Annotated in this window: 56 protein-coding genes and 1 tRNA gene (1 of these 57 running past the window's edge); 14 read left to right on the forward strand and 43 right to left on the reverse strand. The window is 31.2% G+C overall.

What is annotated here, in order from left to right; genetic code table 11:
• Positions 1 to 736 (forward strand): T9SS type A sorting domain-containing protein (locus FVF61_RS13130; protein WP_158635216.1); only part of this gene is annotated, 736 nt, incomplete at its 5' end.
• A gap of 72 nt (positions 737 to 808) precedes the next feature.
• Here FVF61_RS13130 and FVF61_RS13135 read toward each other — a convergent pair.
• The 12 genes from FVF61_RS13135 to hemA all read right to left on the reverse strand — a co-directional run bounded on the left by FVF61_RS13135 (position 809) and on the right by hemA (position 13,467).
• On the reverse strand, positions 809 to 1,522 hold the full coding sequence (locus FVF61_RS13135; RefSeq protein ID WP_148457154.1) for a 3'-5' exonuclease: 714 nt from the start codon (positions 1,520 to 1,522) through the stop codon (positions 809 to 811).
• A gap of 12 nt (positions 1,523 to 1,534) precedes the next feature.
• A complete protein-coding gene (locus FVF61_RS13140; RefSeq protein ID WP_148457156.1) occupies positions 1,535 to 1,891 on the reverse strand; it encodes a hypothetical protein in 357 nt (118 codons plus the stop codon).
• A 2-nt stretch (positions 1,892 to 1,893) separates the two neighbouring features.
• A complete protein-coding gene (locus FVF61_RS13145; RefSeq protein ID WP_148457158.1) occupies positions 1,894 to 4,305 on the reverse strand; it encodes a penicillin acylase family protein in 2,412 nt (803 codons plus the stop codon).
• 67 nt (positions 4,306 to 4,372) lie between these two features.
• The gene (locus FVF61_RS13150) at positions 4,373 to 4,846 is read right to left on the reverse strand and encodes a methylated-DNA--[protein]-cysteine S-methyltransferase (protein ID WP_148457160.1); all 474 of its coding nucleotides are present in this window, start codon (positions 4,844 to 4,846) and stop codon (positions 4,373 to 4,375) included.
• The gene (locus FVF61_RS13155) at positions 4,846 to 5,931 is read right to left on the reverse strand and encodes a CNNM domain-containing protein (protein ID WP_148457162.1); all 1,086 of its coding nucleotides are present in this window, start codon (positions 5,929 to 5,931) and stop codon (positions 4,846 to 4,848) included. Before FVF61_RS13155 ends, FVF61_RS13150 begins: the two co-directional genes overlap by 1 nt.
• Positions 5,932 to 6,043: 112 nt before the next feature.
• Positions 6,044 to 7,036: a porphobilinogen synthase gene (gene hemB / locus FVF61_RS13160; protein ID WP_148457164.1), complete on the reverse strand. Its 993-nt coding sequence runs from the start codon at positions 7,034 to 7,036 to the stop codon at positions 6,044 to 6,046.
• An 11-nt stretch (positions 7,037 to 7,047) separates the two neighbouring features.
• Positions 7,048 to 8,004 carry a DUF4421 family protein gene (locus FVF61_RS13165; RefSeq protein WP_158635217.1) on the reverse strand — a complete coding sequence of 319 codons (957 nt, stop codon included), beginning with the start codon at positions 8,002 to 8,004 and terminating at the stop codon, positions 7,048 to 7,050.
• Positions 7,995 to 8,897, reverse strand: coding sequence for an oxygen-dependent coproporphyrinogen oxidase (gene hemF / locus FVF61_RS13170; protein WP_148457168.1), 903 nt, complete (start codon positions 8,895 to 8,897; stop codon positions 7,995 to 7,997). Before hemF ends, FVF61_RS13165 begins: the two co-directional genes overlap by 10 nt.
• Positions 8,887 to 9,426: a GNAT family N-acetyltransferase gene (locus FVF61_RS13175; RefSeq protein ID WP_148457170.1), complete on the reverse strand. Its 540-nt coding sequence runs from the start codon at positions 9,424 to 9,426 to the stop codon at positions 8,887 to 8,889. Before FVF61_RS13175 ends, hemF begins: the two co-directional genes overlap by 11 nt.
• A 3-nt stretch (positions 9,427 to 9,429) precedes the next feature.
• Positions 9,430 to 10,458: a uroporphyrinogen decarboxylase gene (gene hemE, locus FVF61_RS13180; RefSeq protein ID WP_148457172.1), complete on the reverse strand. Its 1,029-nt coding sequence runs from the start codon at positions 10,456 to 10,458 to the stop codon at positions 9,430 to 9,432.
• An 89-nt stretch (positions 10,459 to 10,547) separates the two neighbouring features.
• On the reverse strand, positions 10,548 to 12,128 hold the full coding sequence (gene hemC / locus FVF61_RS13185) for a hydroxymethylbilane synthase (protein ID WP_148457174.1): 1,581 nt from the start codon (positions 12,126 to 12,128) through the stop codon (positions 10,548 to 10,550).
• 79 nt (positions 12,129 to 12,207) lie between these two features.
• Positions 12,208 to 13,467 carry a glutamyl-tRNA reductase gene (gene hemA, locus FVF61_RS13190; RefSeq protein WP_148457176.1) on the reverse strand — a complete coding sequence of 420 codons (1,260 nt, stop codon included), beginning with the start codon at positions 13,465 to 13,467 and terminating at the stop codon, positions 12,208 to 12,210.
• Positions 13,468 to 13,655: 188 nt separating this feature from the next.
• Between hemA and FVF61_RS13195 the strand changes: the two genes are divergently transcribed.
• From FVF61_RS13195 to FVF61_RS13220, 6 genes are all read left to right on the forward strand, one after another.
• Entirely contained in the window at positions 13,656 to 14,564 is a 909-nt protein-coding gene (locus FVF61_RS13195; protein WP_148457178.1) for a helix-turn-helix transcriptional regulator, read from the forward strand.
• A gap of 51 nt (positions 14,565 to 14,615) precedes the next feature.
• A complete protein-coding gene (gene hemH, locus FVF61_RS13200) occupies positions 14,616 to 15,647 on the forward strand; it encodes a ferrochelatase (RefSeq protein WP_148457537.1) in 1,032 nt (343 codons plus the stop codon).
• Positions 15,647 to 17,008, forward strand: coding sequence for an MATE family efflux transporter (locus tag FVF61_RS13205; RefSeq protein ID WP_148457180.1), 1,362 nt, complete (start codon positions 15,647 to 15,649; stop codon positions 17,006 to 17,008). Before hemH ends, FVF61_RS13205 begins: the two co-directional genes overlap by 1 nt.
• Before the next feature lie 13 nt (positions 17,009 to 17,021).
• A complete protein-coding gene (locus FVF61_RS13210; RefSeq protein ID WP_148457182.1) occupies positions 17,022 to 17,570 on the forward strand; it encodes a CopD family protein in 549 nt (182 codons plus the stop codon).
• Positions 17,571 to 17,617: 47 nt separating this feature from the next.
• Positions 17,618 to 19,072 (forward strand): sensor histidine kinase, encoded by a 1,455-nt coding sequence (locus FVF61_RS13215; RefSeq protein WP_148457184.1) that lies wholly within the window; start codon positions 17,618 to 17,620, stop codon positions 19,070 to 19,072.
• 64 nt (positions 19,073 to 19,136) lie between these two features.
• Complete coding sequence (locus FVF61_RS13220) at positions 19,137 to 19,919, forward strand: enoyl-CoA hydratase/isomerase family protein (RefSeq protein ID WP_148457186.1); 783 nt, start codon at positions 19,137 to 19,139, stop codon at positions 19,917 to 19,919.
• Between the two features lie 10 nt (positions 19,920 to 19,929).
• On the opposite strand, the gene FVF61_RS13225 is transcribed toward FVF61_RS13220, so the two are convergent.
• From FVF61_RS13225 to FVF61_RS13245, 5 genes are all read right to left on the reverse strand, one after another.
• Positions 19,930 to 20,586: an HD domain-containing protein gene (locus FVF61_RS13225; protein ID WP_148457187.1), complete on the reverse strand. Its 657-nt coding sequence runs from the start codon at positions 20,584 to 20,586 to the stop codon at positions 19,930 to 19,932.
• A gap of 7 nt (positions 20,587 to 20,593) precedes the next feature.
• Positions 20,594 to 21,577 carry an acyl-ACP desaturase gene (locus tag FVF61_RS13230; RefSeq protein ID WP_148457189.1) on the reverse strand — a complete coding sequence of 328 codons (984 nt, stop codon included), beginning with the start codon at positions 21,575 to 21,577 and terminating at the stop codon, positions 20,594 to 20,596.
• An 11-nt stretch (positions 21,578 to 21,588) separates the two neighbouring features.
• Positions 21,589 to 22,326: a lysophospholipid acyltransferase family protein gene (locus FVF61_RS13235; RefSeq protein WP_148457192.1), complete on the reverse strand. Its 738-nt coding sequence runs from the start codon at positions 22,324 to 22,326 to the stop codon at positions 21,589 to 21,591.
• A gap of 35 nt (positions 22,327 to 22,361) precedes the next feature.
• Positions 22,362 to 22,763, reverse strand: coding sequence for a hypothetical protein (locus FVF61_RS13240; protein ID WP_148457194.1), 402 nt, complete (start codon positions 22,761 to 22,763; stop codon positions 22,362 to 22,364).
• A gap of 100 nt (positions 22,764 to 22,863) precedes the next feature.
• Entirely contained in the window at positions 22,864 to 23,274 is a 411-nt protein-coding gene (locus tag FVF61_RS13245) for a BrxA/BrxB family bacilliredoxin (RefSeq protein ID WP_148457196.1), read from the reverse strand.
• Positions 23,275 to 23,391: 117 nt separating this feature from the next.
• On the opposite strand from FVF61_RS13245, the gene FVF61_RS13250 reads away from it, so the two are divergent.
• Both FVF61_RS13250 and FVF61_RS13255 read left to right on the forward strand, forming a co-directional pair.
• Positions 23,392 to 24,129, forward strand: coding sequence for a TerB family tellurite resistance protein (locus tag FVF61_RS13250; RefSeq protein ID WP_148457198.1), 738 nt, complete (start codon positions 23,392 to 23,394; stop codon positions 24,127 to 24,129).
• A gap of 65 nt (positions 24,130 to 24,194) precedes the next feature.
• A complete protein-coding gene (locus FVF61_RS13255; RefSeq protein WP_148457200.1) occupies positions 24,195 to 24,617 on the forward strand; it encodes a hypothetical protein in 423 nt (140 codons plus the stop codon).
• A gap of 6 nt (positions 24,618 to 24,623) precedes the next feature.
• Here FVF61_RS13255 and FVF61_RS13260 read toward each other — a convergent pair whose 3' ends face one another.
• Genes FVF61_RS13260 through FVF61_RS13285 form a run of 6 tightly spaced genes read right to left on the reverse strand, consistent with a single transcriptional unit; the run spans position 24,624 to position 30,005 of the window.
• The gene (locus FVF61_RS13260) at positions 24,624 to 25,784 is read right to left on the reverse strand and encodes a metal ABC transporter permease (protein ID WP_148457202.1); all 1,161 of its coding nucleotides are present in this window, start codon (positions 25,782 to 25,784) and stop codon (positions 24,624 to 24,626) included.
• Positions 25,777 to 26,904, reverse strand: coding sequence for a metal ABC transporter permease (locus tag FVF61_RS13265; protein ID WP_148457203.1), 1,128 nt, complete (start codon positions 26,902 to 26,904; stop codon positions 25,777 to 25,779). The genes FVF61_RS13260 and FVF61_RS13265 overlap by 8 nt, the downstream gene beginning before the upstream one ends.
• Positions 26,904 to 27,641: a metal ABC transporter ATP-binding protein gene (locus FVF61_RS13270; RefSeq protein WP_199757314.1), complete on the reverse strand. Its 738-nt coding sequence runs from the start codon at positions 27,639 to 27,641 to the stop codon at positions 26,904 to 26,906. The genes FVF61_RS13265 and FVF61_RS13270 overlap by 1 nt, the downstream gene beginning before the upstream one ends.
• A complete protein-coding gene (locus FVF61_RS13275; protein WP_148457207.1) occupies positions 27,641 to 28,552 on the reverse strand; it encodes a metal ABC transporter solute-binding protein, Zn/Mn family in 912 nt (303 codons plus the stop codon). The genes FVF61_RS13270 and FVF61_RS13275 overlap by 1 nt, the downstream gene beginning before the upstream one ends.
• Positions 28,553 to 29,359, reverse strand: a complete 807-nt coding sequence (locus FVF61_RS13280; protein ID WP_233586852.1) for a transporter — start codon at positions 29,357 to 29,359, stop codon at positions 28,553 to 28,555.
• Positions 29,343 to 30,005: a metal-dependent transcriptional regulator gene (locus FVF61_RS13285; RefSeq protein WP_148457211.1), complete on the reverse strand. Its 663-nt coding sequence runs from the start codon at positions 30,003 to 30,005 to the stop codon at positions 29,343 to 29,345. The genes FVF61_RS13280 and FVF61_RS13285 overlap by 17 nt, the downstream gene beginning before the upstream one ends.
• Positions 30,006 to 30,121: 116 nt before the next feature.
• On the opposite strand from FVF61_RS13285, the gene FVF61_RS13290 reads away from it, so the two are divergent.
• Positions 30,122 to 30,544 (forward strand): hypothetical protein, encoded by a 423-nt coding sequence (locus tag FVF61_RS13290; protein WP_148457213.1) that lies wholly within the window; start codon positions 30,122 to 30,124, stop codon positions 30,542 to 30,544.
• A gap of 164 nt (positions 30,545 to 30,708) precedes the next feature.
• Here FVF61_RS13290 and feoB read toward each other — a convergent pair whose 3' ends face one another.
• The 3 genes from feoB to FVF61_RS13310 all read right to left on the reverse strand — a co-directional run bounded on the left by feoB (position 30,709) and on the right by FVF61_RS13310 (position 33,779).
• Positions 30,709 to 32,808, reverse strand: coding sequence for a ferrous iron transport protein B (feoB, locus tag FVF61_RS13300; RefSeq protein WP_148457217.1), 2,100 nt, complete (start codon positions 32,806 to 32,808; stop codon positions 30,709 to 30,711).
• Complete coding sequence (locus tag FVF61_RS13305) at positions 32,801 to 33,034, reverse strand: FeoA family protein (protein WP_148457219.1); 234 nt, start codon at positions 33,032 to 33,034, stop codon at positions 32,801 to 32,803. Before FVF61_RS13305 ends, feoB begins: the two co-directional genes overlap by 8 nt.
• A 73-nt stretch (positions 33,035 to 33,107) precedes the next feature.
• The gene (locus FVF61_RS13310; protein ID WP_148457221.1) at positions 33,108 to 33,779 is read right to left on the reverse strand and encodes an SCO family protein; all 672 of its coding nucleotides are present in this window, start codon (positions 33,777 to 33,779) and stop codon (positions 33,108 to 33,110) included.
• A 95-nt stretch (positions 33,780 to 33,874) separates the two neighbouring features.
• Between FVF61_RS13310 and FVF61_RS13315 the strand changes: the two genes are divergently transcribed.
• The 4 genes from FVF61_RS13315 (at position 33,875) to FVF61_RS13330 (ending at position 38,822) form a co-directional block, all read left to right on the forward strand.
• Positions 33,875 to 35,812 (forward strand): M1 family aminopeptidase, encoded by a 1,938-nt coding sequence (locus FVF61_RS13315; protein ID WP_148457223.1) that lies wholly within the window; start codon positions 33,875 to 33,877, stop codon positions 35,810 to 35,812.
• 79 nt (positions 35,813 to 35,891) lie between these two features.
• Positions 35,892 to 37,238, forward strand: a complete 1,347-nt coding sequence (rseP, locus tag FVF61_RS13320; protein WP_148457225.1) for an RIP metalloprotease RseP — start codon at positions 35,892 to 35,894, stop codon at positions 37,236 to 37,238.
• Between the two features lie 73 nt (positions 37,239 to 37,311).
• Positions 37,312 to 37,385, forward strand: a tRNA-Asn gene (locus tag FVF61_RS13325).
• A 240-nt stretch (positions 37,386 to 37,625) separates the two neighbouring features.
• The gene (locus tag FVF61_RS13330) at positions 37,626 to 38,822 is read left to right on the forward strand and encodes a hypothetical protein (protein WP_148457227.1); all 1,197 of its coding nucleotides are present in this window, start codon (positions 37,626 to 37,628) and stop codon (positions 38,820 to 38,822) included.
• Positions 38,823 to 38,944: 122 nt separating this feature from the next.
• Here the strand turns inward: FVF61_RS13330 and FVF61_RS13335 are convergent, their stop codons facing one another.
• The 17 genes from FVF61_RS13335 to FVF61_RS13415 form a co-directional block, all read right to left on the reverse strand.
• Entirely contained in the window at positions 38,945 to 40,018 is a 1,074-nt protein-coding gene (locus tag FVF61_RS13335; RefSeq protein ID WP_148457229.1) for an NADH:flavin oxidoreductase, read from the reverse strand.
• 73 nt (positions 40,019 to 40,091) lie between these two features.
• Positions 40,092 to 41,549 carry a hypothetical protein gene (locus tag FVF61_RS13340; protein WP_148457231.1) on the reverse strand — a complete coding sequence of 486 codons (1,458 nt, stop codon included), beginning with the start codon at positions 41,547 to 41,549 and terminating at the stop codon, positions 40,092 to 40,094.
• Between the two features lie 94 nt (positions 41,550 to 41,643).
• Positions 41,644 to 42,942 (reverse strand): phenylacetate--CoA ligase family protein, encoded by a 1,299-nt coding sequence (locus tag FVF61_RS13345; protein ID WP_148457232.1) that lies wholly within the window; start codon positions 42,940 to 42,942, stop codon positions 41,644 to 41,646.
• Positions 42,939 to 44,609, reverse strand: a complete 1,671-nt coding sequence (locus FVF61_RS13350; protein ID WP_148457234.1) for a C45 family autoproteolytic acyltransferase/hydolase — start codon at positions 44,607 to 44,609, stop codon at positions 42,939 to 42,941. Before FVF61_RS13350 ends, FVF61_RS13345 begins: the two co-directional genes overlap by 4 nt.
• Positions 44,606 to 46,150 (reverse strand): phytoene desaturase family protein, encoded by a 1,545-nt coding sequence (locus FVF61_RS13355; RefSeq protein WP_148457236.1) that lies wholly within the window; start codon positions 46,148 to 46,150, stop codon positions 44,606 to 44,608. Before FVF61_RS13355 ends, FVF61_RS13350 begins: the two co-directional genes overlap by 4 nt.
• Complete coding sequence (locus tag FVF61_RS13360) at positions 46,147 to 49,839, reverse strand: MMPL family transporter (RefSeq protein WP_148457238.1); 3,693 nt, start codon at positions 49,837 to 49,839, stop codon at positions 46,147 to 46,149. The genes FVF61_RS13355 and FVF61_RS13360 overlap by 4 nt, the downstream gene beginning before the upstream one ends.
• Entirely contained in the window at positions 49,832 to 51,028 is a 1,197-nt protein-coding gene (locus FVF61_RS13365) for a DUF2062 domain-containing protein (protein ID WP_148457240.1), read from the reverse strand. Before FVF61_RS13365 ends, FVF61_RS13360 begins: the two co-directional genes overlap by 8 nt.
• A gap of 79 nt (positions 51,029 to 51,107) precedes the next feature.
• Complete coding sequence (locus tag FVF61_RS13370) at positions 51,108 to 51,764, reverse strand: hypothetical protein (RefSeq protein ID WP_148457242.1); 657 nt, start codon at positions 51,762 to 51,764, stop codon at positions 51,108 to 51,110.
• Positions 51,765 to 51,784: 20 nt separating this feature from the next.
• Positions 51,785 to 52,282, reverse strand: a complete 498-nt coding sequence (locus tag FVF61_RS13375; RefSeq protein WP_148457244.1) for a hypothetical protein — start codon at positions 52,280 to 52,282, stop codon at positions 51,785 to 51,787.
• Between the two features lie 8 nt (positions 52,283 to 52,290).
• Positions 52,291 to 52,656, reverse strand: coding sequence for a hotdog family protein (locus FVF61_RS13380; protein ID WP_148457245.1), 366 nt, complete (start codon positions 52,654 to 52,656; stop codon positions 52,291 to 52,293).
• Positions 52,657 to 52,663: 7 nt separating this feature from the next.
• Positions 52,664 to 53,287 carry a porin family protein gene (locus FVF61_RS13385; RefSeq protein ID WP_148457247.1) on the reverse strand — a complete coding sequence of 208 codons (624 nt, stop codon included), beginning with the start codon at positions 53,285 to 53,287 and terminating at the stop codon, positions 52,664 to 52,666.
• Positions 53,284 to 53,895, reverse strand: coding sequence for a hypothetical protein (locus tag FVF61_RS13390; RefSeq protein WP_148457249.1), 612 nt, complete (start codon positions 53,893 to 53,895; stop codon positions 53,284 to 53,286). Before FVF61_RS13390 ends, FVF61_RS13385 begins: the two co-directional genes overlap by 4 nt.
• Entirely contained in the window at positions 53,876 to 54,493 is a 618-nt protein-coding gene (locus tag FVF61_RS13395) for a LolA family protein (protein ID WP_148457251.1), read from the reverse strand. The genes FVF61_RS13390 and FVF61_RS13395 overlap by 20 nt, the downstream gene beginning before the upstream one ends.
• On the reverse strand, positions 54,486 to 55,262 hold the full coding sequence (locus FVF61_RS13400; RefSeq protein ID WP_148457253.1) for a polysaccharide deacetylase family protein: 777 nt from the start codon (positions 55,260 to 55,262) through the stop codon (positions 54,486 to 54,488). The genes FVF61_RS13395 and FVF61_RS13400 overlap by 8 nt, the downstream gene beginning before the upstream one ends.
• Complete coding sequence (locus FVF61_RS13405; protein WP_148457255.1) at positions 55,256 to 56,320, reverse strand: beta-ketoacyl synthase chain length factor; 1,065 nt, start codon at positions 56,318 to 56,320, stop codon at positions 55,256 to 55,258. The genes FVF61_RS13400 and FVF61_RS13405 overlap by 7 nt, the downstream gene beginning before the upstream one ends.
• A gap of 11 nt (positions 56,321 to 56,331) precedes the next feature.
• Positions 56,332 to 57,534 carry a beta-ketoacyl-[acyl-carrier-protein] synthase family protein gene (locus tag FVF61_RS13410; RefSeq protein WP_148457257.1) on the reverse strand — a complete coding sequence of 401 codons (1,203 nt, stop codon included), beginning with the start codon at positions 57,532 to 57,534 and terminating at the stop codon, positions 56,332 to 56,334.
• A gap of 106 nt (positions 57,535 to 57,640) precedes the next feature.
• Positions 57,641 to 57,671, reverse strand: partial view of a phosphopantetheine-binding protein gene (locus FVF61_RS13415; RefSeq protein ID WP_148457259.1) — the final stretch only. The gene runs 227 nt beyond the window's last position; only the last 31 of its 258 coding nucleotides appear in the window; its start codon lies beyond the right edge, outside the window; the stop codon is at positions 57,641 to 57,643.

The raw sequence follows: 57,671 nt of genomic DNA on the forward strand, positions 1-57,671 counted from the left end.
TCAAGGCTATTTTGAAACTGGATTAGACGGTTGGGTAGAAGGAGGAAACGACTGCACAAGAACTGCTTCTAGTTATTCTTATGAAGGTGGTTACTCAATAAGATTAAGAGATAATTCTGGAACGGCATCTACCATGTTTTTATCAGATATCAACATTGCTCCTTATTCACTAGTTGAGATTGATTTTTACTTTTATTTCAATGGTTTAAATAATGGCGAAAGACTATCTTTTGGATATTATAATGGAACATCTTGGAATACAATAGAAAGTTATGTAATTGGTTCAGGATTTAATAATAATACATTTTATAATGCTACAGTTGTCTTAACTTCTGCTCAATATAACTTTGTCTCTAATAGTGGATTTAGATTTCAATGTATTGCATCAAAAAAGAATGAACAGATTTATATTGATCAAGTTACTATTACTGGAAAAACAAATGCTGCTGCAAAAGCAAATAATGTAGTTGAATTATACTCATTAACTTCTGAAACAATTTCAAGTACTAAAGAAGAATTTGTATTATATCCTAATCCAGTTAAAGAAAATGCTATTACAGTTAATATTTTAGGACTAGAATTTTTTAGCTACCAAATATTAAATATTTCAGGGCAAAAATTATCTCATGGAACTACTGAAGGAAATATAGATGTGTCTAATTTAAATTCTGGAATATATTTTATTAAAATACATGACGGAAAAGAAATAAGAGTTAAGAAGTTTATTAAACAATAAGCTATAATTAATATATATGAAGAAGTCCAAAGTGAAAACTTTGGACTTTTTTATTAAACAACTAATTAAGTTTTAAATGTGAACAATCTCATTCTCATGAAGCAGTTCATCTCTACGAAGTCTTAAGAAAATTTGAGCCACAGCAATCGTATCTTTTTCACAGTAAGTAATTATTCTATCTATTTGGTTTTCTTCGTAATAAACTCGATAGACTTCACTGCCATCAATATCATCTTTTGGCGATGGAATACCCAAAATATTTGTGAGTAATTTTAATGAGGTATAATGTTTAAAATCGCCAAACTTCCAAAGTTCTAGTGTGTCAAGATGAGGTACTTCCCATGGTTTTTTGCCAAAAAGATTTAATTTGTATGGCAATTCTATGTTATGAATAATCATACGTCTAGCTATGTAAGGAAAATCGAATTCCTTGCCATTATGAGCACACAGAAGGTGTTTATTCTGACTAAAATGTGAAATCAATAGATTTTTAAAATCCTTTAAAAGTTTAATTTCTTCACCATAAAAAGAGGTAACCCTAAAGGTTCTTATATCTCCTTGGTATTTGATATACCCAACAGAAATACAGACTATTTTACCAAATTCAGCCCAAATTCCAGCTCGATCATAAAATTCTTCGGCAGTAAATTCGTCTTTTCTTTGATATTGAGTTTTATGCTCCCAAAGTGTTTGCATAGTTTCGTCTAAATCTGAAAAATGCCGTGTTTCTGGAACGGTTTCTATGTCCAGAAAGAGAATGTTTTCGAGATTTAATTTATCAATCATCTTGTTAATCTATTAACGTTCAGACAATAAAGTTACACATTGTTTTCCAAATATTCCAGAAATTCCTGCAGCAAGACCTCCAATAATTGCGGTTACTAAAATTAAAAGATAGGCATTTCCATTTAATGGTAATAAAACAGCAATTTTATTTGCAAGTATAAAATCGTTTGTATTACTTAACCAAAATGCATAAACCATCCAAAAAGACATGATGGCTAAAAATGGAACTACAAATACTGAAGCACCTTTTAAACTAAAAAATAAACCTGTTGCAAAAGCAGCCACCATAATAGACCACCAAGGCAAAAATTGAGAAAGAATAAGTGCAACTATAATTGTTGTTATAAAATTAATGATTTTTTTTGTCATGTTTACGGAGTTAAAGTTTGGGTTGAAATAATGCCTTCAGTACTTTTTTGGTCTTGAATAAATAGGGCTTCAAAATAGTCACCTACAGCCCAACGGTCTATAAAATTATCGTAATATTTACTTCCGGGATTTCCAGATTGTCCTCCAGGATAAATACCTAAAGCGGTTGGAGGAGAGGTCATTTCTACAATCATTCGCCAGGAAGGACCATGGTTTTCAGCAGCTGCATTAACCGTATTTCTGTCTCCTCCAATAGGTAAATTAAATCTTGAAAAAGCAGGTAAGCCTTGTAATAAATGCCCAACATAAGTGGCTTTGTAGGCTTGCCAATTATAATCTCCATGCTCTTCTTTCCATTCGGTAAGCTCTTTAGCTAATTCCTTAAAAGTGATTAAGAATAAATCCTTTGCCGTTTCCTTTTTAGGGGTTTCTAAAATATCCATAACCTCATGCTCTGGATAGTTTTTAAACATGAAAATGGTTTGATAGGTATAAGGATCTAACAAAGCTGTGTTTTCTATATCAAATTCATCCCAAGTTATAGGATATAGTTTTTTCCACCATAAATCCCAAATACTTGGTTCTATTTGGTCGATATCGCTATTAAAATCCCAAGCTTTAATAATATTTAATATATCCAATTCTACTTGAGTTAAACTAGAGGTGTCCATGTTTTCGAACATGGTTGGTAATAATTCTGAAGCCTTTAAATTGTAATTATTATTTTGAAGGTCTTTAAAATCTTGAATAGTGAATGTTTCTTTTGAATTAAAAAAATCGTTAATCACGCGATTTCTATAGGTTTCATAACCATCATTAAACACATAAAAGGGATAAGTTGCATCCACAGGATGTTGATTTGCCGAGCTAACAAACCCACGTTCTGGATTTTTAGAAAAGGCATTATTACTTTTCGGAATAAAGCTTTGCCAATCGTTTTCAGGATTGCTTCCATCCATTAAAAATTTCCCTTGCCCTTGCCATTTATTGGCAAACAACCCTTGAATCCAAAGGGCAATATCTCCATTTGTTGAGGCAAACACAAAGTTTTGTGCTGGAGCTACCCAATGTTGCAATGCTTTTAAATAATCGTCGTAATTATTAGAAGTATTTAAATCGATTAGAGTTCTTTGATTATTTCCACCAATGTGTCCAATCCATTTCATGGCATAACCTTCTTTTTGGCCATTGCCTTTAAAGGTATGATCGTAACTTACAGGTCCATGATGAGTATATATAACAGAATCTAGATAGGTTTCTTCTCCTTTTATTTTAATTTCTTCAATTCTAAGAGTTGTGTTTTTCCAAGCATTATCATATTTGTATTGTGTTCTGCTAGTATCTTTGAATTCAATTTTATACCAATCTTTAACATCTCTAGTGGCATTGGTTTCTCCCCAAGCTATGTCTGTATTAAAACCAGAAACTATACCTAAAGCTCCTGGAAGTGTTGCTCCATAAGCATTGTGTTCTGGTGTTGCTAATTGCATGACAAACCAGATAGATGGTAAGTTAAGACCTAAATGTGGATCGTTAGCAAGAATTGGGTTTCCAGAGTAAGATTTTTCACCTGAAACAGCCCAATTGTTACTGCCATTATCTGGATCTGGTTTTTCCATGGTTTCTACAATAGAATCAAGAGGTAAATCACTTAACGGAGTCTCGGTTATAAGAGTTTCTATATAACTCCAATCTGTTGCTTTTGGAATCACAGGATCGTTCACATCAAAAAAATCTGGATATAGTAAATTAAATCGTTCTTCTCCTAACAAACGTAAAGCATTGGTGTATTCTAAATCCGATTCTCGTCCACATAACATATCTGTCATGTACATCAATAAATACGCTGTTTTGTCTAAAGACCAAGGTTCAGGCTTGTACCCTAATAATTTGTATTCTACAGGATAATCTTTAGGTTTTAAAGATTGAATATAACTATTAACTCCTTCGCTATAAGCTTCAACAAAAGCAATGATTTCAGGATCTTCTTCTTCCATTTTTTTAATGGCATTTTCAGCACCAAAACCCATCCCTTTTCTACGTTGCATTCTGTCGTAATCAAGTGCTTTTTCTCCTATAATTTCTGATAAACGACCAGCTGCCGCATGTGTTTGAAACTCCATTTGCCAGAAACGATGTTTGGCTGTAATATAACCTTGCGCTTTGTATAAATCGGTATTGTTTTGAGCAAAAATGTGTGGCACTAAATTCTCGTCGTAATGAACTGTAACTTTATCTGAAAGTCCATTTATTTGAACATTTCCAGTTATAGATTCGGTGTTTTCATTTTGCCAAATCCCCTGAGCAGGGTTTAAAAATTCACCAATGGCAGGAATAGAACCAAAACGTGTATTTAAAGTATAAAATATGGCAATAAGTAGCGTAAGAGAAACTAGAAATTTGAGGTACTTCATACAATTAAATATTTTAAAGATTAAAGATATATTTTTTTGTTGAATTTGAAATTTTAAGAGGTATATTTTAAAACAAGGATTGTTGCTTATAAGGACTTTCGTGTTCCAGCAACCATTGTTTTCTGTATAATCCTCCAGCATAACCTGTTAAGCTTCCATCACTTCCAATAACACGATGACAAGGCACCGCAATCCATAATGGATTTTTACTATTGGCATTGGCTACTGCACGTATAGCTTTTACGTCTCCTAATTGTTTTGAAAGTTCTAAATAAGAAAGCGTTTTACCATATGGAATATTTATTAAGGCATTCCAAACATTCTTTTGGAAAGTGGTTCCTTCTGGGTTTAATTGTAGGTCGAAATGTGTTCTATTCCCTTTAAAATATTCGTTGAGCTGATAGGCACAATCTTGAAGACATTCAGGAATTATATCAGTAACTTTTTCTTCTGAATTTAGCACAGTAATAGAGGAAATACCATTGTCATCTCCAGTTATTTGAGTGAATCCTAAAGGCGAACTTATTATACAACTCTCCATTAGTCTTCAGCTTCTACATCATCAATTAAACCAAGTCTCTTGGCTCGAGCTTCCCAGCTTCTTCTTGCTAATAATTGTAAATCTGGAACATCGTCGCTTTCATCCATAATTTCCATTCCTAAAAGTGTTTCTATTACGTCTTCCATGGTAACCAAACCACTTACTGTACCGTATTCATCAACAACTAAAGCCATGTGGTTTTTACTTTCGACCAATTGTTCAAATAAGCGTGGAATAGGCATACTTCGATTGATGATGATGATGTTTCTTTTAATATCTGAAATTAATTTATTTCCATTACCAAAAGCCATTTCTTTAAACACTTCGTCTTTTAAAACCAATCCTGTAATATTATCTGAATTGTTAGTAAAAACAGGAATTCTAGAGAATTTAGTATTAGCGTTATTTTTAAAAAAAGCTTCAATAGTTTGATTTTCATCTTCAATACTCATAACTGTTCTTGGAGTCATGACATCTTTTGCTAACACTTCCTTAAAAGTAAGCATGTTTTTTATGACCTTAGACTCAGATTCATGAAAAACACCTTCTTCTTCGGCTAAATCTGTCATGGCATGAAAATCTTCACGACTTAAAACACTACCATGAGCACTACCTCCAATAAGTTTGGTTGTAAGTCTTAGTAGCCATAAAATACCAGTATATTTTAAAGGGAATATAAGAATATTTAAAGCAGTTGCTGTAAAACCAGCTAAAGATTTCCAATAGGAAGCACCAATGGTTTTTGGTATAATTTCGGAAACAATTAGGATTAATAAAGTCATAATAGCTGATATAATACCAACTGTATTTATTCCTAATAATTCTATTTTAAATGGCAGTTTTTCAGCTTCAATACCAACCATCATTGCACCTAAAGTATGTGCAATAGTATTAAGTGTAAGTATAGCAATTAAAGGCTGATCAACATCCTTTTTTAAATTTTCTAATAAAAAAGCATATTCTTTACCTTCTTGCTTTTTTATATTAATAAACGTTGGTGTAACACTTAGTAAAACAGCTTCTAGAATAGAGCATAAAAATGAAAAGAATATAGAAATAGTGGCCCAAAAAATGAGTGTACTCATTAGCGTGTTGTTTGTTTCTTGCTAATTTACGAAATGTATTTACAATCGGATAAACAAAAAGACATCAAATCTTGCAAAAGAATTAATGCCTTTTTGGTTTAATGTTTTTGTATTAAGAATTTAATAGTTTCACCACATCTTTAGCAAAATAACTCGCTATAATGTCTGCTCCAGCTCTCTTAATGGCAGTAATTTGTTCCATCATAACAGCATCGTGTTCTAACCAACCTTTTTCAGCAGCAGCTTTAAGCATGGCATATTCTCCAGAAACTTGATAAACTGCAACAGGCACATCGACTTCGTTTTTAATTTCTCTAACAATGTCTAAGTAACATAATCCTGGTTTTACCATAACAATATCTGCACCTTCATCAATATCCATTTCGGTTTCACGAATGGCTTCAAAACGATTGGCATAATCCATTTGATAGGTTTTTTTATCTTTTGGAATATTTTTTAAATCAACAGGAGCTGAATCTAAAGCATCACGAAAAGGGCCGTAAAATGCTGAAGCATATTTTGCTGAATAACTCATAATTCCTGTATCGAAATAACCTTCGTCTTCTAGAGCTTCACGAATAGTTAAAATACGACCATCCATCATATCACTAGGAGCAACAAAATTAGCACCAGCTTTGGCATGAGAAAGACTCATTTCGGCCAAAACATCGGCTGTTTCATCATTAAGGATTATTCCTTTTTCAATAATTCCATCATGTCCATAAATAGAATATGGATCCAGAGCAACATCTGTCATTACTAACATATCTGGACAAGCATTTTTTACCGTTTTAATGGCACGTTGCATAAGACCTTTGGGATTTAATGCTTCTTTTCCTGTATTGTCCTTGAGTTTATCAGATACTTTTACAAAAAGTAGAACCGATTTTAAACCTAGTTTCCATAGTTCTTTAACTTCTCTTTCAAGTAAGTCTAAACTGTAACGATAGTAATTTGGCATAGAAACAATTTCTTCTTTAACACCTTTTCCTTCAACCACAAAAAGTGGAACCAAAAAATCGTTTGGAGAGATTGTAGTTTCTCGAACTAAAGAGCGAATGGCTTCGTTGGTCCTTAAGCGTCTATTTCTTCTTATTGGATACATATATTGTTTAATTAAAGTCCGTATTTTTCATTAAAATTATCAGCAAAATTAATCCATTTCTTTGGAGCTTTAAAACGATATCCAATATAAAACTCTAGATAGGTTATCTCATCATCTTGTCTTGTAGTCTTATCAACATTGTGTTTTAATATGACAATATTTGAATTAATTCCTCCAAAAAAGGAATCTGAATTATAACTTATAACAGCTCTACCAGTAAATTCAAATAAAGCAGATGTTAAATTTTCGGAACCTAGATTATTACTATGATTAACACCAATACCTGCAGAGCCACCTAAAGAAAAAAGTATGTTTTTTGTTATTGCTAAATTATAATAATATGATGGTGCAATAGCAATATTAAAAGTATTTGCTTTTTCATTAATATTGTCTTCTTCTAACTTATATTTTGTGTAGTAATAATAAAGTCTAGGTATAAAACTTCCGGCACTTTTTATTTGCCATTCATTTTGAAATCCTATGGCTCTAAATGAGAAATTTTTATTGAAAATATAAGAAGTTGAGCCACCTACTTTTAGGGATTTAACTCCAGGTAATTCAACTTTATTACTTTCATCTTTAAAATAAAATCCTTTTTGATTGTAAAAATCTATGGTTTGCATCCATTGATTATAAAACATTCTAGAATTAAATGTAAATAATCTAGAATCTTTATTGTCTTTATTTTCAGAAAGAAAATTTGGTGAAAACCCATAATCAATTTCTATCGAACGAAATAAAATCGAAAAACCTAGATAATTTGTTTTATTAGGTTCTAATATATAATGGTCTCCACTTTCTTTATCATAAATATAAAAGCTATTAGATGTGTTTATTATAGAGGCTCTTGTAGAAATTTTATCTTGAAATGTTTTAATGTATGTACTTTTAATGATGCTATCGTTTTGCGAAAATGTTGAACAATAGAATGCGAAAAAAACGTAATATTTAAAAAAATTTAAACCCAAGATTTCGGATGTTTTAATACTTCAATTAGTTTTTCTTCTTCACTTCCCACAACAGGTTCATGATTATAAACCCATTGTACGTGTGGAGGTAAGCTCATAAGAATACTTTCAATTCTTCCGTTGGTTTTAAGTCCAAAAAGCGTTCCTTTATCATGAACTAAATTAAATTCTACATAACGTCCACGACGTATTTCTTGCCAGTTACGTTGTGCTTCAGTAAATGGTAAATCTTTTCTTTTTTCGACTATAGGAATATAGGCTTCCAGAAAACTGTTTCCAACATCGGCTATAAAGTTGTACCAGTTTTCCATTGACATTTCATCTGAAGTTTTGCAGTAATCGAAAAATAGTCCACCTATTCCACGACCCTCATTTCTATGTGCGTTGTAAAAATAGTCATCACATTTGGTTTTGTATTTTTTGTAGAAATCGGCATTATGTCGATCGCAAGCAGTTTTACAGGTTTGATGAAAATGTTTAGCATCTTCTTCAAATAAATAATATGGTGTTAAATCTTGACCACCACCAAACCAGCTTTCTGCTATATTTCCAGATTGATCATACATTTCAAAATAACGCCAATTAGCATGAACCGTTGGAACCATTGGATTTTTAGGATGAAGTACCAAACTTAAACCACAAGCAAAGAAATTAGCATCCTTAACACCAAAATGGTTACGAATGGTTTCTGGTAATTCGCCATGAACAGCAGAAATATTAACACCACCTTTTTCGAAAACGTTTCCGTTTTCAATAACCCGAGTTCTGCCTCCTCCACCTTCAGGACGCTTCCAAAGATCTTCTTGGAATTTAGCTTTACTATCAACTTCTTCAAGTTTAGAAGTTATAGTGTCTTGTAATTCTTGTATGTATTGGTAAAATTTATCTTTCATATTGAAGTTCGTAAAGCTCCATGTTTATCGCGTTTTTTCCAGTAGGAGTAAAGGCATTTTCAAGTGTTTTAGTCCATTGAAAACCACACCTTTTAGCCACATTAATACTGCTTAAATTTGTTTTATGGATAATGATTTGTAGACTTTGTAAGCCTAATTCTTCAAAAGCAAATTTGGTAGCAGCCTTTATACTTTGTGTTATCCAACCTTTTCCAGAAAACTTATTACCAATACAGTAAGCAAATTCACCTTGCTTACTCGTTTCATCAATATTTTTTAAAATGACTAAACCTGCCACTTTATTTGTATCCATATCTTTTAGAGCAAAAGTGAATTCTGATTGAGTTTGTATGGCTTTATTCTTCTTTAAAATGTATTCTTTAGAATCTGATTCCGACAGATTTTGTGCTAAAGTTTTAGGTAAATACTTCTGAAAGCTTTTTCCATTAGTTATCATTAAAGCATTTAAACTTGAAGCATCATCTTGTTTGAGCGCTTCAAGTTTAAATGTTTCAGTTGAAAAAGTCATTTTTTAAACTTTATATTCTTTTACAGCATCTATAAATGCTTTGGCGTTATCTAAAGGGATGTTTGGTAAAATACCGTGACCTAAATTTACGATATATTTATCTTTCCCAAAATCGTTAATCATTTGATGCACCATTTTTTTAATTTCTGAAGGAGGAGAAAATAATCTGGTAGGATCGAAATTTCCTTGTAACGTGATGTTTCCACCAGTTAAATAGCGTGCATTTTGAGCTGAACATGTCCAGTCTACTCCTAATGCCGAAGCTCCAGATTTAGCCATTTCGCCTAAAGCAAACCAACACCCTTTTCCAAAAGCAATTACTGGAGCATCGTCTTTTAGAGCATCGATAATTTGTTGGATATATTGCCAAGAAAATTCTTGATAATCTACAGGAGACAACATGCCTCCCCAAGAATCGAATACCTGAACAGCATTACAACCTGCTTTTACTTTTTCTTTTAAGTAAGCAATGGTAGTATCTGTAATTTTCTGAAGCAATTGGTGTGCAGCAATCGGATTTGTAAAACAAAACTCTTTGGCTTTATCGAAGTTTTTGCTGCCTTGACCTTGTACACAATAACATAAAATAGTCCAAGGAGAACCAGCAAAACCAATTAACGGAATCTCGTTATTTAGTTTTTCTTTTGTTGCTTTTATGGCTTGATACACATAATCTAATGCTATAGTTACATCTGGAACAATGACGTTATCCACATCTTTTTGAGAACGAATAGGGTTTGGCAAATAAGGTCCAAAATTTGGTTTCATTTGAACTTCAATATTCATAGCTTGAGGTATCACTAAAATGTCGCTAAACAAAATAGCTGCATCCATTCCGTATCTTCGGATGGGTTGTACTGTAATTTCACTAGCTAGTTCTGGTGTTTGACAACGTGTAAAGAAATCGTATTTAGCTTTGATTTCCATAAATTCTGGCAAGTAACGTCCTGCTTGACGCATCATCCAAACTGGTGGACGATCTACAGTTTCACCTTTTAATGCTCTTAAAAATAAATCGTTTTTAATACTCATATTATTCTGTCATTCCCACTAAGGTGGGAAACTTTTTAATTTAATTTCTTATAATTTGAAAGCTTCGACAAGCTCAGCATGACAATATTTTACATATAATGCTCGTTTACCAATTCAATAACACTTTCAACAGTTGGTATTTTCGCAACCCGAACATCTTTAAAATGCTTTTTAGCTTCTAATGCTGTCGATTCTCCAATACAAAAAGCAACACCATTTGCGTGGTTTTTCTTTATATAGCTTTGAACTGTTGAAGGACTGTAAAACATAACGCCTTCAATGTTTTTGTCTACTTCAATAGCATCGTATTTGGTTTGATAGGCTTCAATTTCGTTGACTTTTATGTTGTTTTCACCTAAAATAATAGGTAAATAATCTAGTCTTAAATCACTACAAAAATAAGTGACTTCAGTACCATCTATATATTCAACTAAATAGTTCGCTAAATCTTTAGCGTTGTTTTCTGAATGAGTAACTTTTCCAATACGTTTTTCAACCATACGCTTGGTCCTTCTACCAACACAATAAATGTTTTCGAATTTTAAATCTTCGGCTGGACAATTTGTTAAGATGGCTTCAACTGCATTTTTACTTGTAATAACAGCATTCTTAATTGGAGTCTTTAATGTAGCTAGAGGAATTCTATTCAAACTAATTTTAATAGCATCGTTGCTTTTAACTAAAAGACCTTCGTTAAATAAATGAATTTGTCCTTCGGTTAAAGATTTTGTTGAATAGATATTGGTTTTCTTACCTTGATTTTTTATACTATCCATCAAAGTTTTTCCGCCTCTTTCTATAATGTAATTAGAACAGAATTGAGCTATATTATGATGTACTCCAAGCTTTTCGGTTTTAGTTACTTCAATTTTTTTTGTACCATCAGGACTTAATAATATACCTTTAAAAACGACCTCTTCGTTTTTATTAATATAAGCTAAAGCTCCAATAGGAGCAGTACATCCGCCTTCTAATAAATTAAGAAATTTACGTTCAATAGTTGTGCAAATTTCGGTTTCTTCATGATTAATTTCAGTACAAATAGCTCTAACTTCTTTGTCTTCTTCTAAAGCAGTAATCATGATAGCTCCTTGGGCAGGAGCAGGAATCATCCAATCTAAATTGATAGCTTCTTCAGGTCTTATATCTAATCTGCCTAAACCAGCAGCAGCAAAAATAGCTCCATTCCAATCTTTATTTTCCTCTAGTTTTTGAAGCCTTAAATTTACATTTCCTCTTAAACCAACGATGGTATGAGTAGGATATCTGTTTAACCATTGTGCACGACGACGTAAACTTCCAGTTGCGATAATAGCATCTTTATGAGATAAAAACTCTTCGTTATTTTTAAAAACTAACGTGTCTTTAATATTTCCACGTTTTATTACTGCAGCTTGTACAATGCCTATTGGCAATACGGTTGGAACATCTTTTAAAGAATGTACAGCAATATCAATATCTCCATTAAGCATAGAAATATCAAGTGTTTTTGTAAAAGCACCAGTAATGCCTAATTCATGTAAGGGTTTGTCTAAAACTAAATCGCCAGTAGATTTAACTGGTACGAGTTCGGTTTTATGACCTAAACTTTCTAATTGCTGTTGTACTATTTTAGCTTGCCAAAGTGCTAATTGACTATCGCGAGTACCAATTCTAATTGTTTTAGACATGTTTTATGGTTTCACCTGAATGATGATTTTTTTAGATGACAAAGGTAACAACTTTTAAATATTCTTACTTCAATCATGTTTATATAGTTGTATTTGCATCTAATTGAAATACCTTTTTTATAAGTTCAAGGCTTTCATCTGTAGGAATAGCATCATCTTTTAAGTGATGTGCAAAATGATTTGTTATTTTTTGAATGATATTATTACTGATTAATTCTGCTTGTTCTTCATTAAAACCAGATAGTTTTTTACGTTGTGTATCTAATTCAGCAATCTTGAAATCGTTTAATTTTAATTTTAAAGCTTTGATAGTAGGAGCAAATTTTCTAGTTTCTAACCAAGCATTAAATTCAGCTTCAACTTCTTGAATAATCTGTTTTGCTAGAGGTATTTGCGCTTTGCGTTTTTCTAAAGTTTCGTCTGTAATTTGAGATAAATCGTCTAAATGAATCAAACTTACATTGCTTAATTCAGTCACGTTTACATTGACGTTTCTTGGAATTGATAAATCTAAAATTAACAATGGTTTTTTAGATTGAATTAATTGTTTATCAACCGTTGGATTTTGTGCTCCTGTGGCCACAATTAAAACATCTGATTGATTAATTTCTTCTTGTAAATTGGCATAATCTTTAACTAACAAATTAAATTTCCCAGCAACTTCTTCTGCCTTATTTTTAGTTCTATTAATTAAAGTAATATGTTTGTTTTTGGTGTGTTTTACAAGGTTTTCGCAAGTATTTCTGCCAATTTTACCAGTTCCAAAAAGCAAGATGTTTTTATCAGTTACATTCTCAATATTACTCATAATATATTGAACTGAAGCAAATGAAACCGAAGTGGCTCCAGAAGAAATGTTTGTTTCTGTTTTGATACGCTTACTAGCCTGAATAACAGCATTAATTAAGCGTTCTAAAAAAGCATTAAATAAATTCTCTTTTTTAGAATTTCTAGCACTAGTTTTTAACTGACTAATAATTTCGAAATCACCAAGAATCTGACTATCTAAACCAGATCCAACTCTAAACATATGCGAAACTGCTTCTTTTCCTTTATAGATATAAGCAACTTTTTGAAACTCTTCAACTGTTCCTTTGGTGTTTTCGCAAAGTAATTTGATAAGTTGATATGGATGTTCGGCAAAACCATAAATTTCGGTTCTGTTACAAGTAGAAGTTACAATTATACTTTCAATGCCAGCTTCTTTAGCTTGTAATAACAAGTTAGCCTTCGCATTCTCGTCTAAACTAAAATGACCTCTAATTTCGGCATCGGCTTTTTTATAGCTTAAACCAATAGCGTAGAAGTAAGTTGTTTTCGTTGTATTCATATATTCCATACCTGACTTGGGAATTCTGAAACAAATGTAAATTTATGTTTAGATAAAAAGTAACGCTCAAAGAACTTTAAGTATCGCTATTCGATTTTTAACTTTATTTTTTAATATAATATGATAAATGTCATATTTTTGCCCTCATATCAATGCTTTTAAACACATTTGTTTAGAATCAATCTAAATAAAACAATATGAATTCAAGTTTTAATATTGAAAAAAACATCGCTAAAGGGACTTTTGAAGAAATTGAAATTGACAAAGATTTTTTTGTTTTAACCTATCAAAATGAAAGTGGTGATTTTGAATCTCTTGAACGTGAGATAGATAGTAGTTTTATTCAATTTCATTATTGCTTGAAAGGATCCAGTAAATTTATTTTCAATGAAGGAAGGTATGCCTTAGATATTCAAGATGAAAATTCTCTTTTACTTTATAATCCTCAAAGAGATTTACCAATACATTTAAACGTAAATCCACATTCTTGGTTGGTATCCGTTTTAATTTCTATTAAAAAATTTCATAGCTTGTTTTCTCAAGAAGCAGATTATATCACTTTTTTAAGTGATGATAATAAGGATAAAAAGTATTATAAAGATGGAAAAATTTCGCCTTCAATGGCAATTGTTTTAAATCAGTTGCTAAATTATAACTTAAATTCTTCTATTAAGAACTTATATTTTAAAGGAAAAGCTTACGAATTATTGAGTTTGTATTTTAATAGAAGTGAAGATGCCAATATTGAACAATGTCCTTTTTTAGTAGATGAAACAAATGTTATTAAAATTAGAAAGGCTAAAGATATTATCATCTCTAGAATGGCAGAACCACCTACATTACAAGAACTAGCAGACGAAATTCAATTAAGTTTAAAAAAATTAAAAGAAGGTTTTAAAGAAATTTATGGCGATTCAGTTTTCAGTTTTTTATTTGAATACAAAATGGAATTTGCCAGAAAATTATTAGAATCAGGAAGTCATAATGTCAACGAAGTTGGATTAAAAGTTGGTTACAGTACGTCCAGTCATTTTATTTCGGCATTTAAAAAGAAATATGGAACCACTCCAAAAAAATATATAATGTCGGTATCTTCGCTGGCATAATTTTAATTAATTAAATTAAAAATGAGATTTCCACTTTTGTGGGAAATGCATATGAAAGGAATATTATTTGTAAATCTTGGTTCTCCCGATAGTCCGAATCCAAAAGATGTTAAAAAATATTTGGGAGAGTTTTTAATGGACGAACGTGTGATTGATGTCCCACTTTGGGCAAGAACACTTCTTGTAAAAGGTATTATTTTAAACACAAGACCTAAAGCTTCGGCTGCTGCTTACCAAAAAATATGGTGGGAAGAAGGTTCTCCATTAATTGTAATTTCTGAAAGACTTAAGAAAAAAGTTCAAAAAAGAATTATGTATCCTGTGGCTTTAGCCATGCGTTATGGAAGTATGACTATTAAAAAAGGATTACAAGAATTGGTAGATAAAGGTGTAGATGAAGTTTTACTTATTCCGTTGTATCCTCAGTTTGCTATGGCCACAACTGAAACTATCCTAGTTTTAACTGAAGAAATAAGAAAAGCCAACTTTCCTAATTTAACAATTACAGATCTACCAGCTTTTTATAATAATAAAGGATATATTGAAGTGCTTTCAGATAGTATTTCGAAGCATTTAGAAGGTAAAACTTACGACCATTTATTGTTCTCATATCATGGTGTTCCAGAACGACATATTTTTAAAAGCGATGTTACTAATTCTCATTGTAAAATTGATAAAAGTTGTTGTGCAAAACCCTCAAGTGCTCATGAGTTTTGTTACAGACATCAATGTTTTGAAGTGACCAGATTGGTAGCAAAAAAATTAGATTTAAAACCAAATACATTTTCAACTAGTTTTCAATCTCGATTAGGATTTGATCCATGGTTACAACCATATACAGATAGAACTATTGAGCGTTTAGGAAAGCAAGGCGTAAAAAATATGGCTATTGTAACTCCAGCTTTTGTAAGCGATTGCCTTGAAACTTTAGAAGAAATTGCCATGGAAGGTCAGGAAATATTCCATGAAATTGGAGGTGATAATTTCACAACTGTCCCATGTTTGAATGACGATGATGCTTGGGTAGATTTATTGACTGAATGGATCTTAAATTGGGCAGAACCTGAAAAACTTCCAGTTTAATGGCTAAAGTGTCTTCACAAGATTTAGGAACTCAACCAATTGGAAAGTTGCTTGTAAAACAAGCTGTTCCAGCTTCTATAGGTATTTTGGTGATGTCTTTAAATATTCTTGTAGACACTATTTTTGTTGGTAATTGGATTGGATCTACAGCAATAGCAGCAATTAATGTGGTACTTCCCGTTTCATTTTTTATTGCAGCTTTAGGAATGTCCATTGGTATTGGAGGTTCTTCTATAATCTCTAGAGCTTTGGGTGGATATAATACAGAAAAAGCCTTAAAAACTTTTGGGAATCAAATTACCTTAACTTTATTATTTACAGTTACTCTTGTTGTTTTTGGGGTATATTATGTCGACTCCATTATTCCAACATTTGGAGGAAAAGGTGCTATTTTCGAACCTGCAAAAATTTATTATACCATAGTCCTTTATGGAGTCCCATTTTTAGCCTTGTGTATGATGGGGAATACTGTTATTAGAGCAGAAGGCAAGCCTAAATTTGCCATGTATGCTATGATGATTCCATCAGTTGGCAACCTAATTCTTGACTATTTATTCATTAATGTTTTAGACTATGGCATGGAAGGTGCAGCTTGGGCTACGACAGCTTCCTATTTGTTGTGTTTTGGTTTTATATTTTGGTTTTTTGCCTCTAAAAATTCAGAATTAAAATTGAATTTTTCACATTTCGGACTTCAAAAATCTATTGTTTCAGAAATGGGATCTTTAGGCTTTGTAACTCTTGCAAGACAAGCTGTTGTAAGTGTTACCTATCTATTTATGAATAATATTCTCTACGATTTAGGTGGAGAATCGTCTGTAACTGCTTATGCCATTGTAGGAAGAATGCTCATGTTTGCACTATTTCCTGTGTTTGGAATTACTCAAGGATTTTTACCAATTGCTGGATTTAATTATGGAGCAGCTAAATATACAAGAGTAAGAGAATCTATAAACACAGCAATAAAATATGCTGTTTTTTTAGCAACGATTATTTTTATACTTCTAATGATTTTCCCCGAATCTATTACCAGACTTTTTACTAATGACGTTGAGGTTTTAAAAGAAACACCAAGTGCTATGAGATGGGTTTTTGCAGCCACACCAATTATTGCCATACAATTAATTGGAGCTGCATATTTTCAAGCAATAGGAAAAGCGATTCCAGCACTTTTATTAACATTAACCAGACAAGGTTTCTTTTTTATTCCTTTAATTTTAATATTACCTATGTTTTATGGCGAATTAGGAGTTTGGATGTCCTTTCCAATTTCAGATATTTTAGCAACTATTGTTACTGCCTATTTTTTAAATAAGGAAATAAAATCGACGCTAATAATTCAACCAGTTGAAAAAGAATAATTACATTTAAACAGTGGAATATTACAACTACATAAAATCACTTCATTTAATTTTTGTCATCACATGGTTCGCTGGTTTGTTTTACATACCTAGATTGTTTGTGTATCAAATTGAAGCATTTCATAAACCTTCACCAGAAAAAGAAATTCTCGGAAAGCAGCTAAAGCTTATGGCAAAAAGATTATGGATTATTATTACTTGGCCTTCAGCTATTTTAGCAACTATATTTGCAATCTGGCTTTTAATTTTACAACCAGAATGGTTAAAACAACCATGGATGCATGTTAAATTAGCTTTTGTTTTTCTTTTATTTATTTATCAATTTAAAACACAAGTTTACTACAAACAATTGCAAAAAGATGTGGTTAAAAAGTCGTCTAATTATATGAGGCTTTGGAATGAAGGAGCCACGTTTATTCTTTTTGCAGTTGTATTTTTAGTCATTTTAAAAAGTGCTATTAATTGGGTTTTTGGAGTTATTGGAATTTTTGTTTTGGGTATTTTACTCATGTTAGGATTCAAGATTTACAAAAACATACGTTCTAAAAATCCCAATGCATAACTTTTTGGAGCGATTATTGTTATATTTATCGAAGCACAAATATTAGTATGTACTTAGGAAAACTTTCTTTACGACTTCGCATATTTATAGCCATGATTCTTTTGGTTTTATTAGCATCTATACTAATTGCTGCAGTTACTATTTATCAATATAACGAAGAAGCTAGAGATTATCATAATGATAGATTAGAACGAAAAGAAGAAAACATCAAAGAGAGTATTAATTATGCCATAAAGGAAACAACCTATCCAGTTTCTACAGAAAACATTCCTTTAATTTTCAAAGATGAAATTTATGAAATTGCAGCTATTCACAAATTACAAATCAATCTTTATGATTTAGATGGAGGGCTTGTAAAATCTTCAAGAGCAACATTTGAAACAGATTCAATTACAAAATGTCTTAATGCCGAAGTTTTAAATTCTCTATCTAATACGTTAGAACATAGATATGTTAGTACGACTGAAGAAAATGGAGAGGTATATTTATCATCATATTCTTATATAACAGATCAAAAATTTAAACCTTTAGCCATATTAAATTTGCCCTATTTAGAAAACGACGATTTTTTAAATAAAGAGCTTAATGAGTTTCTGGAACGTTTAAGCTATGCTTACATTTTAATGCTAATTATTGCCATTGGATTAGCATATTTTCTGTCAAAATATATTACTAAATCACTTAAAACTATAAGTGATAAAATGAATGAAACCAGACTTGAAAAACACAATAAAAAAATTGATATAGAATCGACAAGTGATGAGATTGCAGCTCTAGTTACTTCCTATAATAGCATGATTGATGAGTTAGAAGAAAGTGCTGTAAAGTTAGCTACAAGTGAACGCGAACAAGCTTGGAGAGAAATGGCAAAACAAGTGGCGCATGAGATTAAAAATCCGTTAACACCTATGCGATTGAGTGTCCAGAGTTTTCAAAGGAAGTTTGACCCTACAGATGAAAACATTCACCAAAAAGTTGATGAATATTCTAAAACGCTTATTCAGCAAATAGATACTATGAGTTCGATAGCTTCAGCATTTTCAAATTTTGCGAAAATGCCAGCGCAACAAAACGAAACACTAAATGTTGTTGAAATTACACGATTGGCCTTAGATATTTTTAGCGAAGATTATATTGTATTTCAGTGTGAAGAAAATAAAATTATGGCTAAGTTCGATAGAACTCAACTTATTCGTGTGATTACTAATTTGGTAAAAAACGGCATTCAGGCTATTCCAGACGAACAGGAAGATAAAGACATAGTGGTTAAAGTATCAGAAGAAAACCAACATGTTGTTATAGAAATTTCAGATAATGGTATTGGTATTTCAGAAGAGAATATTTTAAAAGTTTTCGAGCCAAAATTCACCACAAAATCAAGTGGTATGGGACTTGGTTTAGCTATGGTAAAAAACATTGTGGAAACTTATAAAGGAAGTATTACCTTTACATCTCAAAAACATATTGGAACTACTTTTAAAGTGTCTTTTCCAAAAGAATAAAAAGTAAAATTATAAATTATTGTCACTCTGAGCTTGTCGAAGAGTCCTCATTAAAAATATTAAAATGACTTACGAAAATATCTTAACAAAGTTCCAAAACGGAATTACAACCATTACTATTAACAGACCAAGCAAATTGAACGCGTTAAACAAAGCAACTATTCAAGAATTGCATGATGCTTTCGATGCTGCAAATAAAGATGCTAATACCAAAGTAATTATTGTAACAGGCAGTGGCGAAAAAGCTTTTGTAGCAGGAGCAGATATAAGTGAGTTTGCTCATTTTGATGTTAAAAATGGAGGTAAGCTTGCAGCAAAAGGACAAGAATTATTATTCGATTTCGTTGAAAATTTATCTACTCCAGTTATTGCAGTAGTTAATGGTTTTGCTCTAGGAGGAGGATTGGAATTGGCTATGGCTTGTCATTTTAGAGTGGCTAGCGATAATGCTAAAATGGGACTTCCGGAAACGTCCCTTGGTGTTATTCCTGGTTATGGTGGCACACAACGTTTACCTCAATTAGTTGGTAAGGGTCGTGCTATGGAACTGGTTATGACAGCTGGTATGATAGACGCTAATCAAGCACTTGCTTATGGTTTAGTAAATCATGTAACAACACAAGAAGAATTATTACCATTAGCTGAAAAAATAGCTAGTAAAATTATGCGAAATTCTTCGGTTGCTATTAAAGGAGCTATTAAAGCTATAAATGCTAACTATAAAGATGGGCTTGATGGTTTTCAAGTAGAAATTGAAGAATTTGGAAACTGTTTTGCTACTGAAGATTTTACTGAAGGAACAACGGCATTTCTTGAAAAGCGTAAAGCTGAATTTTCTGGGAAGTAATAGTGTATAATTACTTTTCACCTTCCCATTCAGCATAAAACTGCTCTAAATATTGTTCCATAAACTCATGCCTCTCAGCAGCAATTTGTTTACCTGTTTTGGTGTTCATAAGGTCTTTTAGCAACAATAGTTTTTCGTAAAAATGATTGATGGTTGGAGCTGTAGATTTTTTATATGCTTCTTTGCTCATGTTGAGGTCTGGAAGAATATCTGGATTGTATATGGCTCTGTTTTTAAAGCCACCATAATTAAAGGTTCGGGCAATTCCAATGGCTCCAAGGGCATCTAATCTGTCTGCATCTTGAATGACATCTAATTCTGGAGATTTAAATGTTTTTGAAGGGTCTAAAGAGGAGTTGTAAGATATGTTTTCAATAATTTGGATGACATGGTCAACAACCTCTTTTTCAACTTGAATAATGTTTAAAAAATCTCGTGCTAATTTTGGACCAACTGTTTCGTCTCCATTATGGAATTTGCTGTCTGCAATATCATGTAATAAAGCTCCAAGTTTTACTACAAAGGCATCTACTTCTTCTTTTTCAGAGATAAGAGAGCAATTATTAAACACTCTTAGAATGTGAAACCAGTCGTGGCCACCTTCGGCATTTTTAAGGGTTTCTTTTACAAAGATTTTGGTTTTTTCAATTTGCTCTTCCTGTGTCATTTAGGAATTAAATAATAGGCTCCACCCATTTAAACTGATGCGAATTTTCAGAAATTTTCATACGTTCAGACAGCCTAGTTAAACGTGAAGGAAGTTTCATTAAGTAGTCTCTTGCTTTTTCGGCTTCGTCAGACAAGTTCGTGATTCTATCAATTTCCCAACGGACAATAAGTTTGTCTAAAATGTCCACATAATCGTTTGCTGTATAAACACCAATTCGCTGTGCTGTATTTGAAAATTCTTCGAATGCAGAACCAATTTTACCACCAGATTCTCTTAAAAAATGTGCTGGCATGGTGATTTTTAATTTCATCATCTGTTGAAACGCCATCATCATTTGGTTGGGATCCACTTTAAAAATGCGTTCCACAAATTCGCAATAGGCATGATGGTGTCTCATTTCGTCTCCAGAAATAATCTTACACATTTTACTTAATTGCTTATTGCCTTTGTCTTTAGCAAGTTTTGCCACCCGATTGTGAGAAATATATGTTGCTAATTCTTGAAAACTGGTATAAAGGAAGTTTTTATATGGATCTTGATCTGTGCCAATATCAAAACCATCAGCAATTAGATGTTGAGTGGTTTTTTCTATTTCCTTCATATTCACACGACCAGAAAGATAGAGGTATTTGTTTAAAACGTCTCCATGACGGTTTTCTTCTGCTGTCCAATGTCTTACCCATTTTCCCCAAGAATTTCTTCCACCTTGATCGACACCTTCTACATCCATAAGCCAAGATTCGTAAGTAGGTAAAGCTTCTTCGGTAATCATATCTCCAACTAAAACCACCCAAAAATCGTAAGGAAGCTCTTTAGAGAGTTCTCTAATTTCTCTGACTTCTTCCATAAAATTATCACCTTCAGAATTAGGTAAAAAATCTGTTGGTTGCCAAATACTATCTACAGGAATCAGGTATTTTTCTATTAAGGAATCGACATCTTTTTCAAGATGTTGCATGACTTCCAATCTGACATTTTTCAACGACATAATTTAGAATTTTAAGGTTTTATACTCGAGCTTATTGCAGTTTCAATTTGTTTTATTAACTCTTGCTTATCTTCAAAGTTAGTTAATTTTAAAGGTTCATGAACAGTTAATTGAATATGATTTCCAATTCCCATAGGAAATTTACCGTAACGTAACATTTTCCATGAGTTGTTTATTGTTATTGGAACAATTATAGCCGAAGGAATTTTCTTAAATAACATTTCTAATCCTTTTGTTTGGAAAGGTTTTGGATATCCATTTTTACTTCGTGTGCCTTCCGGAAAAATAACTGCTGCTCGTTTGGTTTCTTCAATATATTCACCAAATTTTAAAATAGCTGGTAAGGACTGTCTCGGATTTTTTCTATCAATTAAAACAGAACCTCCATGGCGTAAATTGTAAGAGACACTTGGAATACCTTTACCTAATTCTTGTTTACTAATAAATTTTGGATGGTGTTTTCGCATATACCACATTATAGGAGATATGTCGTACATACTTTGATGGTTAGCCACTATAATTAATGGTTGATTCTTCGAGATTTTATAAGAATTAGTAAATGTGTAACGAGTTCCTAAAATATTGGTACAACGCATAATAAAAAACTGAAGCCAATCCACACTTTTTTTATGTGCATTGTAACCTAAAACATTAAAACAAAACCATTGAATAGGATGAAATATTACTAACGTCAATAAAAAGAAGAAAGCGTAGATGGAAGTTAATATATAAGCAATTGTTTTCTGCATGTTACAAAATTAAGAAATTAATGTTGCTTAAAACATTAATAGATAGGAATGCATTTATTATCAATACAGTCAAATCCAATAGGAGGTACTGGAGTATCGCAAGTTGACATACCACCACAACCATCCTGGTTATAAGTTGTTTCTTGAAGATTAAAGTCATTAACCCAATAAGTAAGTTCTAAAGTATCAATCGAAGTAGTATAAATTAAAAATTCCCAAGGCCCTCCACAAGGTTTGTTTCCGAAGGCTATATAGCGACATTCAAAATCTTCACTACATATGGAAGTTTCTGCAAAAGCTCGAATTAGATCTCTTTGCTCGTTGATATAGGCTTCCCTCTCTTCACAAGACATTGGTTCATCGTCATCTGTACAACTAAATGCTGCTAGAAAGATAAGTTGTGAAATGAATAAACTTATTATAAATGAAATTTTCATAACGTTTTTTAAAGATGCTATATTACTAAATGGATATGAAAATACATAAAAAAGCCACGATAAAAACCGTGGCTATTACATCTTTATTCGATTTGTTATTTTAGCAATACTCGTTATAAGCATCGATTAAATTCTCAGCTATAATTTCTGCTGGACGACCTTCAATATGATGACGTTCAAGCATATGAACCAATTCACCATCTTTAAATAAAGCCATACATGGAGAGCTTGGTGGAAACGGTACCATGTGTATTCTAGCTTGTTCAACAGCAGCTTTATCTACTCCTGCAAAAACAGTGACTAAATTTGTAGGTCGTTTTGCATTTTGAATACTCATTCTTGCTCCTGGACGTGCATTGGCTGCAGCACAACCACAAACAGAGTTAACCACAACTAAAGTGGTTCCTTCTTTTGCTAAAGCATGGTCAACAGCTTCTGCAGTATGTAATTCTTCAAAACCAACTTTGGTTAAATCTTCACGCATTGGTTTTACTAATTCTGCTGGATACATATCTTTTAATTTTTAAGATTATTATTTTAGAGTACAAAGATACCAATTGTGTAACAAACTTTATGGACAAACTACTAACAAATAGTATATTTGGCAATAAATAAAATTTATAGATTAATGAGTTTTTCAAAATGGATTGGAGCAGCTTTAGGATGGTCATTTGGTGGACCAATTGGTGCTATTTTAGGGTTAGCTTTAGGTAGTGTAGTAGATGGATTTTCTAATGGAAACATTAAAGTAGACACACAACAATCTTATGGAAAAGCAAGAAGAACCCAATCTGGTGATTTTGAAATTAGCTTGTTGGTTCTTGCGTCTGTTGTTATTAAGGCAGATGGGAAACAAGATCAAAGAGAATTAGATTTTGTACGTCAGCAATTTGTTGGCATGTATGGAAAGGAAAGAGCTAATCATGCTTTTAAATTATTTAAAGGAATTAATAAGCAAGAGATTCCAACAAGACAGGTTTGTTTGCAAATTAGACAAATGATGGATCATCCATCACGTTTACAGTTGCTTCATTTTTTATTCGGAATAGCTAAAGCTGATGGCATTGTAGTTGAAAGTGAAGTTACCACCATACAAACTATAGCTAACTATTTAGGCATTAGCCATCCAGATTTTGAAAGCATTAAAGCCATGTTTTATAACAGTAGCGATAATGCCTATAAAATTCTCGAAATAACTAAAGATGCTACAGTAACCGAAATTAAAGCTGCTTATAGAAAAATGGCTAAGAAATACCATCCAGATAAAGTGATTCATTTAGGAAAAGAACATCAACAAGGAGCTGAAGAAAAATTCAGACAGGTTCAAGATGCTTATGAGCAGTTGCAGAAGGAGCGAGGGTTTTAAAGATTTTTATCAGTATGTTTTAGTTGTGGTATAATTTTTGTAAATCTGTTCTAAATCAATTTATTATGAAACAGATTCTTTTCCTCACTTTAATCATACTTCAAACAACAGTTTTTTCTCAAAACGAAGCCATTAATGGGACCTATCAATTTTATTTTGAAGGTTCTAATGGGACTTTTGGTGAAACAATTGTATTGCATCCAAATGGAAGTTTCGATATCCATAGTTTTAAAAAACTAGATGGTGGAAGTACTCCAGAAACTAATGCATATGGAAAAGGAACTTGGAAATTGGAGAAAAAAATTGTCTATTTTACAACCACTAAAACAGATTTCGATTCAAAATTCACTTTAGATTTAAATAATACGCAAGCACGATTTCATACAAAATCATCTCGAGACACATCTAATCGAGATATACCAACAACTTTAACCATTTTTGAATCGAATAAACCTTGGCTTGTAGGAAGAACGTTAGAAAAGCAATAAATTCTTTTACCCTCTAAACAAAAAGAAATCGTCTTTCATATCTTCTATTTGAGTATCTTCATTAGTAATGATATAATCAATAGCTTGTGAAGTAAATTCATCTCCTTTTATAGTAAGTGAAACAATTTTCTTATTAATGTCAATCATATTATTTTTTAGAGCTAAATCTAAAACGGTTTTTGCTCTTACTTTTTGCCAATTTATATGTTCTTGAAGGTGATTTACATGTCGTTCATTTTCTTCAGAATGATTTTTTAAATGAAGTAGAAATGTAAGTAAAGACACTTCTGTACGCTGTTGTTTCTCTCTATACATAACAGCTATAAGCCCTTTGCTTGGAGCAAATAAATAGATATTAAAAAACAATAAGCCTAACATGGTTGTTATAGAGCCAGCAATGGAAGCATCTAACCAATGAGCCATCCAATAACCTGAAATAGCACTTATTACACCGAAAATAATTGAAAGTACAAGCATTTTCTTTAAATCTGTTGTAAGCAAATAAGCACTTGCCGCAGGAGCAATCATTAGGGCTACAACAAGAATTGCTCCAACAGCATCGAAAGCTCCAACCGTTGTAATTGATGCAACTGACATTAATCCATAATGGATTAATGCTGGCGAAAATCCTAATGAAGCTGCCAAGCCTGCATCAAACGTGCTAATTTTTAATTCTTTAAAAAAGGCAAACAACAATCCTATTGTAACCAATAAAATAGATCCAATAATCCATAAAGATTTTGGTCCAACATCTGTTCCAGCAATAAAAAGTCTGTCGAAAGGAGCAAAAGCTAATTCACCTAATAAAACAGCATCGACATCGAGATGTACATCGTTTGCATTTTTAGCAATCATAATCACACCAATACTGAAAAGTGCTGGAAATACTAAGCCAATAGCAGTGTCTTCTTTTACCAAGCCTGTTTTTTGAATACGTTCCACTAGTACAACAGTTATAACTCCTGTTAATGCTGCTAATAAGATTAATAATGGAGAATTAAGATCTTGAGTGATAAAAAAACCAACTACAATTCCAGGTAATATAGAATGACTAATAGCATCACTAATCATAGCCATTTTTCTAAGTACTAAAAAAGTACCAGGAATAGCACAAGCAATAGCTACCAAACTAGCAATTAATTGTATTTCTATTTGTGCACTATTCATATTTTACAACTTGTTGGTTATATAAATTAGATGCAGTTTCAAAACCTTTTTCAGTCATACTCCACATAGTTCCATCAATAGTTACATAGTTTTTATCCACTAATTTTTGAAGGGTTTTACGTGTAAATCCTTGAAAATTATTTAAAATTTTAATGGCGTGAGGATGAGATATGTTTTCATGTGTTTCAGCAATTCGATACATAAAAGCTAATGTTTTCTGTAATTCTAAATCACGTCTATTTGCAATGAATCTAATTTGACGAAATAGTAATCCTCTATATGGTGAAAATATAAATGAAAAGATAACAAAAATTGAAGCAACAATTACAATTACTGGACCTGTAGATAAATTGTTTTGACTAGCACTTAAAGCAGTACCAAAAACCCCTGAAAAGGCACCAAACATAGCTGCTAAAAACACCATTTTACTTAAACTGTTTGTCCATTGTCTAGCTGCAGCAGCTGGAGCTAACAACATGGCACTCATAAGTACAACACCAACAGTTTGTAGACCTAATACAATAGCCAAAACAATAAAAGAGGTTATTAAAACATCAATAGTTTTTGTGTTAAATCCAAGAGTTTTAGCATAGTCTTTATCGAACAAAAGTATTTTGAATTCTTTCCAGAAAAGTAATAGCACAAACAAACAAATTCCTGTTACAATGGTCATGAGCCAGACATCGCTTTCAACCAAAGTAGCAGCTTGTCCAAATAAATATTTATCCAATCCCGCTTGATTGGCATTAGGTTGTTTTTGAATAAAGGTTAATAACAACATTCCAAAACCAAAAAATAAAGAAAGAATTAATCCTAAGGCAGTATCAGATTTTAAATGCGTTTTTGTAATGATCCCTCTTATCCAAAAGGTTCCTATTAAACCACTAACTAAAGCTCCAATAAGTAAGGTGTTGCTGTCTTTTGATCCTGTAATTAAAAAAGCAATAGCAATTCCAGGAAGAGCAGCATGAGAAATAGCATCTCCAAGTAAACTTTGTTTTCTAAGAACGGCAAAACTACCAAGCATACCAGTTACAGCACCTAGAATAGCAGTCCCAAGTGAAATGGTTCGCAAGGTGTAATCGCTGAAAACTAAAGAAAAATACTCTTGAATATCCATTATTCTTGAATGCTTACTTTATAATTAATTCCGTAAGTTTTGGTTAGATTATCATCATTAAAAATATCTTTAACTGGACCAGTTGCAATTTTTTTCACGTTTAAAAAAGTTACCCAATCGAAATATTCTGGAACCGTTTGTAAATCATGATGTACTACGATAACTGTTTTTCCAGCTTTTCGTAATTCTTTTAAAATATTAATGATAGCAATTTCTGTTGTTGCATCGACACCTTGAAAAGGTTCATCCATAAAATAGATAGATGCATCTTGTACTAAAGCACGAGCTAAAAAGATCCGTTGCTGCTGACCTCCAGAAAGTTGACTTATTTGTCTGTCTTTAAAAGGTAACATGCCAACTTTTTCTAGTGCTTCTAATGCTGTCTTTTTCTCCTTTAAACCAGGACGTTTAATCCAACCTAAACTACCATAAGTTCCCATTAAGATGACATCTAGAGCAGTAGTTGGAAAATCCCAATCTACACTACCTTTTTGAGGCACATAAGCCACAAGTGATCGTTGCTTGTCATATGGCTTTCCATAAATACTTACACTTCCTGCAATAGGCTTTAGGATTCCTAAAACGGCTTTTATTAAAGTAGATTTTCCGGCACCATTTGGTCCAACAATTGCCATAAGAACACCTTCTGGAATTTCTAAATCAATATCCCAAAGTACAGGCTTGTAATTGTATGCAACTGTTAAATCGTCTATTTGAACTGCTAATTTTTTGTCCATTATTTTAATGCATTTACAATTGTATTGACATTATATTCAAACATTCCAATAAATGTTCCTTCAATAGTTCCAGCATTTCCAAGGGCATCAGAATATAGAGTTCCTCCAATGGAAACATCATGCCCTTTAGATTTTACTGCTGCTTGTAAGGCTTCAATAGTTCTTTTAGGAACTGAACTCTCCACGAAAATAGCTTTTACTTTTTTATCAATAATAAATGCTGCTAATTTTTGAACATCTTGAACTCCAGCTTCGGTTGCGGTTGACAGGCCTTGTAATCCAACAACTTCAAAATCATAATTTTTCCCAAAATAATTAAAAGCGTCATGTGCAGTTACTAAAATGCGTTTTTCTTGAGGAAGTGTTTCAATAGTATTTTTAATAGTGTTTTGCAGAGAGTCTAATTTTGCTAGATATAACTTTTCATTTTCAATAAAATAAATGGAATTTTCAGGGTCTTTTTCAGATAAAACTTGAGATACCTTTTTAGTAAATTGTTTAAAATAATCAATATTGAACCAAACATGTGGGTCGTAATTAGATGCAAAATAATCTGAACCAATTAAGGTGCTTTTATCTAATTCATCAGCTAAAGCAATAGGTGTTTTAGTTAGACTTCCCATTTTTTCAAATACTTCCACAAGTTTTCCTTCTAGATGAAGTCCATTATAAAAAATAATGTCTGCATTTACAAGTTTAGACACATCACCTTCACTGGCTTTATAAAGATGAGGATCGACACCTGAACCCATTAAGCCTTGAATATTAATCTGGTCTCCACCAATGTTTTTTACCAAATCGGTAATCATGGTTGTGGTTGTTACAACATTTAGTTTTCCGTTGTCTTGCTTTTCCTTTTTACAGCTAAAACAAGCTAGAAATAGACAAATTATTAAGATTTTATTTTTCATTTAGTTATCTTTTTTTGGAATTCTATAGCTTACACCTGTACTAAGTAAGAGATCTTGTCCTTTAGTAATACTCGTGCCAACTGTAGCATCTAATTGTAAATTATAATTAATTAAATATGTAAAGCCAGCATCCCAAAGATGATTTGCTTTGGAGTTTTCTGGAAAATCTCCATACAATTCAGCATATGTCCCAATTTTTTCTGTAATACTGTAACCATAAGCAATTGTATAAACATATGAAGCTTCAGGAGAATCATTGCCCCAAGAAGCTCCAAGGTTATATGATAGGCTTGATTTTTCACTTAAAGTATGCGCAAAAGCAAATCTAAATTCTATTCCTGATGTTTCTGGTTTGTAATCGGAACCAGCCGTAAATGGTAAATATAAATGACCTATTAACCCTATTTTAGGAAGCCAACCATTTTCTTTGGCTATACTCGTTTTTACTCCTAAAAGTAAAGGACTAAATCCACTTGAAACGTTGTTTGTAGTCTGGTTGTTAATTTTAGTTTTGCCTTCAACAAAATCCCAACCTATTCGCAATTCAAAATTATCAAGTAAGCCATATCTTAATAAAGTAGTGTTGTAGGTAAAATTTTTAGTTAAAATATTATTGTTTTTATATGTCTCATAAGAAGTTCCGGTCTCAAGCTGAAAAGTGCCTTTAGAAACTACGTTAGCTGATTCTGTTTGATCTGGTCTGTCTGTAATTAATGGTGCTAAAAATTCTTGTTCTTGTGAAAAAGACATTGTTTTTATGGTGAAAAATAATAAACCTATAGCTGTGTTTTTAAAAGTTAGCTTCATTAACGTATATAATTTTTGTAAAATTTTCATTAAGTATAATGATGTTGTTATTAATATTGATTTGAGTCATTTTATTTTTGCTGAATTGTTTAGTTATAGTTATGGAGTTGCCATATTTCAATCCATTTAAAGCGCAAAAATCAAAAAATTCTTTTTCGTCACTCATCAATCTAGAAATGATATATGTTTTACCTTCTTGCGTGTTTGAAAGAGCAATAGAAGTGTCTATAGTTGTAATTTCACCATTGGCATTAGGAATGGGATCTCCATGTGGATCGAATTTTGGATTGCCTAAATATTCACTAATTCTATCTGCTAAAAAATTGGAAGTTTCATGCTCTAAAAGTTCAGCTTCACGATGGATTTCATGAAGAGACATATCAAACAATTTAAACAATAAAGCCTCCCAAAGGCGATGCTTTCTAATAACATTTAAAGCCATTTTAGTGCCTTGATCTGTAAGTTGAAGTGCCTGATATTTTTCATATTGCAAAAGGTTTTTTGAAGCTAATTTTTTAGCCATATCTGTTGCAGCTGCATTAGATATACCTAATTTTCTTGCAATATTACCTGGCTTCGTATCATTGGAATCATTTTTGTCGTTTTTGTAAATGGCTTTTACAAAATTTTCTATTGCTACTGACATTATAGGTGCTTTAAAATTAATTTAAGTAAGCTTAAATATATTTCAAAGGTAACTAAAAAGATGAAATTAACAAAAGAATTTGTACATTGACAAAAGGAAGAATTAAAATGTGTAAAATGAAGTGTTATTTATTAATTGTTTTGGTTTTTATTTCAGGAGTTGTAGTTGCTCAAGACTCAACTAATATAAAAATTGAAACTCCAAAGATTGTTTCAAAATTACCTTTAGGTAAAATATATAATTCAGATGAAGTACAAATTAAATTTGTTGATGTGTTAACAGATTCTCGTTGTCCAAAGGATGTTACTTGTGTTTGGGCAGGAGAAGTTGTAATCTTGGTTGATATTCTACAAGATGATATATTAATTGAACAAAAAAAAATAGTATTTCAACCAGGAAAAAGCATCAATGCAGAATTGATGTTATTGTTTTCATCTAAAAACCTAAAAATTACTGCCTATAGTGTTTTGCCTAATCCAAGTTCTAAAGGAAAAATCAAAAAAGAAGATTATTATTTACAGCTTGATATTGAAAATTAGTGACAGTTATCGCAATCATGTTTCCCAATATCTTTAGTTGGTTTTGAGTTTTTCCAAAAGAATTTCTTGACAAGAAATCCTAGTGCTAAAAAAAGCAAAGTAAATGCTAGAATATTTTGTAAAAGATGATTCATATCTTTTTTGTCGTATTTCTTATAGATTCCTTAAATTAATATTTGGAAAGCAATAAATGCAACCACATAAGCAAAGACACTCATTAAAACCAATTGTAAGATTGGCCATTTCCAACTATTGGTTTCACGTTTCACTATGGCAAGCGTACTCATACATTGCATAGCAAAGGCATAAAAAAGCAATAAGGATATTCCTGAAGCGAAATTAAAAAGTGGTCCACCTAAAATAGGGTTTACTTCTCCAGCCATTCTGTTTTTAATAGTTTCTTCTTCATCACTACCAACACTATAAATAGTTGCTAAAGTTCCTACAAATACTTCCCTTGCAGCAAACGAACTTACAATAGCAATTCCAATTTTCCAGTCGTAACCTAAAGGCCTAATAGCTGGTTCGATAGCTCTTCCTGTTAAGCCAATAAATGAATATTCTAATTTTTGAGATGCAATTTCATTTTGAAGTTCTTCTTCGGTTAAATGCTTTGAAGCAAATTTTTCAGTCACAATTTCTTCGGCATTATTAAACTCTTCTCCAGGACCATAAGATGCCAAAAACCAAAGCACTATAGAGATGGCTAAGATGATTTTCCCTGCTCCAAATACAAAGGATTTTGTTTTTTCAACAACCGTTAATGCTACGTTTTTTATTAATGGAAGCTTGTAATTAGGCATTTCGACAACAAAAAACGATTTACTTTTAATTTTTAATACCTTGTTTAAAATCATAGCTGAAATTAAAGCAGCTCCAAAACCTATTAAATAAAGTAACATTAAAGTTAAAGCCTGATAACCTAAACCAAGAAACCTTCCTTCTGGAATAACTAAAGAAATAATAATTAAATAAACAGGAAGTCTTGCAGAACAGGTTGTAAATGGCGTTACCAGAATAGTAATTAAACGTTCTTTCCAGCTTTCAATATTTCTAGTAGCCATAATAGCTGGAATAGCACAAGCAGTTCCTGAAATTAATGGTACCACACTTTTTCCACTAAGTCCGAAACGTCTCATGCCACGATCCATAAGAAAGACTACACGACTCATATAACCACTTTCTTCTAAAACGGAAATAAATAAGAATAAAAAGGCAATTTGTGGTATAAAAATAACAATGCCACCAAGTCCAGGAATAATTCCTTCGGCTAATAAACTTGTAAAAGCTCCTTCTGGTAATGAGTTTTTTGTCCATTCGCTTAATGATGCAAAAGAACTATCAATAAAATCCATGGGTATAGCTGACCAATCGTAAATGGCTTGAAAAATAGTAAGTAGAATGACTAAGAAAATAGCATAACCCCAAATTTTGTGAGTTAAAATTCTGTCTAATTTGATGCGTAAATCTTTAGCAGTGCTCAAATCAATGGTTTGACCTTTTTTAAGCGTATTGTTTATAAACTGATAGCGTTTTATAGTTTCTTTTTGCTGTAAACGTTTTAAATCTGCTTTGGTTTTCGTTTTAAAATCTGCAACAGCATCAATTTCGTTTCTATCTGTTTTTCCGAAGTTTACATCTTGTGTAATTACAAGCCAAAGTTTGTATAATAATTGATTTGGAAAGGCTTTACGTAGATTATCGAAGTATTCTTTGTCAATTTCTGAAGCATTTAGACAAGGGGTTATTGAAAGCTCTTTATAATTTGAAATGAGAGTTTTTAAATTATCGATGCCTTCGTTTTTTCTTGTACTTACAAGAGCTATTTTAGTTTGAAGTTGAGATTCTAGATAAGGAATGTCTAAAGAAATGCCTTTATACTTCATTCTGTCAGACATGTTAATGACAAGAACGGTTGGAATTTCTAAGTCTTTAATTTGAGTGAATAATAATAGATTTCGTTTTAGGTTTTCAACATCACTAACAACAACAGCAACGTCAGGAAAATCTTTGTCATTTTTGTTTAGAAGCAATTCAATTACTACATTCTCATCAAGTGAAGATGCATTTAGACTATAGGTTCCTGGTAAATCAATTATGTGGGCCTTAACACCTCTTGGGAGTTTACATATACCTTCTTTTTTTTCTACTGTTATTCCAGGATAGTTTCCAACTTTTTGGTTTAATCCAGTTAAAGAATTAAAAACAGATGTTTTTCCTGTATTAGGGTTGCCTATTAGTGCTACATTTATCTGCTTACTCATTGGTTATTTCTATTATTATATGAATAGCAGTTTCTTTTCTTATAGCTAGATGAGTTCCATTAATGTTTAGATACATTGGATCTGAAAATGGAGCTACTTGAACAAGTTCAACTTCGTTTCCAGGTAAACATCCCATTTCCAGAAGTTTTAACGGAATATTTATTGAAGAAACATCAACAATGATTGCTCTTTCTCCACGTTTTAAATGTGCTAAAGTAACTTGCAAGCTTATTTAGATTGATTTTAAAGAAGCAAAAATAGGATAAATTAATCAGTCTAGAAAAATTGTGAACTAAAAACTATTTATATTCTTCTTTTAAGATTTTTATATCATCAAGTAATCGAGAAATATCTTCAGGGTTCGTGCCATCATAATAACCTCTAATTTGACGTTTTTTATCTATTAGCATAAAATTTTCAGTATGAATCATATCGTAAGCATCTCCTGTCCCATCATCTTTAACAGCTAAATAGCTTTTTCTAGCCAAAGTGTAAATCTGTTTTTTATCTCCTGTTACTAAATTCCATTTAGAATCATTCACACCTTTTTTAAGAGCGTATTTTTTTAATTGAGGTACACTGTCAATTTCGGGAGTGACGGAATGAGATAATAACATAACTTCTTTATCATTCAAAATTTCATTTTGTATTAAAACCATATGATCTGTCATAATTGGACAAATAGTTTGACAGGTCGTAAAAAAGAAATCAGCTACATAAATTTTGTCTTTATAAGCATCTTGAGTTATGATCTCACCATTTTGGTTGACTAAACTATAATCGTCAATTTTATGATACTTTTTTTTGTATTGAATGGTACTGTCAACCATTTCAGTATTCACCATTGCAGGTTGATAAATAGGTAATGGTTTATAAACATCAAAAATGTTATAAATAATGGAAATAATTATTAATGAAAGTATTGCAAAAATAATAGCAAAGTATTTATAATCTTTAAAAAATGAAAGCATTTACTTTTAATTGAGGATTTTTAAGTAAGTTTTATTTGCAAAAATACGACAGATAAGTGTTTATTCAGTAATTTTAACATCATAAATACAATGCCGTGAAAAGACTATTAAACTACTTACTTATTATTATTCCAATATGTTCTTTTGGACAGGATTTAACAGAATCGATGGAAATGATTAGAGAAGCTGAAACAAAAGCTGCTTTAAACAAGATGCTTCATCGTGTAAATATGAATACTGGAAATTACGATGTAACATACCATAGATTGGAATTAGACGTCGATCCATCTCAGGCTTTTATTTCTGGAGATGTAACCACTTATTTTGAAGCAAAGGAAATCCTTACAGAAGTTACATTTGAACTTTCTGATAATATGATTGTTTCTCAGGTTTTGCAACGTGGGAATCCTCTCTCGTATGTACAAAATACCGATGATGAATTAGTCATAACTCTAAATCAAGTTCAAAATGTTGGCGTTTTAGATTCTTTAACAGTTAGTTATTCTGGAAATCCAATAAGTTCTGGTTTTGGCTCATTTGCGCAAAGTTCGCATAGTGGAGATCCAATACTTTGGACTCTTTCAGAACCATATGGAGCTAAAGGTTGGTGGCCTTGTAAGCAAGATTTAATAGATAAAATAGACAATATAGATGTTTATATTACATCGCCTACTTTTAACCCTTCAAACGAAGAATATATAGCAGTTTCAAATGGATTAGAACAAAGTCAAACTATCAATGGAAATTTTAAAACAACACATTTTAAACATCAATATCCTATTCCTGCTTATTTGATTGCTATTGCTGTTACTAATTATGAGATTTATTCACATACAGTAGACAATAATGGAAATCTGTTTGAGATTATAAATTATGTGTATCCAGAAAATTTAGTTTCTGCTCAAGCTAGTACGCCTGTAACAGTAGATATAATGAATTTGTTTTCTAATTTATTTGAAGAATACCCTTTTGCAAACGAAAAATATGGACATGCTCAATTTGGTTGGGGAGGAGGTATGGAACATACCACAGTTTCTTTTATGGGAAGTTTTGGAAGAAATTTAATTGCTCACGAATTAGCTCATCAATGGTTTGGAAACAAAGTAACTTGTGGCAGTTGGAAAGATATTTGGTTAAACGAAGGGTTTGCTACATATTTATCTGGTTTGGTAGTGGAAAATATTGATGGGAACAATTCTTTTACAAATTGGAAACAATCATTAAACAACTCAATTACCTCTCAAAATGGTGGAACTGTTTATTTGTCAGACACAGATACTTTAAGTGTTAGTAGAATTTTTAGTAGCAGATTAAGTTATAATAAAGGAGCTATGGTAACTCATATGCTTAGAAAAAAACTTGGAGATGCAAACTTTTTTCAAGGCATGCAAAACTATCTAAACGATGTAAATCTTTCTTATGGTTATGCTAAAACAGAAGATTATAAACAAATAATGGAAGCTGCAAGTGGAGAAGATCTTACAGAGTTTTTTAACGATTGGGTATATAATCAAGGATTTCCAAATTATGCTATAGAATGGAGTCAACCCAATGCGAATCAAGTAAGAATAACGTTAACTCAAACACAAAGTCATGGATCTGTTTCTTATTTTGAAGCTCCAGTACCTTTGAGGCTTATTGGAACTTCTGGAGAAATTTTAGATATTGTTTTAGAAAATACCACTAATAACGAAACATTCTTTAGAAATGTAACTTTTCCAGTAAGTACTATTTTATTTGATCCTGAATCAGATTTAATATCTAAAAACAACTCAGTTACATTAAGCGTAAATGAATTGCAATTAGATAGTCAGTTAATTTTTTATCCTAACCCTACAACTCATTCAATAACAATTCAAAAACCAATTCAAGTTGAGGTTGAAGAAATTCATATTTTCAATTCTTTAGGACAACTTATCATAAAAACTAATTGGCAAGAGAATATAGATATTTCAAACTTATCTTCAGGGCTGTTTTTCATTCAATTTCAAACCAATCAAGGGATAATTAATAAAATGGTGTTAAAAAACTAGCTAATACTTAGGTATTTATTTTCTAAATGATGCTAAAACACTACTTTTGCAAATTAATTTACATTAGACACGCATATACATGGAGTTTGTTATAAAAATATCTCAATTTTTATTGAGCCTTTCATTACTAATCGTATTACACGAATTAGGTCATTTTATACCTGCAAAACTATTTAAAACCAGAGTTGAAAAATTTTACTTATTCTTTGATGTTAAGTTTTCTTTATTCAAAAAGAAGATAGGAGATACTGTTTATGGAATTGGTTGGTTACCACTAGGTGGTTATGTTAAGATCTCAGGAATGATTGACGAAAGTATGGATAAAGAGCAAATGGCTCAACCACCACAACCCTGGGAGTTTAGATCGAAACCAGCATGGCAACGATTAATAATTATGCTTGGTGGAGTAACTGTTAATTTTCTATTAGCTATTTTAATTTATATTGGAATGAGCTATTATTATGGAGATCGAATTTTGCCTATAGAAAATATTTCAGATGGAATATTAGTTGAAAGTACAGTTGCTAACAATGCAGGATTGCTAACAGGAGATCACATTATTTCTGTTGATGGAGAACTTATAGATCATTTTTCTCAAATTTCTGAAAAAGTTCTTTTTGGAAAAGAGATTACAATTGAAAGAAATGGAGTAGAATCAACGGTTACTTTACCTGAAGATTTTTTAGCTCAATTAATTGATTCAAAAGAAAAAAAGTTTATTGATTTACGTATGCCTTTTGTTATTGCTGAAGTGCCTGATACCTCTTTCAATAAAGGGAGTGGTATTGTAAAAGGAGACATTATTACAGGATTTAACAATCAAGAAACAAAATATATTGATGAAGTGCTTCCAGCATTAGAAAGCTTAAAAGGGCAACAAGTTGAAGCAACTATTTTGAGAGATAACAAAAGGATTCAAATGCCTTTGGAAATTAATGCTGATGGAAAATTAGGCTTAGTTTATGCAACTGGAGCAACACCAGAAACATTAGAAGCCTTAGGGTATTATAAATTTGAAACACAAAATTATGGCTTTTTTGAAGCTATTCCAGTTGGTATTGTAAAGTCTAAAGACAAGTTATCATCTTATATTACTCAAGTAAAAGCCATTTTCACGCCAAGTACAGGTGCATATAAGGGTGTAGGAGGTTTTAAAGCTATTTACGATATTTTTCCAGATTTCTGGAGTTGGCAAGTATTTTGGAACATTACAGCCTTTTTATCTATTATGCTAGGTTTCTTAAACCTATTACCAATACCAGCATTAGATGGTGGCCATGTTATGTTTTTACTTTATGAAATGGTCTCTGGAAGAAAGCCAAGCGACAAATTTTTAGAGTATGCACAAATGGTTGGTTTTATTCTTTTGATAGCATTAGTTTTATTTGCTAATGGGAATGATATCTTTAAAGCCATATTTAATTAAATTTTTTAAAATTTAATTTGTGGTAATTAAAAAAAGGATATATATTTGCGCTCGCAAAAGCGAAAGATAACACTCCTCCTTAGCTCAGTTGGTTAGAGCATTTGACTGTTAATCAAAGGGTCCTTGGTTCGAGCCCAAGAGGGGGAGCAATAAATAACCCGATACGAAAGTGTCGGGTTTTTTTGTGGAATTTTTTGTGCAAGAATTTTATTCTTTTGAAAAATCTATTGAATTGAAATATGAAAGCTTTTAAAGAAGTATATCTAAGTGTTAATAGATTTATATAGCCCTATATCGGTAATTATATAATGTTGTCGTTTTTTTTTGGAAAAGTTAATGGATAAAACTAATTTCAATTTGCTATTAATCAATTAATTATTTAACATTATGAAAAAAACAGTATTATTATTTGCAGTTTTAGCGTTGATTTTCGCTTCCTGCACCAATGAGTCACTTAATGAAAACTCCGAAATTTCTAACCAGAGTAATTCACTTATTAGTAATTTTAATGAAATTACTGTAATTAATTTTGATGGATTCTCTGCTGGAGAAATTGTTTCTGAAGTATCGCCAAATGGCTGCTCAGGTTCAATTGCAATTATGGCAGTTAATCCAGATTTCCCTGGTATGAATACAGCCATGATTTTTGACTCTTCAAACCCTACAGGGAATGATTTTGATTTAGGAACACCAAATGAAATGTATGGTGGTCCTGGAATTTCTTCAGATGGACCAAGACCAAGTAACGATGTGCCATTAGGAAACGTTCTAATTATTTCTGAAGACATGGACAGTTCTGATCCAGATGATAGTGCTCGTAACGGAACTAGGTTTGAGCTCGACTTTTCAGGATATGGAAACGGAATGGTAACACTGCATTCTTTTGATATGCTTGATCTTGAACCAGTAGATTCAAGTGGTTTACCAACTGTTATTACATTATACGATGGCTCTAACAATATATTACTTCAACATGAACTACCATATGGTTTCGATAATGAAAAACAACTTATAGATCTAGAATCAACATCTGGTGTAGTACGTATGGTACTTGAAATGAATAACTCTGGAGCTATTGATAATATTAGATTAACATGCCATAGAGAAATTCAAATTGGTGAATGTGAAACTATGTTCGCTAAAGGGAATGATGATATTGCCACTTGTTTCATTGGAAATGGATTTAATAGATGGGGATGGACAAATGGTCCACTTTCTACTGGAGTATATATTATGGATATTTATGCTGGAGCTGGACGTTGTATTACTGAAAATAGAGAACCAGCTGGTACTGTAACGTTAGATTATAATGCAGAAACTGGTGATGCTTTAGTTACATATTCAGTAGATGCTGGATATGTACTTACAGAAACTCATCTTTATTTAGGTAATGGACCGTATCCACTTAAAAGAAGAGGTAATAATGGTTGGGTACCAACTGTTGCTCCTGGACAATATCCTTATCAACATGGAAGTTTAGATAATGTAAGTGTAGACTCTTATAAGGTAAATGGTTTATCAGGTGATATTTATATGATTGCACATGGAGTAATTTGTGAATTAATTGGAATGACTCCTCAATAATGTAAGTTATAGAAATTAACTAATATTTAATTTCTATTTAAATAATAAAGCCTTTACATTTCTGTAAAGGCTTTATTATTTGTTCAGTTTAAACTAATGGCTTGTAAAGTATTTCAAAATTGTTATTTAACAAAATTTGGCCATTTATTTAAATAATCAATAAATTTTTCGCCTAATCCTTCTTTTTTGAGGTGATCTTCTGAAACTGGAATTGCAATTGGATTAAAAGTAGGATTTTTTAAAACCAATTTTGGAAAGTTGTGATGAAGTATGGCTGATTTTCCAATAGTTACAAAATCTACTCCAGAATCTAAGATTTTTTGAACATCCATAGCATTATTAATTTTTCCTGCAACAGTCCATTTTACTTTTTTAAAATCTAAGGATTTAAAGTGCTCTAATAATGAAGTTTTTTGATACTTTTTCTCATGTGGCATTTTAAAACTATCCCATAAGGAAATATCAAGAAAATCTATAGCTCCATCATCTATTAATTTCTGACAAACCCATTTTATCTCTTCTATGTCCATTCCAAATCTTTCTGGAGATAATCGAACACCAAGTAAAAAATGGTCGCCACATGTTTCTCTAATGGCATCAACTATTTCAAATAGAAGTCGAGACCTATTTGCTAGTAATCCACCATATTCATCCTTTCTTTTATTTATTTCTGAACTTAAAAATTGCGTTAATATATAACCATGTGCTCCATGAACTTCTACACCATTATAACCACATTTTTTGGCACGAATAGCAGCTGAAATAAAATCGTCTCTTAGTTGTTTAACTTCATCTAAAGTAAGTCCTCTTGAATTTGTTTCTTCATTATCAGAAGGACAAACAGGTTTTTCTTTTATTAACTCGGCAGGAGTTCTCATACCAGCATGATGTAATTGAATTACAGCTAAACTTCCTTGTTCTTTAATTTGAGATGTTAATTTTATATGTCCTTCAATTAGGTTATCACTAAAAATACCTAATTGACCAGGAAAGCCTTTTCCAATTTCTTGTACATGCGAAGCGCAAGTCATTACTAAGCCAAATCCTCCTTCTGCTCTCATTGTTAACCATTTTAATTCATCTTGAGATAGTTGCCCATTTTCATGGCTTTGTTGGTTGGTTAATGGAGCTAACATAAATCTATTTTTCATGGTTGAACCACAAGGAAAAGTTAAGGTTGAATTGGCATTCGTCATAGTAAAATATTTTTAAATGTAAATTTAAGCAGAAATATTAAGAGTTATTTTGAGTAATAGATAAGAATTTATTTTACTCTTTTTTATTTGAATCCTTCTTTTTATTTGTAAATTCTTTCACCTTCTTACTTAGGATAGGTACATCGATACCTACAACAAATTGCCAGCGTGTATATGTTAAAGAAGAGTTTATATCATTATTAATATCAATTCCTTCAAAATTAATAGTATAAGGGCTTAAAAATTTACTTGAACCATTTGTATAGGTTATACCACCTATAAGATTTGCCCATTTTAAGGTCCAATTAACGCCAAGGCTTAAATGATAAAAATCGTCACCTACTTTAATGTCTTTTGAACCATCAGACGCTAAATCGAAAATATTTGTACTATTTACTAAGGCATAGAAGTCTGTTGAAAAACCAGCATAAGCTTTAAAATTTTCATTTATAAATACTTCAGTCCCAACACCAAAATTTATTACGATTTTACGCTCTTCATTAAAATTTACAGGAGTTAATGTATCATCTCCTGTATCAATATCAGGGACATCAATTCTACTATATTGATTTAAACTACTTACATAATCTATATTAAGGTGTAATTTACTTTTTTTAATAGGAATTCCAGCTCCTAAAGAGATGCCAAGAGGGTCTTTTCTTTTTGCTGATAAGTCTTTAAAATTGTTATCTACAAATAGGTTGTATTCTGGTGCAACTCCTGAAATTACTTCAGAATACGAATAGCTTCCTTCATCGTACACATCTATATATGGTAGATTAATGTTTAAACCTAAGTCGAATTTTGGAAAATGATAATTAGCACCAATTTTTATAAATATTCCATAAGATTTTTGTTTGAAACCTATTATATTTTGATAATATGCAACTTCATTATCTGAAGATTGAATGGTATGATTTACATTTGATAGACCTGAGTTTGTATAAAACGAAGCAAAAGCAGAAAATCCAAAACTAAAATTATCATTTATCTTCTTACCCCAAGTTATCCCAGTCCAATCATCTTTTAAATTTGATTGTAAGCCAATTTTAGCATTGTGCTTTACGGCATCTGGAAAAACAGCTAAAATAGCATCGTTTAAGTAATAGCTTCCGTAATTTAAGTTGATATTATTATTAGCTTTAGTAAAGTATGAATAAGCAAATCGAGTACCAAACAAATTAAAAATTCCACCAGCCATAACAGCAGTACCTCTAAAAGAGGTATTACTTAAATTTGAATCTTCGTTTAATGCATCTTTAAATTTTAAAAAGATTAATTGGTATCCTTTTGCATTAAGAGAGAAACCTACATTTTCAACATCTGTAATATAGGAAGGATTGTAATATACAAGTCCTAAATCTGAAACACTTCCAGTGACATTTCCAGAAAGTAAAATAGACCGGTTTCCAAAATTGTTGAATCTGTAATTTCCTTGCTGTGCTATGGAATGAATTGATACAAGTAAGAAGAAAATACTAACATATTTAAAAAACTTCAAACGAATTGGTTTTATAAATATTTTAGTCATTTTAAATATGATTTTAGTTACATAAATTTAAACCTAAAATGAAGGTTTTCAAAGAAATTTAAGAGGTAATTACTATTGATTTAATATCCTAAAATTAGGATTCTGTTTTTCTATTATCAATTACCATAACAGGTTTTCTACTCATGATTGGGAATTGCAATTTTTGAATTTCCTTTTTATTGTGAATTTCTATTTTTGGAGACACACGTAATTTGGCTCTAAAATGATCTTTAATTTGCTGAAGTAATTTGTCTGTAGGATTTTTTACAGCTATTTTAATACAAATTTCATCTGTTCCAATCGTGTTGTTTGAAATTTCAATAATGTAGCTTTCAACTTCACTAAAATCGTTTAAAATATTATCCATTGCTGGAGGATATAATGTAGTTCCTTTATATTTAATCATTTGTTTTTTCCTGCCTACAACTGGTCCTAAGCGCATGGTATTTCTGCCACAATTGCATGGTTCTGTATGTGCTTGAACCATGTCTCCAGTTTTAAAACGAAGTAATGGCATGCCTTCAACACCTAAAGTCGTTATAGTAAGTTCACCAACTTCATTAGCTGAAACAGGTTGGTCTTTTTCATCTAAAATTTCAACAATTATTAATTCTGGATGATGGTGCCCACCTTGTTGTTTTTCACATTCATTAAAAGCTGTATTCATTTCTGTTGAAGCATACGTTGAAAACAACTCAATTTGCCATTGAGAGGTTATTTTTTCAGCTAAAGTATTCAACGAAAAATCCTGATTTCTTAAAGGTTCGCCAATACAGATAGCTCCTTTTACTCCTGAATTATTTACATCGATATTATGTTGATTAGCATACTCAATCAATTTTAATAAAAACGAAGGTACAGCAATTAGATAAGTTGGTTTAAATTTTAAAATAGAATCCCATTGCAATTCTGGAATTCCAGCTCCAACACGAATAATACCAGCTCCTAATTGTCTTGCTCCTAAAAAGTAAGCCAATCCAGCCATAAAACGTCTGTCTATAGTTGTCATTAGTTGCATGACATCGTTTTCTGAAACACCAGAACAAGCAAAAGACATGGCTTCGTTATAAGCCAAACGGTTTAAATCATTATCAGTTAAAGCAAAAGTTACTGGATCTCCCAATGTACCAGAAGTGGTTACATAATCGATAATTTTGTTTTTAGGCACACATAAAAAATCGTTGTTATATTGTTGCAACTGATCTTTTGTAGTTGTAGGAATTTTTGTTAAATCTTCAAGAGTTGTAATAGAATTAATATCAATTTTTTGCTCTTTAAATACACGTTTATAATAAGGGGATTGTGTGTTTAAATAATTTAATAGACCTTTTAATTTATTCTCCTGAAAGGTTTTTATGTTTTCTGCTGATGCTTTTTCTATTTCGGGAATCATTCGTTTAGTTTCCTTTTAATCTTTTTAATATACAAATCTATCTGTTCTTGACTAGGAACTGTTGTAATTTCTTTAGTTTTTGCTTCTTCAAAAGCATTTAAAGCTGCTCTATAATACTTTTTTTCGTAATAATATTTTCCTACTAAATAATAGGCTTGCCAATATTCTGGATTAGCATTCTGTAGTTCAGTAAGCATGATTGGGACAATATAATCGTCATTACTAATTGATTTTTCAATTTGTCTGCTTAAAATGCGATATTTTTCATAGTCTAGATAGGCTTCTGTATATTGAAAAGAGTCTTCTTCAATAGTTAATGTTTTATTGTTTAATGGTAAAGCTTGATCATTATTTAAAGCTTCAGCAAAAACGGTATTTAGATTATAGGCTACAAACTCTCCTAATTGATACGGATTTGAAGAAACCCAAACCAAACGTTCTTCAGGTTTAAAAACAATTCCATGATGTGCTAAAAGCTGGTTTAAGGCTTTTTCATTGCCATATCCAATATTTTTATCTTGTAGGCCTTCTTTATTTCTTAAGATATCTACTGCTATTTCTGGTGTTAGTTTTGGTGTTTCATTTAAAAGTTCTTCCATTCGTTCGTAACGATATTGCGAATGGCTTTCGGCTTTATGTTTGATGTTTTTTTCATCTTTTGCATAAGCATCACTTTGAAAGTGATTGGAACAGATTAACTGATCGGAATTTTCAACCTCATAAACACCAAAATTCTTTGGCGAGACTTCAATCGTAATGGCTCGATTGTCATTGGAGCTTCCTATAAATATTGATTCTGATACAAAAACCTGACGTTTTTTAGCAATTTCAATAGCCTCTTCAATATTTGAAGCATACTGTAAAATTTCTCGAGTAAGAATAGAAATAGGTGTTTTTGCCACCCAAGGAATACTCGATTTTCCAGCGTTAATAGTAACTGTTAAACCTTGATCGTTCATTCCTGAAACAACTCCCAACATGCCAGCCCAAGTAACAGACATAAAATTGTAACCGTTTGTTGGTTTTACAAAAGCAACTATTTTATCTTTGGAAAAATCATCTCCAGCATAAAAATCAAAATTTCTACCAATAATTAAATCGCCATCTTCGGTTTTATTTCCCCAAGCAGCAAAAGATGAACAGCCAACAAGCATAAGGTCTTGAAGCGCATGGCCAATATCGTGAGCACTATGGAAATAAAGAATTCTTAAATAATCGTCTGCCACATAATCATAGTCATCTCCTGCATATTTAGAAACGCCTAAAATTTCAGCTTTGTATTCTTCAGGAATATGTAAATACATTTTACGGTTGTACCAAGCTAGAAGTTTTCGTAATAATTTTTGTTTTGATTTTGAAGGAACCAATTCATCAACCTTACTTAAAAAAGCATGTTCTTGTTTTTCAAAAAGTTCTTGAGTTAAACTACCAGTGTTTAATCCAATTTGATAAGGATCTCCAGTTACAAATAATTCCCATTGACCAGAAGAATTTTTTGTTAGATAACCATTATCTGTTGTAAATGATGTGTCTGATATTTTAGTGCGTTTGGGTAAAGCATCGTGATACATACTAACATCTGGAACATCTTTCAAGGAGTTAGAAACACCACAAGACACCAAGCTTAGTAGTAAGAACAATGATAATATGTAGGTTGCTAATCTCATGCTTTTTTTGATTTTGATGGTTTGTTAGCAGCAATAATTTTATCCAATAAAAACTCCTGACCTAAAATTTCCGAGCAAGTTACAACTGCTCCAATAGTAACCCCTAAAATACCATGCATGTTTAAACATTGTCCTGTAAATAACAGATTTTCAATTTTGGTTTTAGGTGAAATAAATGATTGCATAGATTTATTTACATCTTTAGCATAACCATACATGGAACCACGATTTGTTGCAATATAATCTCTATAAGATAAAGGAGATGAGGTATAAGTTTCTTGAATACAATCTCTAATGTTTGGAAATTTTTTCTCTAATTCAACAATGATTTTTTCAGCTTTTTCTTTTTTGAATTCTTCATAAGTTTGTCCTCTTTCGTTTTTATTAGCAACAGTGTTGAATGTTTGTTCCCAAGGTTCCACTTCTTCATAACGCATATATGTCATAATAGTCATATTATCTCCATATTCATCGTTGTTTTTCTTGATTCCCATGGATAACATATAATTTTCAGGCCAGCTTTCTTGTGTATATTGTTGCCCATTCCAAACGGCATCAACCGATTTAAAATGGTAATAATTTTTGTTTAAATATTTAAAACAACCAGGTTTTAAAACAATATATAAACTAAAAGCTGCAATGGTACTTTCTATATTTTCAATTCTGTTAATGTAGGATTTACGTAATTTCCCATCATCAATTAGTTTTAGAGTGAGTTTTGGATCTATATTCGAAATAAATAAATCGCCTTTAATTTCATTGCCATTTTCACAAATAACGGAACTTATTTTGTCTTCTTCAAACTCAAATTTTATGGCTTCATGATATTTGTAAACTTCTCCACCAGCCTCCAAAAGTCTTCGGATTAATAATTTGGTTATTTGGCTACCTCCATTTAAACATCGATACGCACTTTGAATGTAAGAGTTTACTGATAAAGAATGGACATAAAATGGTGTTTTATAACCATCTCCAGCATACAAAAAATTAGTTCCAGCTAAGACAGCTTGTAAGCGCTTGTTATCTGTAATAGATTCTAGAAATGTTCTAATTTGTAATTTAAAAACACCGTCTGCATAAGGTCTTCCAAGTTTTAATCTGTATAGTGGAAACTTGTCGCATGTCTCTTTTATTTTATTGCAATAAGCTTGAATCGCTATTTCTTCTTCTGGAAAATCTTTAACTAAATTCTTGATGAATTTTTCGTAACCTTGAGCATATTTGTATTCTACTTCATCGTCGTCAAACGTAATAGCATCAAAGCCATCTTCATCCATTTTTTTAAGAGCAAGCTCATCCATAATACCCAAAAAATTGAAGTATTGATAAAGATTTTGTCCTTTGTCCAAACTCCCAACATAATGGACTCCAGTGTCGAATATGGATTTGTCTCTTACAAAAGTTTGAAGGTTGCCACCATACTGTTGGTTCTTCTCCAAGACACAAACACTGTAACCTTCTTTGGCAAGTATGACTGCTGAAACAAGTCCTCCCAAACCACTACCAACTATAACAATATCGTAATGTGACTTTGGTTTCAAATGGTATGTGTTTTTGTTAATATGATACAATTATCTTTTTGTTGAACTACTTTAAAAGACTGTTTTTTAAATACTTCAGAATATAATTCAGAATCTGAATGTAATAAGATAATTTTTGTAAGCCCATTTAAAATTGTAGTTTCCAATTGTTTATTTGTTAAATTGATTGCGTCTAAAATAAGAACGTTAGCATTATTATTTAGAGTATCTTCAATTGTATCTAAAACTGAAATCTTATAATGATTATTGCTTATATAACTGTTTTTAACGATGTTGCTCACAGATTTGTTTTCAAAATAGGTATATATCTTTCTATCTGGTCTATCTAAAGCCAATAAGAAATCTAATTGTCCACAAGTTTTAGAAATATGCAGAATGCTATCTTTTTCTCCAACCGAATCCATGATGGTTTTGTAAGCTGTTCTATTAGTTTTTAAATCTAATTTCACCTGTTTATATAATGCATCTCCTTTATAACGAAACTCTTCTAAAACTACTTTGTGGAAATAGATATCATCTTCAATTTCCTGTCTAAAAGCATTAAATTGTTCTTTAAAGTATGCGCTTGTTTTTTTAGTAGTATCTCTAGTTGTTCCTAAAAATATATCATCTTCAAATGGTATTCTATCTAGTATTTTTACTGTAATGGCACCACTTTTTATAACGAAATTTCCTTTAGGTAGCACTTCGGAATTTCCATGAATCATTACTGGAACAATGTCTAATTTAAATTGTTCAGCTAAAAAGAAAGCACCTTTATGGAAGCGTTTCATTTTATTGGTGTAAGAACGTGTGCCTTCAGGAAACGCCATTAAACTGTAACCTTGATCGACCTTCTTTTGTAAATGGTCAACTCCTTTTTCAATACCACTTGACACAGGATAAAAACCTGCAAGTTTTACTGCTTTTCCAAAAAATGGGGAGTTGTAAACCCAATCGTTTACCAAAAAAATAATTTTGGGATGCAACATGCCAATAGCCAAAATATCTAAAAATGATGTATGATTGGCTATAATCATGGCTTGTTTTTCAAATGTTTCGTTTGAATTGTTTATCACTTTTGTTTTAAAGAACGGATAAGAATCTAAAACCGATTTCATGAATTTCGACATGACTTTATGAAACCAATTCATTTTAATTTTCATACTAATTGGTACCACTTTCATAAAAGCAATTCCAAGTAATGATAAAAATAAACCACCTAAACCATAATAAGTAAAAGAGATGGAAGAGTGAATAAACATGAGTATTGGCGAAGGTCTGCTATTTTTACTGCCAATAAAAAATCCAAATAAAAGTGGTTGGATAGTAAACGAAATAAGCATTGCAGATAAAATACCAATTAGCGACACCATGGAAATACTATGTAAAGCTGGATGCTTAGCGAAAACAAGCACACCAACTCCCAAAATAGTAGTAATAACTGAAAGTAAAATAGAGGTTTTATGGGTAGGTAAGGAGCTTTCCCCAGTTCTTAATTCATGGAGCAAACCGTTAGTTATAAAAATGCTATAATCGATACCTAAACCAAAAATAAAAGTTGTAATAATAATGTTGAAAATATTAAATTGAATATCCAACAAGCCCATAATTCCAATAGTTAAAAACCAAGTTAAAGCAATAGGAAGAAGCGTAACCAAGGTCAAAGAAAAACTGCGATAAAATAGTAACAGAAGCAGTAAAACAACTATAAATGAATAACCTACCAAACTATTGAAATCGGTTTTAAGGTTGCCCAAAAAGGTTTCATTCATTTGTTTTCTATCGATAACTAAAGTTTTCGAGTTGTTTTCAAATTTATGAAACAAGTTTTCTGCTTGTTCGTCTTTTAACTTTACTAAGGTTGTTATGGTTGTGAAACCTTCTTTTGAAGCAATGTAATCGTCAACCGAAATGGTTTTGAAAGCTTTAAAATCTTCTATACTTAATATGGCGAAATCTGAATCTAAATGTTTGTAAAATTGCTGAAAACTATTAGGCTTGAATCCTAACTTAGAGCCACTATCAATTAGGTTTTCTTTAGTATTTAGTTTGGTTTCTTCAGACCAAAAATTATTCCAAGTGGCAAGCTGTATTTCTTGTATTTGGTTAGATTTTATTAAAGCACTTATAGAACTAAAACCAATGACACTATCTTTCTCCTTTAAATTTTTTAAGGTCGAAAAAATACTGTCGTTTGCCAGAAGTACTTCATCTTCATTTGTTCCGTATGCAGCAATATAAACAGATTTGGAATTAATATTGGTTAAAGCATCTAATCGGTCTTGAGCTTTACGAAGATTGGTTGGTTCAAAGTTTAAATTAGCTAAGTCGTTATTAAAAGTTACTTTGTTATAGGTGAAATAACTCATAAAAAATAGTAACACCAATCCTATTAAAACCCATTTGTTTTTATGAAGTGGGTAAGATGCTACTTTATCAATAACAGTTGCCTTTTTTGTGGTTTTACTTTGTTCTTTATAAACTAGTGGAATAAAAATCAATGCAAAACACGAAGCACCAAGCACACTAATAGCTGCAAAAAGCCCAAGGTCTTGAAGCGCTTGAGAGTCTAAAAACAGCAAACATAAAAAAGCCAAAGCTGTTGTTAAACTACTCATTAAAATTGGCTTGGTAATTTCTTGATACAGGGCTTTTATGTTGTTATTACTACGAATATGCGTTAAAATATGTAAGGCATAGTCTAAAGTGATACCTAGTAATACAGAGCCAATTCCTAAAGAAATTGCAGAAATTTTTGTTCGTATTAAAAATAATAAAGCTACTGCAAGTAAGGCACCAAAAGCAGTTGGTGTGAATAGAATTAGTGGCACACTTAGCTTTCTATAAAATACAATAAGAATTAATAGTAAGAATGTTATAGCAATACCAACGGTTAGTTGAATGTCTTTTTTTATTTGTTTAGCATTGGCTACTGCTACTAAAGCACCACCAAAATATTCGCTACTTACTTTGCCTTTAAACTCCTGATTTAGTTTTGAATTTAAACTGTAAAGTTGTTCTGCAAAAAGGGCATTTTCTGAAGTTTCACTAGAAGCATGCGTTGGACTTATAAATAACAGAATATGTTTTTTGTCCTTGCTTAACAAAAAGCCATTTTGCATGGTAAACTCGTTGCCAAAACTTAATTGCTGTAACTTTTTTAAGGCTAAAAACGATAAACCTAATGGATCTCTTAAAATGGTTTCTTTGGCAACCATTCCAGAAGGTGAAATCAAGGTTTTATAATTAGCTTTAGTAATAGCCTCTATACTGTCTTTTTGAAGCTTATTTTGTATGGTAATATAATCGGATTCCTCTAAAAACTGAGGTAGATTATTATAGACAAAATCTAATGTATTTAGTATTTCTTCATCTTCAACTTTCCCTTGTATTTTAGTAAAATACTTGCTTGAAGAGTTGTTAATACTATCAATAAATTGTGAAGCGTATTGGGTTAAATTGTTGATGGAACCAGCAGATTCACGTTTAATATTTACAATTATTTTATCGGCAAAGTTTACTGACTTTAATACTTTTTGAGCATCTGCATTTTCTTCATTTATAGGAATAAGTTTTGTAATGTCTTCTTCAAAAGTAATTTTTGAAGCTAAAAAGCCTAAGCTTAAAACAATTAGGATTAAAGCAAAAAAGCCTACAATTTTTTTTGAGGCTAGATACGTATGTATGTTATAAAAAAAGTTAGTCATTTTTTAAAGTCATTTTCTTCCTATTTGAAAGGCTGAAGAAAATATATCCAATAAATCCAAAAACAATAGCTCCTATAATTGCCAAGGTAAAACTTCCAACAAGATACGTTTTTAGATGCTCAATTGCTTCAAAATTATCCATCAAATCTTCAATAGAATATGAAATATTTTCGCCTAAAACCCATTGTCCCAATTCTAAACTAGCAAAAATTATGAAAGGAATAAAAGGAGGTAAGCTTACGTTTGAAAACGCAAAGGATATGGCTTTGTTTAGTTTTAGAAAAATAGCAAGTGTTAAGACTAAAAAAGTATGAAATCCCCAAAGAGGAGAAAAACCTATAAAAGTTCCTAAAGCAATGGAAAGGGCTTTCTTTTTTGGAGAATCGTTGCTGCCTAAGAGATCTTCAACAAAGAATTTTTTAAGACCTTTTTTTTTAATATTTCTTAAAAACCGTCTAGGTAAATAATATATAAGAGTTAAAAAAACCAACCAGGTATTTAAGATGCTAATTCTTGTAAAATCTTTGAAAGGTCTAAAATGCGATACACGTTCAGTCTCATCATAAAGTACTTGAATAGGGATATTTTTAACTTCTACATCTTTCCAAGCTGTTTTTACAATTACTTCTATTTCAAATTCGAATTTGGTGGTGTAAAATTTCAGGTTTTTAATTACGTTTAAAGGATACAATCTAAATCCAGATTGTGTGTCTTTCAATTTGATACCAGTTTCTACCCAAAACCAAAAGTTTGAAAACTTGTTTCCAAAACTACTTTTTCCAGGAACCCCTTCTTGTTCCATGTTTCTGGAACCAATAATCAACATATCCTTGGAATTGTTCAATTCCAGTTCGTTTATAAAATTTGGAATATCGATTGGGAAATGCTGACCATCAGAATCTATAGTAATTGCAAACTGATAACCCAAAGAAACGGCAAGTTTAAAACCTTCTTTTAAAGCAAGGCCTTTCCCTTTGTTTTTTGGAAAATGAATTTGTTGAAGCTGTTGGTATTCTTTAAGAATTGTCGACGTAGTATCTGTAGAACCATCGTTAACAACAATAATGTTATTTGTTAATTCCAGAACACCATTTAAAACACGTTTTAGAGTACGTTGGTTGTTATATGTTGGAATAATAACACATACGTTTAAATCTGTAATTTTCTGTCTAATAAGCTTGTTAGTCACTTCAAAGAAGCCTTATTTTATTATTGTTCCGAAATTACTGATTTTTCTTCGTATTTGAAGCGCTAGCACATAATTAAAACTAAAATTTTTGATCAGGTTTTTTAGTTTTCTGTTTAAGAAGGTAGTTGTAATGTTTTAATGCGTTTACTATAGATTGTGCATTTTCATGTCCTTCTACACTCATAACTAATTTATGTTTATCCCATTTATCTTTCTTTTCATTAACTAAGAAAGGTGCATATAAATTTATATAAGCAAGATTGTCTTCTCTTCTGTCTGGTCTTCTAAAGGAATAAACGTTTTTAAAATCGTATAAATAATTACTTAATTCTTTAGATTTATCTTTATTCATGACAGTTAACCTTAAATAGTCTCCTTCAAATTTTGCTTTGTATTTATTTTTTAAATACCCATTATCATCGTAGCAATACTTACCAATATAATCTATTAAAAAAGCTTGAGTTTCTTCCATTGTTACTTCACTTTCATCATCATTATCATTTGGAGCATCAAATACTTCTTCGTCACCATTTTCAAAAATAATTTTAATTACTTCAGACTTTTCAATATGATATATAGGTCCATTTAAGTTTTCAAATTTCTTATAGGAAATAGTTTTAATATGAATTTCTTCAACTTTAGCTGAAATTTTTTCATGGTTAGAAGTTACAATAACATCTTGAGCAGAAATAGAATATGTGAATAGAAATAAGAGTAAAATGGTAATGTTTTTCATAATTTAATGGCTAATTATATTTATTGATTATTTATGCTTTGTTTTTCCAAATCTGTAAAAACATTAGATTGTAAAATATAATCTTTAACATGTTTTTTTAAATCTGTTGAAGAGATGTTGTTGTATTGTTTAAGCAAAAAGAGTTTGTCTTCGTCGATGTTGTCTTTATACTTTAAAATTTTAGGAGAGTTTTCTTGAATACCAATTCTAACAAATCTAGGTTCTATAGCATTTGGTTCTTTTTCTATAGCAAATTCTATGTAAGAAACACCATCAAAAAAACCCTCTTTTTTTTCTTTAACAGTTTCAGCGAATTTTGCTTTTAATGCAATGGAAGCTCCTTTATATGCTACTAATGTTACAGTACTATTTTTTGTAACACCTTCAAGCATTTTGTTAAAAGCTTCTACTTTTGTTTTATCGTGAGCAGCTTCTTTATAGGCAACACGAACTTGACTTAATTCTAAAGACAGAATAAATAAGCTACATGTTGTTATTAAAGTTATTAAAAATTTCACGGTTAGGTTTATTTTATAATGTAATTATTAGTCAATTTTAATGCCACAGTTTCATTAAAAGTCGTACAATTTTTTACTTTATAACCAGTTTCTGTTTCTGTAATATCTAATTCAAGAACTAAATCTGGTGTTATTTCTGGATTAATTATAGCCATAAATTTAACATTACTAGACGATTCCATAAAGAGTTTTTTGTCTACAATCTGCTCTGTTAATTCTTTAATAATTTGCATCATGCAAACACCTGGAGTTACTGGGTTTCCAGGAAAATGACCTTTAAAAATTTCGTGGTTTTTGTTAATAGTAATATAAGCTGTTGCCAAGTTTTCGGCAACAACTAAATTAGTTACTTTATAAAAATCTTTTAATAACATATACGTTTTAAAAATCGAATTTGTAAGACACACTAAATTGAAATGAAGAATTTAAGAAATTATCATCATAATAATCATAATCGTTATCGTCTATATAATCAAAATAGTCATCTCTAATATCTATAAATCCTTGCTTGTATCTAGCTTCTAGACTTAAACCGAATTTAAATTCGTATCCAATTCCTCCAAATAAAGAAAAGTCTATAGGAGTTATTTCATCGTAATCAGAATCATCAGATATATTTACTTCAACACTTGGACCAACTATAAAATGCAAACCAATATTTGGTACCACAAAAAATTTGTTAGCAACTGACATTCCTACATAATGAATATTAAAATTATCTCCTTCCATATGAATAACGTCACCATAATAAGGATCATAATAAGCATAATCGTTTCGTTTAAATCCTTGGTTTGAATAAGTTAATTCTGGTTGTAACTCATAAAATCTTGCAAAATGAATATTTGCAAACATAGCTCCATTAAATCCTACTTTTCTTTCAGTATTATCAATGTTTGTAATATTCGATAAATTTATTCCCATTCTTAATCCTGGGCGAACTTTTACTTGAGAGAAAGTAGGTAAACTTATTGCAACAAAGGCAATTGCTAAAAATAATTTTTTCATTGGGTAATTGATTTTAAGTTGATTTCTAGTTTAATATTATTGTGTTTTATTGATATTTGCTCTGCAATATTATCACTTATTTCTAAGAATAAAAAAGCTACTTTTTCTTTCCCGTTATTAGCTCTGACAACTTGAGTTAATTGGTTTTTATTGAAATAGTAATAATATTTTTTATTGTTAATTGTAGATTCAAAAATACGATTATTATCTTCTGTAAAAGAATTTGAAACATGAAGATTTTCGGTAATTAACACTTTAAAATCTTTGTTTAACATGTTAATGAGAATTTTTTTATTAAGCTCGTCTAGAATATAATTTACTTTAAAAGAATCTCCATTAAAAGAAAAATCGAAAAGTTTATTTCCCATTTCTGTTGTAAATGCTATTCTATGTTCTTGTTTATCAACTTTTTTAATAATTAAAAGGCCTCCAAAAGAATTATTATAAATATCTATGGATGTTTTATAAACGTAATCTATTGATTCGTCTGAAAAATAAGGGTTTACTATATTTTTTGATGCCGAACTAACTAAATGAAAGTTTTGATTTTTAGGATAACTACCACAAGAAACTAAAATAAAATATATGCTAATTAGTAAAAATCGCATCAGCAAGAGGTTTGTTTAATTCTTTATTTGTGAAAACGATTTTAGTAAAATCTCCAGAAGGCTCTATCATTTTTACTTCAACAACATCTCCTTTAGAATTGAAAGTTATATGAAATGCATCTATGTATTTTGAAGATTTTTTATCTTTAGGTATAAAATAAACGAGGCTATTTGTATCAGTTTTAAAATATTCAATATTAAAAGCTTCATCATCAAACATATCTCCTTTTATGCTATTAATAATCAAACTATTTAATTGCTTAAACAATTTGTTAGAACCCATATCTACTTGATTTTTTTTGCCTTCGTCGTTAATGTAAAGGGTTTCGTTTCTAAAAATAACAGTGTATTTATAAGGATCTACATATTCCCATTTAACTAAATTAGGCGTTTTAAAAGCTAAGGTTCCTTTGGTGATTATATCGTTCGATAAAAAATCTAAATGTTTGTATTGTGTGAAATCACTTGAAATAGTTTTAGTTGTCAACGCTTGGTTTTTTACTAATGTTTTTAAAGATTGAGCTTCTGGAGCAGACATTTTTGTTTGCGCCTGAACCATGACAGAAATAAAAAATATAAGAAAAACAATACTACGCATAAGGTTCTATATTAAACAAACTATCTATAGTAACAGCTTGTAAATTTTGCTTTTGTAAAATTAACAATAACTGTTCCAAAACCCATAATGTTTTTTCATTTGAATCATGAAGTAAAATAACATCCCCTTTTTTTAGGTTTTTGGAAGCTCGTTTTAAAATGGATTCTTTACTTAAGTTTGTAGTATCTAAAGAGCGTTTATTCCATCCAATAGCTATTAGGTTAGTTTCTTTCAATGCTTTTTTAATTCTAGGATTTGTAACGCCAAAAGCAGGTCTGTAAAGTTTTAATTTTAACCCTGTTTTATCTGAAACTAATTTATTGGTTTGTTTTAATTCTAAAATGACTTTTTCAGTACTAAAAAACCCGAACATATTATCGTGTGAATAGGTGTGGTTTCCAACGGTATGGCCTTCTTTAATGATTCTTTTGAAAAGTTCAGGATAAGCTTCAACATACTTTCCTATACAGAAAAATGTGGCTTTGACTTGATATTGTTTTAAAAGTTCCAAGACTTTAGGAGTGAGTTCTACATTTGGACCATCGTCAAAAGTAATAGCAACTTGATTTTTTGAAATGGAAGGATTACAGTTAAGAGAATTTATATGATAATTCCAACCAATCAATCCAGAGCCTAAGGCAGTTATTGATAACCAAATAAAACCTAACAAAAGAAACCACCAAAAAGAGATGCTAAATAAAAAGTAAGTCACAATTAAACCTATTAAAACAATAAGTGAAAATATGTTTACAGTTTTAAAGTTTAGCATGTTTTAAGTAAAGTGAAACTATGATTTTCTCCACGATACTGATTATAAAGTAAGATGTATTTATAGGAAGAAGTTTCTTTTTTATTTAGTTTTAAGATCTCAGGAAGTGTTTGTGTTTTCAATATTTTTAAAGCTACCCAAATACCCATAGGTGAAACTGTATTGAATTCGCCAAAAAGATGTTTGTAGCAAATTTGTTGTGTGTTATTAAAGATGGTTGAAGTTAGTTCATTATAAAATCCATCAAATTTAAAATCACCATTATTTCCTAAAACAACAGCATCTATATCTTCGATATCCAAGTCGTTTTCTTTTAAAAAACTTAAAACTAATTCAGAAACCTCATTTTGAGATAAAGTATTATATATTTTAACTGAAACGACTTCAGCATAAGTTGATTCTTGTTTTTTATTGGCTAGCACAAAAAAACTAGCTCCTTCGCTAAACATAGACCCACTAGATTTAGATTCTAATAAGGTATTTGTTGTTACTTTTTCCTCTTTAATATGATGGATTAATTTATGTAGTTTGGTAGTATGCTCTCCTAATTCATCAACGCCACCAATTAAAATATTTTGAGCTTCATCTAATTCTATTTGAAGTTTGGCATCTAATAAAGCAGATTCAAAGGAATTACTTCCATGCACATAAGTAAAATTATAACCTTTACATTGAAGTTCTAAGGCTATCTGTCCACCAACGGTATTGTGTGTAGATTGAATAAAGGATGTTGGTGTTAAAAACTGCTCGTTGTTATCAATAATACCACTTAAAAACTTTTCAGAATCACGTAAACAACCCATTCCAGTTCCAGTAATTATAGCGTCTACATTTTTTAAATTAGCTTCTTTTATAGCCATTTTAGAAGCTGCCACTCCCATTTTTATGCCTTTTGCCATACGTCTTGCAGCAGCAGGAGGAATGAAGTCTTTATAAACAGGTTCTACAGCATATACTACTTGGTCTTCATGAATAATAACCTCGTCTAAAAACTCCGAATTATCGAATGTTTTTTGAGCTGAAATACAAGCTATGCTATTGATGTAGACTTTTTTCATAGTTTAACCAATTATTGTTCTTTAGAAAATATGACTGTTGAACAATTTCCACCAAAACCAAAGGAATTAGACATAACCGTTTGTAATGTTTTTTCTTTAAGCTTTAGTTGAGGTGTTATACTGAATTCTTTCATTTGAGTTTTAAAATTCAGATTTGGATAAATCACATTGTTTTGTAATGCTAAAATAGAATAAACAGCTTCTATAGCTCCAGCAGCAGCAAGAGTATGTCCTGTATATGCTTTTGTGGAGCTGAATTCAGGAACATTTTCACCAAACACTCGAATGATTGCTCTACCTTCAGATAAATCGTTATTTCCAGTAGCTGTTCCATGCGCATTAATGTAATCTATATCTTTAGCAGAATAACCAGCTACTTGTAAAGCTTTTTCCATGGCTAAAGTAGCTCCATCTCCATGATCTGATGAAGCAGTTTGGTGGAACGCATCATTCGCATTTCCATAACCTTTTATATATGCTAATACATTTTTATTTTCAGCTTTTACAACAGCATCAGATTCTAAAACTAAGTAAGCAGCTGCTTCACCTAAATTTAGCCCCTTTCTATTTTCGTCAAATGGTGTATTGTAAGTGTCTGAAAGAATCATTAAGGTTTTAAAACCATTAATGGTGAATTTAGACATACAGTCTGAACCTCCAACAATCACTCGATCTAATTGCCCAGATTTTATTAGCCTTGCTCCAAGCATGATGGCATTTGCGGCAGACGAGCAAGCTGTGCTAATAGTTGTTACTAGACTTTTATTTATACCTAATTGTTCGGCTATTTTTTGAGAGGAATCTCCAGCATGATGACCTTCAATATATTTATAATTTCTGTCACTTTCCAGATACTCGTAATAATACTGTTCAGTCATGTCCATTCCTCCAACACTTGTTGCTGAAACTAATCCAGTTTTATATGTATTGATGTCTTTAATACCAGCATTTGCAACAGCTTCTTTAGCAGCTAACACTCCTAGTAGTCCAGTTCTAGAATAATTGTTATCTGGAGATAAATCTAATAGTTGTTCTAGTTCAGAATTAGTATAAGCAATTTCACCAACCATAATCTCATCTTTATGAATGGTATCAATTTTTGAAATTCTAGAAATCCCTTTTTTAGCTTCAACAAGCGACTGAAAATTTTCTGCAACATTGTTTCCAATAGCAGAAATTATTCCCATTCCAGTTATAGCAATTCCTTTACTCATACTTATTTACTGCCTTTCGGCTCTGCCCAAGATAAACTTCAGCAGGAATTTATTAATTAAATATAAATTGGTTTACTTCGAGTTTACTATCTACACAGGAATTTGTTTATTTAGATCTATGCTCAGTAATGTAGGCA

Source organism: Xanthomarina maritima (assembly GCF_008084905.1).
Classification (GTDB): domain Bacteria; phylum Bacteroidota; class Bacteroidia; order Flavobacteriales; family Flavobacteriaceae; genus Xanthomarina; species Xanthomarina maritima.

Coding starts and splice junctions, on each gene's coding strand:
- FVF61_RS13280 (WP_233586852.1), bottom strand. CDS start 29,359: ATGAAGCTAACTTTTAAAAACACAGCTATAGGTTTATTATTTTTCACC.
- FVF61_RS13205 (WP_148457180.1), top strand. CDS start 15,647: ATGGCTAAAGTGTCTTCACAAGATTTAGGAACTCAACCAATTGGAAAG.
- FVF61_RS13395 (WP_148457251.1), bottom strand. CDS start 54,493: ATGCGTAGTATTGTTTTTCTTATATTTTTTATTTCTGTCATGGTTCAG.
- FVF61_RS13255 (WP_148457200.1), top strand. CDS start 24,195: ATGAAACAGATTCTTTTCCTCACTTTAATCATACTTCAAACAACAGTT.
- hemF (WP_148457168.1), bottom strand. CDS start 8,897: ATGAAAGATAAATTTTACCAATACATACAAGAATTACAAGACACTATA.
- rseP (WP_148457225.1), top strand. CDS start 35,892: ATGGAGTTTGTTATAAAAATATCTCAATTTTTATTGAGCCTTTCATTA.
- FVF61_RS13385 (WP_148457247.1), bottom strand. CDS start 53,287: ATGAAAAAATTATTTTTAGCAATTGCCTTTGTTGCAATAAGTTTACCT.
- FVF61_RS13265 (WP_148457203.1), bottom strand. CDS start 26,904: ATGGATATTCAAGAGTATTTTTCTTTAGTTTTCAGCGATTACACCTTG.
- hemB (WP_148457164.1), bottom strand. CDS start 7,036: ATGTATCCAATAAGAAGAAATAGACGCTTAAGGACCAACGAAGCCATT.
- FVF61_RS13310 (WP_148457221.1), bottom strand. CDS start 33,779: ATGCTTTCATTTTTTAAAGATTATAAATACTTTGCTATTATTTTTGCA.
- FVF61_RS13390 (WP_148457249.1), bottom strand. CDS start 53,895: ATGCGATTTTTACTAATTAGCATATATTTTATTTTAGTTTCTTGTGGT.
- FVF61_RS13275 (WP_148457207.1), bottom strand. CDS start 28,552: ATGAAAAATAAAATCTTAATAATTTGTCTATTTCTAGCTTGTTTTAGC.
- hemE (WP_148457172.1), bottom strand. CDS start 10,458: ATGAGTATTAAAAACGATTTATTTTTAAGAGCATTAAAAGGTGAAACT.
- FVF61_RS13135 (WP_148457154.1), bottom strand. CDS start 1,522: ATGATTGATAAATTAAATCTCGAAAACATTCTCTTTCTGGACATAGAA.
- FVF61_RS13360 (WP_148457238.1), bottom strand. CDS start 49,839: ATGACTAACTTTTTTTATAACATACATACGTATCTAGCCTCAAAAAAA.
- FVF61_RS13380 (WP_148457245.1), bottom strand. CDS start 52,656: ATGTTATTAAAAGATTTTTATAAAGTAACTAATTTAGTTGTTGCCGAA.
- hemA (WP_148457176.1), bottom strand. CDS start 13,467: ATGGAATATATGAATACAACGAAAACAACTTACTTCTACGCTATTGGT.
- FVF61_RS13195 (WP_148457178.1), top strand. CDS start 13,656: ATGAATTCAAGTTTTAATATTGAAAAAAACATCGCTAAAGGGACTTTT.
- FVF61_RS13150 (WP_148457160.1), bottom strand. CDS start 4,846: ATGGAGAGTTGTATAATAAGTTCGCCTTTAGGATTCACTCAAATAACT.
- FVF61_RS13285 (WP_148457211.1), bottom strand. CDS start 30,005: ATGTCAGTAGCAATAGAAAATTTTGTAAAAGCCATTTACAAAAACGAC.
- FVF61_RS13250 (WP_148457198.1), top strand. CDS start 23,392: ATGAGTTTTTCAAAATGGATTGGAGCAGCTTTAGGATGGTCATTTGGT.
- FVF61_RS13145 (WP_148457158.1), bottom strand. CDS start 4,305: ATGAAGTACCTCAAATTTCTAGTTTCTCTTACGCTACTTATTGCCATA.
- FVF61_RS13290 (WP_148457213.1), top strand. CDS start 30,122: ATGAAGTGTTATTTATTAATTGTTTTGGTTTTTATTTCAGGAGTTGTA.
- FVF61_RS13175 (WP_148457170.1), bottom strand. CDS start 9,426: ATGACTTTTTCAACTGAAACATTTAAACTTGAAGCGCTCAAACAAGAT.
- FVF61_RS13405 (WP_148457255.1), bottom strand. CDS start 56,320: ATGAAAAAAGTCTACATCAATAGCATAGCTTGTATTTCAGCTCAAAAA.
- FVF61_RS13330 (WP_148457227.1), top strand. CDS start 37,626: ATGAAAAAAACAGTATTATTATTTGCAGTTTTAGCGTTGATTTTCGCT.
- FVF61_RS13245 (WP_148457196.1), bottom strand. CDS start 23,274: ATGTATCCAGCAGAATTAGTAAAACCAATGCGTGAAGATTTAACCAAA.
- FVF61_RS13270 (WP_199757314.1), bottom strand. CDS start 27,641: ATGGACAAAAAATTAGCAGTTCAAATAGACGATTTAACAGTTGCATAC.
- FVF61_RS13155 (WP_148457162.1), bottom strand. CDS start 5,931: ATGAGTACACTCATTTTTTGGGCCACTATTTCTATATTCTTTTCATTT.
- FVF61_RS13370 (WP_148457242.1), bottom strand. CDS start 51,764: ATGAAAAACATTACCATTTTACTCTTATTTCTATTCACATATTCTATT.
- FVF61_RS13340 (WP_148457231.1), bottom strand. CDS start 41,549: ATGACTAAAATATTTATAAAACCAATTCGTTTGAAGTTTTTTAAATAT.
- FVF61_RS13240 (WP_148457194.1), bottom strand. CDS start 22,763: ATGAAAATTTCATTTATAATAAGTTTATTCATTTCACAACTTATCTTT.
- FVF61_RS13235 (WP_148457192.1), bottom strand. CDS start 22,326: ATGCAGAAAACAATTGCTTATATATTAACTTCCATCTACGCTTTCTTC.
- FVF61_RS13230 (WP_148457189.1), bottom strand. CDS start 21,577: ATGTCGTTGAAAAATGTCAGATTGGAAGTCATGCAACATCTTGAAAAA.
- FVF61_RS13350 (WP_148457234.1), bottom strand. CDS start 44,609: ATGAGATTAGCAACCTACATATTATCATTGTTCTTACTACTAAGCTTG.
- FVF61_RS13215 (WP_148457184.1), top strand. CDS start 17,618: ATGTACTTAGGAAAACTTTCTTTACGACTTCGCATATTTATAGCCATG.
- FVF61_RS13220 (WP_148457186.1), top strand. CDS start 19,137: ATGACTTACGAAAATATCTTAACAAAGTTCCAAAACGGAATTACAACC.
- FVF61_RS13225 (WP_148457187.1), bottom strand. CDS start 20,586: ATGACACAGGAAGAGCAAATTGAAAAAACCAAAATCTTTGTAAAAGAA.
- FVF61_RS13140 (WP_148457156.1), bottom strand. CDS start 1,891: ATGACAAAAAAAATCATTAATTTTATAACAACAATTATAGTTGCACTT.
- feoB (WP_148457217.1), bottom strand. CDS start 32,808: ATGAGTAAGCAGATAAATGTAGCACTAATAGGCAACCCTAATACAGGA.
- FVF61_RS13260 (WP_148457202.1), bottom strand. CDS start 25,784: ATGAATAGTGCACAAATAGAAATACAATTAATTGCTAGTTTGGTAGCT.
- FVF61_RS13345 (WP_148457232.1), bottom strand. CDS start 42,942: ATGATTCCCGAAATAGAAAAAGCATCAGCAGAAAACATAAAAACCTTT.
- FVF61_RS13335 (WP_148457229.1), bottom strand. CDS start 40,018: ATGACGAATGCCAATTCAACCTTAACTTTTCCTTGTGGTTCAACCATG.
- hemH (WP_148457537.1), top strand. CDS start 14,616: ATGAAAGGAATATTATTTGTAAATCTTGGTTCTCCCGATAGTCCGAAT.
- FVF61_RS13400 (WP_148457253.1), bottom strand. CDS start 55,262: ATGCTAAACTTTAAAACTGTAAACATATTTTCACTTATTGTTTTAATA.
- FVF61_RS13410 (WP_148457257.1), bottom strand. CDS start 57,534: ATGAGTAAAGGAATTGCTATAACTGGAATGGGAATAATTTCTGCTATT.
- hemC (WP_148457174.1), bottom strand. CDS start 12,128: ATGTCTAAAACAATTAGAATTGGTACTCGCGATAGTCAATTAGCACTT.